The following is a 57671-nucleotide window of genomic DNA, read 5'->3' as shown; positions in this document are numbered from 1 at the left end:
TGGTATGCGCCACGGAAGGCAAACATAGTGTTGCGACCAGTAGTCTGTTTCGCGAGCTTGATAGCAGCTTCAACCGCATCAGCTCCAGACGGGCCACAAAATTGGATAACGCTGTTCTCACTTAACTCTTGAGGAAGAAAAGACTTAACGGATTGAATAAACGTCGTTTTTGCTGATGTTGCAATATCTAGCGTCTGATATGGCAGTCCTGAATCTAATTGCTCTTTCAGCGCTTGGTTTATTTCAGGATGGTTATACCCCAAAGCTAGAGTGCCTGCCCCCGCAAGGCAGTCTAGAAAGATCTGTCCACGCGTATCTTCAACCAAGCACCCAAAGGCTTGTTTAATTGCGATCGGCAAACGACGTGGATAAGAACGTACTTCAGATTCATGCTCAGCCTGATCAATCAATACTTGATCTGGCGTTAAGTCATACGTTCTCTCAACGATAGGAACCTGAGACGAAAAAATGTTTGCGATATTGCTATCGACTTCAAAGGCAGTGCTCATACTACATAATCCCTTGAATTATAATAATTCTGTATCCTGTATTAATAATCATTAGAATGAAATTACAGGAGGTGTGAATACCCCTCCGCATTTGTCAGTGCATAAATGACAAATACAGATCATCCGCCACGATACTCGCGACTTTATATGTAAAAGGGATTAATCAAGGTTCTGTAATGCACCCGTTTTGTAAAACAGGACATTTCGGCAGTATGAAGCTGATTAGTGTGTGTTTATTCAAAGGTTTCAATGTTGGGTTTCCCATTAATATGCCGCGTTTACAGCATTAGTATCCCGTCTATCGACAAAAGGCTTTGCCGATACCTACCCTACGCAGTGTCACAATCAGCTTGAATGGTCACTGCGCGTATCCCCCAGAGATCAAACGTTGTTAATTACGCTCCGAGATTGCGCGCGAATTTATCACAAAATAAAATCTTCTGGCAACGATTTTTCATATTAGTAACAGTGATGTAAATCACAACAAAACATACCCCATCGCAACTCGCATGTTCATATTCATGAGCTATGCTTTTCTGCTTCTCTCAAACAGCTGTTATTTAAACAAATATTCTTGAGATATCATCACCTCATCTAACAGAGGTTTAAGGTTGTGCAACTTAATCGTAAAACATTACTTTCTATATCCGGAACATTTAAAAAGATAGCATTCTCGTCACAGCTTAGCCTGGAGTAAGAGTAGTTATTCACCACAAGTGATGGTTTAAACATAGGCTAGTAGGAATAGCTAAGATGTTTTGCAATGGCAGAATGAACAATCACTTGAGTCAATGAGACAAAGGGTTCGTCACTTAACGAAGTCTGTGACAGAAAAGAAGTTTGAGATTTTCAAAAAATACGAAAAAGGCCTAACATTTTCATGTTAGGCCTTAAATCTGGAGCGACACACGAGGTTCGAACTCGTGACCTCAACCTTGGCAAGGTTGCGCTCTACCAACTGAGCTAGTGTCGCATTTAATATGAGATGGTGCCCCGGGCCGGACTTGAACCGGCACAACGCGAACGTCGAGGGATTTTAAATCCCTTGTGTCTACCAATTCCACCACCAGGGCACACAAATATTCTTTGTGATGCCTTTACAGAAAAGTAAAACACCATCTGATACCGCTAATGCCATATCAATAAAACTTGGAGCGACACACGAGGTTCGAACTCGTGACCTCAACCTTGGCAAGGTTGCGCTCTACCAACTGAGCTAGTGTCGCATTTTTTCTCGAAAGCCATTCGCTCTCAAAAGAATAATGGAGGCGCCTCCCGGAGTCGAACCGAGGTCCACGGATTTGCAATCCGCTGCATAGCCACTCTGCCAAGGCGCCTCATTTGTGAATAAAGCTAAGCTTTTTCACCACCCTTTTGAGCCGTGCTCTCTTGGGTACGGGATGCATTCTACGGATTCGAGCGATCGAGTCAACACTATTTTTATTTTTTTAAATCGTTTGACTAGAATTTGTGCGAAAGACGATGGATTGCTTAGTTTTAATACTAAAAATCGCTTAAATACACTTGTTTATCATAAAACTTTGGCTACGCCTTACACTGCTGGCCGTGCGTTGCGTGCATTGAAGTATTAATAATCAAAAGACTCGCCTCTCTAAGACTCTCCAAGGACAAAAACAAGACTTAGATCACAAATGGAACTCTATCGAAGCAAAAGCCCCAGATACAAATTGTAAGCATGGCCGTTAGCAAGCATTGAAAAGCGAGAGAAGCAAAAAATGCTGTAGATTGTCTTAGATACAAAAAAGCAGGCTATTAAGCCTGCTTTCTAACATCAGAATTTAATGGTGCTCTTCATTCAACAGATCGTCTTTCGCAGCAGCCAAATATTGAATCATTGACCAATATGTCAAGAAAGTTGCCACATACAAGGCCGCAAAGCCTAGCCAAACCATCCATTCATCGTAACGCCATATCAACACCCATAAGGCGAACATTTGCGAAACAGTTTTTACTTTGCCAACCCAAGATACCGCAACACTCGCTCGCTTACCGATTTCAGCCATCCATTCTCGCAATGCTGAGATAATGATTTCTCGCGCAATCATCGTTACCGCAGGAATGGTCACCCAAATTGAATGATAATGTTCCGTGATTAGAATCAATGCCGTTGCCACTAGCACTTTATCAGCGACAGGATCAATAAACGCGCCAAAACGAGAAGTTTGGCCAAGTTTACGGGCCAACATGCCGTCAAGCCAGTCAGTAAAACCCGCTACCCAAAACACCATTGCTGCTGCAAACGGTGCCCATGAATAAGGTAGATAAAAGACAACCACAAAAACAGGGATTAGGAACAGTCTAAGAAGAGACAGAATGTTCGGGATATTCAAACGCATTTTATTATTCTCTTACACATTGCGGCTTAATGTTGCGCGATTTTCCTTATTGTTTCAATGCTTGGAAAATAATTTCTGCTAAAGAGTGACTTATTCCCGGTACTTTGGCGATTTCTTCGACACTTGCACGTTTAAGTTCTTGTAACCCACCCATGTACTTGAGTAACGCCTGACGTCGTTTAGGGCCGATTCCCTCAATCCCTTCGAGTGCACTCGTACGTCTGGTTTTACCTCGCTTAGCACGGTGCCCCGCTATAGCATGGTTATGGCTTTCATCACGAATATGTTGGATAAGATGCAGCGCAGGAGCATCGCTTGGTAAATGAAACTCGTCCCCATCGACTGTAATCAGCGTTTCTAAACCTGGTTTGCGAGTAACGCCTTTTGCAATACCAATCATGATAGGACGCTTTGGCCAATCCCCCCAGTACTGCGAAATGATGTCATGCGCACGATTTAACTGACCTTTACCGCCATCGATAAAGATGATGTCGGGAATTTTCTCTACGTCCAATTGCTTCGAATAACGGCGCTCCAACGCTTGTCCCATTGCTGCGTAGTCATCACCACCGGTAATCCCAGTAATGTTGTAGCGACGATACTCTTGCTTAACGGGGCCTTCATTGTTGAACACCACACATGACGCAATCGTGCTTTCCCCCATCGTATGGGAGATATCAAAACATTCCATTCGAGCTATAGACTCCAAATTCAATGTTTCGCGAAGCGCATGAAAACGCTGATTAATCGTCATTTTGTGATTGATTTTGGTGGTAATCGCCGTTAGTGCATTCGTGTTCGAAAGCTTGAGATACCTTGCTCGAGAGCCAGTTGGCGACGTATGAAAATGAACCTTACGGCCTGCCACTTCACTTAACGCTTTCTGTATTGGCGCAATATCTTCTGCCAACTCTTGATTCAAAATAATACGAGAAGGAATTGTACGTGCTTCGTTATGGCTCAAATAGTATTGAGTCAGAAAACTATCGAACACTTCCTGCTGGCTTGTATTTTGTGGGATTTTCGGAAAATGGCTACGGCTACCAAGCACTTTGCCTTGGCGTATCATCAGGATATGGATACACGCGATACCATTCTCCTGAGCAAACCCGAGTACATCCATATCATCCATGCTGTCTTCTGAGACGTACTGCTGCTCTTGAACACGCCTAATCGCTTGGATTTGATCGCGAAATTTAGCGGCATCTTCAAAGCGCAATTGCTGACTGGCATCTTCCATTTTCTCAATCAACTGTTTGAGTACTTGCTGATCTTTGCCTTGCAAAAACATGCGCACAAAGCCAACCAACTCTGCATATTCTTCATCAGAAATGATGGTATTAACGCATGGTCCTGCACAACGACCAATTTGGTACATCAAACATGGGCGCGTTCGGTTGGAATAGACAGTGTCTTCACACTGGCGCACAGGAAATATCTTTTGCAGCAAATGCAATGTTTCTCTTACTGCACCAGAATCTGGGTAGGGGCCAAAATATTCACCTTTGCGCTTCTTGGCGCCACGGTGGATAGAAAGCCGTGGGTGCTTATGACCGCTAATAAAGATATAAGGGTAAGACTTATCATCTCGCAGCAACACATTGTATTTCGGTAAATACTGCTTGATGTAGTTATGCTCTAAGATCAGCGCTTCTGTCTCAGTATGAGTCACCGTGACGTCTATTTTGGCGATATTACTGACAAGCGCGCGAGTTTTCTCACTGTCTACTTTTTTTCGAAAGTAGCTTGAAAGGCGCTTTTTAAGGTCTTTGGCTTTACCTACGTAGATTACAACAGCTTCGGCGTTGTACATTCTGTAAACGCCGGGCTGATGAGTTACTGTCTTGAGAAAGGAAGCCGAATCGAAAGGAGGATTCACGCTAAAGGGTCTCGGTGTCCAGCATTCCGTGGCGAATCGCTAAGTGAGTTAACTCAACGTCACCATTAATGTCCAATTTACTAAAGAGTCGGTAGCGATAGCTGTTGACTGTCTTTGGACTTAAATTAAGTTGCTCAGAAATATCCGTTACCTTTTGGCCTTTGGTGATCATAAGCATGATCTGCAATTCACGTTCGGATAAGTCTTTAAAAGGGTTCTCAGAGGCTGGAGAAAATTGACTCAATGCCATCTGCTGCGCAATCTCTGGCGAGATGTAACGCTGCCCACTATTAACTACACGAATCGCATTCACCATTTCGTCAGGGCCAGCACCTTTGGTTAAATAACCAGACGCACCTGCCTGCATCACCTTGGTTGGAAACGGGTTTTCTGTATGAACGGTAAGTACGATGATTTTCACATCAGGATTCACGCGAAGAATTTTTTTAGTGGCTTCCAAGCCGCCAATTCCTGGCATGTTCATGTCCATTAAAACGACGTCAGCATGATTACTGCGACACCATTTTACTGCATCTTCACCGCTGTCAGCTTCTCCTGCTACGTTCATTCCACGGACGTCTTCAATAATACGTCGTATCCCTGTGCGAACCAGCTCGTGATCATCTACAAGGAAAACATTTATCAAACTTGTATCTCCACACTTTGTATTGGTTCTGCACCCACATAACCATTATTTGTTAAATGTGGATATCAGTATGACTGCCTATATACTAACGTAATCGACAAAAAATTGCTTTCTATGAATATGTGCTGAAACGCAAACTTTAGCAAGAACTTATTCATAAACCACTCTATTATTTTAGAGCGTGATGAGCAGAACCGAAATCTAAGAAAAGACAATTAACAACATTAAGTACAATAAATCAAGTAACTAGGTTTCATATTGCCCAGAGAAACACGCTATAACTTAAAATGACACTGTCCCTCTTGCACCAAAGACTAACTTGTAATCACTAATTCCAGCAAAAATTTGAGACGCTTTCTTTACTGGTTATTTTTACAGTTCTTAGTGTTAAACTAACGTTCTTCAAGTTTTCTAAGGTTTCTCACATTTGAATATTCAACAAGGCTTCCTGCTAACTCGACATGCACGAGACATCAAAGGTCAAACTCAAATCGAGCTGTGGCTTTCGACAGAAGCAGGCCCTACTCAGTTACTTATTAATGGTGAGAAGCCAGTATTTTTCATCGCTCAGAAACACTCAGAGCAAGCAAAGACACTCGCACGAGAAAAAAACATATTCGTCGACATCCGCCTTTTGGATCTCAAAACGTTTGAACATACGCCTCTTGCTGCCTGCTATACCAATGTAACCAGAGACACTCTCGCACTCAAAGACACATTCGCTCAAAAAGATATCACTACGTATGAAAGTGATATTCGCCTCGCCGATCGCTACCTAATGGAACGTTTTATCAAAGGCAGTATCGAGTTTACAGGCAATGTGACTCGCACCAATGGCTACCAACACGTCCAGAGCGCAAAATGCCGTGCGGGGCAATATGAGCCGAAGTTAAACGTTGTCTCGTTAGATCTAGAATGCTCTGAGAAAGGCATTCTTTACTCAATCGGATTAGACAGCGTCATGGATTCCCGCGTTATAATGATCGGAGAACCAGAACCTTCGGAGACACCGATACAATGGGTTAAGGATGAAAAAGCGCTTCTAGAAGCACTCATCGTTTGGTTTAAACAATTCGACCCCGATGTCATTGTCGGTTGGAACGTCATTGATTTTGACTTTCGTCTGCTACACAAACGAGCAGAATGGCACAACATGAAGCTAATGCTTGGTAGAGCAGACCAAGCCAGCTTTTTCAGAAGTTCATCTCAAAGCCAACAAGGGTTTATTTCCATTCCAGGGCGAGTTGTAATGGACGGTATCGATACGTTAAAAACGGCGACTTATCACTTTCGGTCTTGGTCATTAGAGTCTGTATCTCAAGAACTCTTAGGGGAAGGGAAAGAAATCCACAACGTTCATGACCGCATGGATGAGATCAATCGTATGTACCGCTCCGACAAACCATCGCTGGCTAAATATAATTTACAAGACTGCGTGTTAGTGAATAAGATTTTCAATCACACTCACCTGCTAGACTTTGCAATAGAGCGCTCTCGTCTCACTGGTGTCGAACTGGATCGTGTCGGCGGTTCGGTTGCAGCATTCACAAACCTATACATGCCTCAGATACACCGAGCAGGCTACGTTGCTCCGAACCTACACCCTGAAAATTGGATTGCCAGCCCCGGAGGTTACGTGATGGACTCCATCCCTAACCTATATGATTCTGTTTTAGTATTGGATTTTAAGAGTCTATATCCATCGATTATTCGCTCTTTCTTGATTGATCCTATGGGTTTAGTTGAGGGGTTATTGCTCGATATTGGAAAAGAAGAAAATCAGGCTGTACCTGGCTTTCGCGGTGGGCAGTTCCATCGTACGAAACACTTTTTACCAGAAATGATTGAAAAGCTTTGGGCAGCACGTGATGTTGCAAAGAAGAACAATGAAAAAGCTTTTTCTCAGGCAATCAAAATCATCATGAACTCCTTTTATGGCGTACTGGGCTCATCGGGATGTCGTTTCTTTGATACTCGGTTAGCTTCTAGTATTACCATGCGCGGACATGAAATCATGAAGCAAACTAAGGTGCTGATTGAGGAGCAAGGATATCAAGTGATTTACGGCGATACGGATTCCACATTCGTGTCGTTGAATCGACCATACAGTCAAGTAGAAGCTGACGCTGTTGGAAATCAATTAGTTGATTACATCAACTCTTGGTGGCAAAAACACCTGCGTTCTGAGTACAACCTAACATCTATGTTGGAAATCGAGTATGAAACCCATTATCGCAGATTCCTTATGCCAACGATTCGTGGCGCGGAAACTGGCTCGAAAAAGCGCTATGCGGGTTTAATCGGTGAAGGAGAGCAAGAACGGATTGTATTTAAAGGGTTAGAAAGTGCCCGTACTGACTGGACCTCGTTAGCACAGAAATTTCAAAATACACTCTATAGCATGATTTTCCATGGTGAAGATCCAAGCGACTATGTCCGAGAGATGGTTGAGAAAACTAACAACGGTGAATTTGATGAACAGTTGGTGTATCAAAAGCGACTGCGAAGAAAACTGCATGAGTATAAGAAGAACGTCCCGCCACAAGTGCGTGCAGCTCGTTTAGCCGATGAGATAAATGCCAAGCTTGGCCGCCCATTACAGTATCAAAACAAAGGGCGAATTGAATACATTATTACCGTGAACGGCCCTGAACCTTATGAGTACCTCAATAGCCCGATTGATTATCAACATTACATTGATAAACAACTCAAACCCGTTGCGGATGCGATTCTCCCTTTCATTGGGACGGACTTTGACAGGCTTTCAGCGCCACAAATGGGGTTGTTTTAGCCGATACGAAACTCTGTTTTCTGGTACTGTTTGACTAACCAATCACCAAACGCATCAATTAGCCCGATAACAGAACGCTTGGGAATACCCCGGCCAGAAAGTAAAATTTCTAGCCGCTCGATCTCAAGCTGCTTTTCAGGATGATAAGTTAAGAATACCTTGCCACATTGTATAGGGTCATCAAACCAACGTTTATCTCGATACATCACCAAAGAGTATGACGCTCTTAGTAACTTTTTTGCAATCACGCGCTGGGCGGCCACCTGCTCTTCTATCGTCTTCGCTTGTACGATTTTTTTGCGATACACCGTAATCCAATCTTCCACATCCATATTCCAGTGCTTAGCAATTTCCCAACTTGGGACGTAATCACCGAAGCAGTCTGCTAGATCATCACCATAAACACAGACACAGCAATGCTTAAGCATAAAGCCCCAAGTAAAAATACTATCTAAATTAGCCACTTCGCTCACTAAGGCTGTACGGACCGATACACCATTAACGTGAGGGTAACTCTGCTGCGCACGCCACTTAATTGTGTTGAGCAAAGTCGCGCGATTGTGCTCAAAGGATGATTGAGTAACGACAACCAAGTCTAAGTTCGACTTCCCAACGATCGCTGTTTTGCGAGCAACACTACCGTATACATAAACGCTGTGTAAGTTTTGCCCCAGTCCACCTTTGAGACAAGCGGTGACTTCCCTAATTAAAGGCGCAAACTCTGGTTGAAATGGTTGTTTAGGATCGATAACAGGCAGAGACATGACTTAAAACGTGTTCTCAGATGGTTCAAGAAGTTGGACTATATGTTCTCTTAGCCGACTCACTGAATCAAGTCCATTCAGGTGTTTAGTCATGGGAGTAACAACAAATTTCTGCAATGAATTTTAATGCTAGGCGGCTAACTTAGCGCTATAATCACCGAGTTTTGCTTAATAAGTATGAATAGGAATATACAATGCCAAAGGCAAGTGAAATCAAAAAAGGCTTCGCAATCGAGTCTAATGGTAAAACTCTTCTAGTTAAAGACATCGAAGTAACGACTCCTGGCGGTCGTGGCGGCGCTAAAATCTACAAAATGCGTTGTACAGATCTAAACACGGGCGCACGTGTAGATGAGCGTTACAAGTCTGATGACGTTGTTGAAACGGTAGAAATGAACAAACGTGCAGTTGTGTACTCATACGCTGACGGAGATGAGCACATCTTCATGGATAACGAAGACTACTCACAATACACATTCAAGCACAATGAAGTTGAAGACGACATGCTGTTCATCAACGAAGATACACAAGGTATCCACATTATCCTTGTTAACGGTGCTGCAGTGGGTATTGAACTACCATCTTCTGTTGAGCTAGTGATTGAAGAAACTGACCCTTCAATCAAAGGTGCTTCTGCATCTGCTCGTACTAAACCAGCACGCTTCGCTTCAGGTCTTGTCATCCAGGTTCCTGAGTACATTGCAACTGGTGACCGTGTTATCATTAACACAGCTGAACGTAAATACATGAGCCGAGCATAAGCATGTCTGATTTGATTTCTTACGACGACGTCATCGACGCAGCGTACGACATTTTCCTTGAGATGGCTCCAGATAACCTAGAGCCTGCTGACGTGATTCTGTTTACTGCGCAATTTGAAGATCGTGGTGCCGCAGAACTTGTTGAAACCGGTGATGACTGGGTTGAACATGTTGGCTTCGAGATCGACAAAGAAGTATATGCAGAGGTTCGTATCGGCCTAGTAAATGAGGAAAATGACGTTCTTGATGACGTATTTGCTCGTATGCTAATCAGCCGAGACCCTGAACATAAGTTCTGCCATATGCTTTGGAAACGCGATTAACGTTTCTTCATCATGAACAAAGATACCAGCCTAGTGCTGGTATTTTTTTATCTGCTGTTTTTGTTTAGCTGAGATATTTGTTTATCCAAAACACCCTGCTCTATATCGGCTTTAGATCCTTTTGTTATGTAACAGATAAGAAAAAGGCTTGCCGAATTGGCAAGCCTTTCTGATGTTTTGCTATCGATTAACGATGCTTGTTGCGTGCGCCTTGGTCACCAGCAGTCTTCTTCGGCTTACGACGAGAAGGGTTGTTGCTGCGACCTTTTGGTGTGTTAACACGCTCTTCATGGCGCTTAACTGCGCGACGAATTTTTTGGCTGCGTGCACGCTCACGTTTGCGTGACGTGTTGTCTTTGTTCAGATCAAGCATGGTTTCTTTCTCTGGACGAAGCTCTACAAGCTCACGCAAGTAGTTTACTTCTTTCAGGTCAAGCTCCATCCAACCGCCACGAGGCAGTTTCTTGTCTAAGAAGATGTCGCCGTAACGAACACGTTTCAGACGGCTAACGGTACACTCTTGCGATTCCCATAGTCGACGAACTTCGCGGTTACGACCTTCGTTGATAACAACGTAAAACGTGTGGTTCATGCCTTCACCACCCGCGTAAACAACATCTTCAAAGCGAGCTAAACCGTCTTCCAGTTCAACACCTTTTACTAGATTACGAACTTTCTGTTCAGTTACTTCACCGAACACACGTACTAGGTATTCACGTTCAACTTGGCGGCTTGGGTGCATTAAGCGGTTCGCCAGTTCACCATCCGTTGTGAAAAGTAGAAGACCAGAAGTGTTCGCATCCAGACGACCAACTGAAATCCAACGAGAGCCACGAATTTTTGGCAGACGATCAAAAACAGTACGACGACCTTCTGGATCGTGACGAGTACACAGTTCACCCTCAGGTTTGTAGTACGCAAGTACACGACAAATCACTTCTTCTTGAATCTTTGCAGAGACAATGTGACCATCGATACGAACTACGCTGCTCTCGTCTTCAAGTCTTTCACCAAGCTTAGCGACTACACCGTTCACGCTAACGCGACCAGATTTAATTAACGATTCAATCTCACGACGAGAACCGTGACCAGCACGTGCTAATACTTTTTGTAACTTTTCGCTCATTTATCTACCTATGTGTCGTCTTCACAGACGTCTAGACCAGGATTGGTCTGCATTTTGCTATTTACCCATTTCAGTGGGATTTTTCGGTCGGACATTATACGTAACTTTCTTAGTTAATGTAAGCTAAATCGGCGCCATTCTCCACACCAAAATTCACTTCAAAAATGACCGAAATATTTGTCCTATTCTGCAACTTTTTTACTACTTAATGCAGGCATTGCTCAACGAGAATCCCACTAATATCGGTCTTCCTGAACCACTTTAACCACGCGGTACCTGATAAAATTGTCAGGGTTACAACAATAACCACTTGGGGTGTGTTTACTGTTCGTATTGCTAGAAAGCAACGAAGAATAAGCCGCCCCTGTTTGCTGCTAAGTAATACCAATCACCGCAGACAATGAGCGCTCATAGCAAAGCAAGGTCGTGGGTAACAAGACAAAAATTGTCTTTAAGTCATTAGTTCACATCAAAAATAACACTAATGCTATCGTGTACTCTGACTCACTAGGTTCGCTCTGCACTCTCGGCGATTGGCATAAATCAGACAAAAAGGAATAGAACAATGTCTATGCTAAATCTCGACCTAAATTGGATTTTTGGGACATCTCAAGATGACGATATGACAGGCACAAAAGGCTCTGAAACAACCGATATCTTCTTCGGCTTCTGTGGTGATGATAAGTTTGTAGGATACGGAGGTAATGATATTGTCTTCGGTGGCTGGGGAGATGATACCTTGCTTGGTGGCCGAGGTAACGACTTTGTTTCTGGCGGCTTTGGAAACGATTTCCTATCCGGCGGATTAGGAAACGACAAACTCTTTGGTGGCTGCGGCGACGACACAATTTTTGATTATTCAGGCAACAACTACTTGAGTGGTGGCTGGGGTAACGACACGCTCGTTGTTGGTGATGGTGAATCGGTACTGAGCGGTGGCTGTGGAGACGACACCTTCGTGCTTACAAACCGCCTGGCTATTGGTGTACCTGATCAGCCAGTGTCTTCCAACGATATTGATGTTAAAGCCGACATTGTCGATTTTAATATTTTCCATGACAAACTTGTCTTTGATATGGGCCGAGACACTGATAACGATGGCATTCGAGATACGTTCTTGGATTCAGCGGATGATCTGACCTTATCTTACAATGAATGTGGCTGGGCAGTATTCTCAAGTGATGAATACAATGTTGAAGTGACACTAAACGGTGTGAGCTCTGCATACATCAACTATGCAGAACAAAATGGTATCGACATTTTCGATTTCGCTTAACCTCAATCAGTTAAGTTCAATGAGATATTCGATATGACAACTAAAATAGGAGGCGCGATGCCTCCTATTTTGTTTGACGGTGGTGTGCGTCTACTATTCGAATGGTGCAGGGTCACCTGATCCCAAACGAACTACAACAGGTTCACCTTCGCTAAAGTCAATTACAGTCGTAGGTTGTTCACCTAGGTAACCGCCATTAAGAATCACATCAACCGCATGTTCTAGTTTATCGCGAATATCCTCTGGATCAGATTCTGTTACGTCACTGCCAGGTAGAATCAACGACGTAGACATCATCGGCTCACCTAATGCTTCCAACAAGTCCAAGGCAATTTGATTGTCTGGAACACGGATACCGATGGTCTTACGTTTTGCATTCATCAAACGACGCGGCACTTCTTTTGTGCCTTTGAAGATGAAGGTGTAAGGACCTGGTGTGTTATTTTTCAGCAGTCGGAATGCAGAGTTATCCACTCGCGCATAGAGAGAAAGCTCCGACAAATCACGACACAGTAAAGTAAAGTTATGCTTATCATCCAGACGACGAATCTGACAGATTCGTTCCAGTGCCTGTTTGTTCTCCAACTGACAGCCAAGTGCGTACCCTGAATCAGTAGGGTAAACCACAACGCCGCCGTTACGAATGATTGCTACTGCTTGATTAATCAAGCGAGCCTGTGGGTTTTCTGGGTGAACGTAAAAAAACTGGCTCATTGTAATTCCTCATTATCGAGCCTCTCGGCTCTATATTTTTATGGGTTCTCGACTTCGTATTACTGAGTATTATTCAACGAAGGATCTATTCCCCAATCTTTCCAAACTGGTTCGACGCCAGCAGGCAACCATAGGTTCCTTCCTAGCTCCATCCACGGTGATGGGTAGTGAAAATCACTGCCTTGAGAGGCTAATAGTTTGTATTGTATAGCATAATCAGCCAAGTTGCGCCTTTCTTGTTGTGCTTGCTGTGGCTGTGCAACTTCCATCGCATCACCACCTGCTTCGACAAACGCTGCTAGAAGACGCTTAATCCACTTCGCTGTCAACTTATATCTGCCAGGATGCGCTAATACCGCCATTCCACCAGCCGCATGGATAGCATCAACCGCATCCTTCATCGAACACCAATTCGGTGGTACATAACCTGGGTTATTACGCGTTAGGTATTTTTTAAACACCATTTGCATGGTTTTTGCGTAACCATTATCTACCAACCATTTCGCGAAATGCGCTCTTGTCACTGGAGCATCACCGGCGATTTGCCTTACCTCTTCAAGCACACCTACTCGAGTTGCTTTTTGTAGTCGCTCTGCAATTAACTCAGATCGTGTTATGCGATGCTGCTTCTGCTGTTCTATGAGGGCAGATAATTGTTCATTTTCCGGATCAATATTCAGGCCGACAATATGAATGTCTTTGTTTTGCCAGACGGTCGATATCTCAATGCCATTGATGATTTTTATCGGCAAATTATTATCTTGAACGTATTGCTTAGCTAACGCCAAACCGTCAACCGTATCGTGATCAGTGATCGCCAAAACCTCGATATCAAAACTCAGCGCCCTTTCCACTAAATCTTTAGGTTCTAACCGACCGTCCGATGCAGTGGTGTGACTATGTAAATCAATTCTCATATTTTTATCGTTTTAATGCCGTTTTGGGGTTGACTTTTTACTCTCGCACTAGTTAACTAGTACATAAATACAAAGTACGTAATTTAAGGTTCACCATGTTACAAGAATTTAACCAAAACCAAAAAGCGAAAGTTGCGGTTTGTCTTAATAAGGCAAACTCATCAGATCTTGCTTGGTGGCGCACTTGGACTAGTTCTTGGTGGGCAAACGTATACTTCTAGTTTATAGAACCAAACGTTGTAAAGCCCGCTACTTAAGCGGGCTTTTTTGTTTTGTTGATCATTTCACATTCAACTGCCTAAACATTAATCGAATATAGCCAACTCTAGATTGGGAGAACGTTTGCTTTATGCGACTATGTACGGCAGGAAGATTTAAACAGCTACAAGGAGGTCTTGTGAACAAGGCCATTGAAATTAAGAAACTTGGACAGCTTGAAGTGCTAACGGCTTCCGTCCCTTATACTCAAGACCCGACTCGCTTGTTCCACACACTATGTGAGAACAAAACTGACAGCCTATTGCTGGAATCTGCTGAGATCGATTCAAAGCAAAATTTAAAATCCCTGCTGATCGTAGATTCAGCGGTTCGCATTGTTTGCTTCGGCCATACCGTTAGCATGCACGCCTTGACCAATAACGGTAAAAACCTACTGTCTCACCTAAACCAGAACATCCGTGGTGACGTTGAGAGCAAGTTCGATGGCGAAACGCTAACTTTGGAGTTTAACCAGCCATGCGACACGTTAGATGAAGACTCTCGCCTACGTGAAGCCTCTTCTTTCGATGCGCTGCGTTTGGTTCAGCATAGTTTTGATATTTCACAGCAAGACAAACACGCAATTTTCCTTGGTGGTCTGTTTGCCTACGACTTAGTCGCAAACTTTGAGCCGCTTGGTAATGCCGAAGCAACAAATCAGTGTCCAGATTACGTTTTCTACGTCGCGGAAACACTACTTGTTGTCGACCATCAAACGGAATCTTGCCAGCTTCAAGCGACGTTGTTTGTTGATGGTTCAGAGAAAACAGCGTTAGAGACTCGTATTGCAGAAATTAGCGCCCAGTGTGCAGCGCCAAAACTGTTGCCGAGTGCAGAGCAAATAACAGATGTAACGGTAGAACCTAGCGTGTCTGATGCAGACTTCTGCCAAACCGTTCGCGACTTAAAAGAGTTCGTAGTGAAAGGCGATGTATTCCAAGTTGTACCGTCTCGTAGATTCACTCTACCTTGTCCTTCTCCACTGGCGGCTTACAAAGAACTGAAACAAAGTAACCCAAGCCCTTACATGTTCTACATGCAAGATGAGCTGTTCACTCTGTTTGGCGCATCACCTGAAAGCGCGCTTAAGTATGAAACCGATACCAACCAAATTGAAATCTACCCAATTGCAGGCACACGTCGCCGCGGTAAGCGCCCGAATGGAGAGATCGATTTCGACCTAGATAGCCGCATCGAACTTGAACTACGCACCGACATGAAAGAAAACGCAGAACACATGATGTTGGTTGACTTGGCACGTAACGACGTCGCTCGTATTGCTCAAGCTGGCACTCGCCACGTAGCAGACCTTCTAAAAGTCGACCGTTACAGCCACGTGATGCACTTGGTATCACGCGTGGTTGGTCAACTGCGTGAAGACCTAGACGCACTGCACGCATACCAAGCTTGTATGAACATGGGCACGCTCACTGGTGCACCAAAGATTCGCGCAATGCAGTTGATTCGCGATGTGGAAGGCGCACGTCGCGGTAGCTACGGCGGTGCGGTTGGTTACCTAACTGGTGAAGGCACACTCGACACGTGTATCGTCATTCGCTCAGCTTACGTAGAAAACGGCATTGCTCAAGTTCAAGCTGGTGCAGGCGTGGTGTTCGACTCTGATCCGCAAGCGGAAGCAGACGAAACGCGCGGCAAAGCACAAGCGGTAATCTCTGCTATCCAAGCAGCGCATAAGTCACAATAAGGAATAGGGTTCAGAGATGGCTAATATCATTTTTATCGACAACTTTGACTCGTTCACCTACAACCTTGTGGATCAATTCCGCTCGCTAGGTCACTCAGTCAAGATTTACCGAAACAACATTCCAGCAGAAACCATTGAACAAGCGATAAACGAGCTTGAAAACCCGGTGGTTCTGCTATCGCCAGGTCCTGGCGCACCGTCAGAGGCAGGCTCAATGCCGGAGCTTATCCAACGCATGAAGGGCAAAGTGCCGATGATCGGCATTTGTCTTGGTCACCAAGCGATTGTTGAAGCATACGGCGGCACCGTTGCTGGCGCAGGCGAAATCATTCACGGTAAGGTCTCTATGATGGAGCACCAAAACCATGCGATTTACCAAAACCTACCATCACCACTTGCAATTGCACGTTACCACTCGCTGGTTGCGACCAAGGTTCCTGAGAGCCTAACCATCACAGCAGAAGTGGATGACTTGGTAATGTCTGTTGTACATGAAGAAGATAAAGTTTGCGGGTTCCAGTTCCACCCGGAATCTATTATGACGACCTACGGAGCGACACTGTTGGCCAATGCCATTGAATGGGCACTTGAAGAACAAACTTCAACGAACCCACTCACTGCTTAAAAAGCACTTGGCACATAAGAAATTTAGGAGAGGAAATATGGAAGCAATCATCAACCCTATTATTACCAAACTGTACGAGCAAGAATCGCTTACTCAGGAAGAAAGCCAACAGCTATTCGACATCATTATCCGTGGTGAACTAGATCCAATTTTGATGGCGTCAGCACTGACTGCACTAAAAATCAAAGGCGAAACACCAGATGAAATTGCAGGCGCGGCGAAAGCACTGCTGGCAAACGCAAACCCATTCCCTCGCCCAGATTACGATTTCGCAGATATCGTAGGTACTGGTGGCGACGGTCACAACACCATCAACATTTCAACCACTGCGGCGTTTGTTGCTGCAGCATGTGGGCTAAAAGTAGCGAAACACGGTAACCGCAGCGTTTCAAGCAAGTCTGGTTCGTCTGACCTTCTTGATTCATTTGGTATCAACCTAGCTATGAGCGCAGAAGATACGCGCAAAGCGGTAGACGATATTGGTGTTGCTTTCCTATTTGCACCTCAGTACCACGGTGGTGTGCGCCATGCGATGCCAGTGCGTCAAACCATGAAAACACGCACTATCTTTAACATTCTTGGCCCACTGATTAACCCTGCTCGTCCTAACATCGAATTGATGGGCGTTTACAGTGAAGAACTGGTTCGTCCTATCGCAGAAACCATGCTACAAATGGGTATGAAGCGCGCCGCTGTAGTACACGGCAGTGGTTTGGATGAAGTGGCGATTCACGGTGAAACAACCGTTGCGGAAATCAAAGACGGTAAGATCACAGAATACAAACTAACGCCTGCAGACTTCGGTCTAGAAGCGCACCCGCTAGAAGCGATCAAAGGTGGCGATCCTGAAGAAAACAAAGCGATCATTACCAATATTCTGACGGGTAAAGGTACAGACGCACAATTGGGCGCAGTGGCGGTGAACGTTGCCCTGCTAATGCGTCTATTCGGCCTCGAAGATTTAAAAGCCAACACGCAACAAGCGATTGAGGCAATGAATTCAGGCAAGGCGTACCAATTGGTACAACAACTTGCCGCACACGCTTAAGGAATTGAAGAAGATGACTGACTTCAACACTCAGCAAGCTGACAACCTGTCTGAACACGTTTCTAAGAAAGAAGCAGAAATGGCAGAAGTACTGGCGAAAATTGTCCGCGACAAATATCAGTGGGTCGCAGACCGTAAGGTGTCTCAACCGCTAAGCACATTTCAGTCTGATTTGCTGCCATCGGACCGCAGCTTCTACGATGCTCTGAGTGGCGAAAAGACGGCATTCATCACCGAATGTAAGAAGGCATCTCCTTCTAAAGGTTTGATTCGTGATCATTTCGACTTGGATTACATCGCATCGGTTTACAACAACCACGCAGATGCGATTTCAGTCCTAACAGACGAGAAGTACTTCCAAGGTAACTTTGACTTTCTTCCTCAAGTGCGCGGTCAAGTCAAACAACCGGTTCTGTGCAAAGACTTCATGGTAGATACCTACCAAGTTTACCTAGCACGTCATTACAGTGCTGATGCCGTGCTACTGATGCTTTCTGTCCTGAATGACGAAGAGTACAAAGCGCTAGAGGAAGCAGCACACAGCCTGAACATGGGTATCCTGACCGAAGTCAGCAACGAAGAAGAGCTTCATCGTGCCGTTAAGCTTGGCGCACGCGTTATCGGCATTAATAACCGTAACCTTCGCGACCTAAGTACTGATTTGAATCGTACTAAAGAACTGGCACCGACCATTCGTGAACTGGCTCCTAACGCAACAGTAATCTCAGAATCTGGCATTTATACACATCAACAAGTTCGTGAGTTAGCGGAATACGCAGACGGATTCTTGATTGGTAGTTCACTGATGGCGGAAGACAACCTTGAACTTGCAGTACGTAAAGTGACGTTAGGCGAAAACAAAGTGTGTGGCTTAACGCATCCAGATGACGCAGCAAAAGCGTATCAATCTGGCGCAGTATTTGGTGGCCTGATTTTTGTCGAGAAGTCGAAGCGTGCGGTTGACCTTGAAGGTGCTCGCTTAACCATGAGCGGTGCTCCACTGAATTACGTTGGCGTTTTCCAAAATCACGATATCGATTTTGTTGCTTCTGTCGTGACCTCTTTGGGTTTAAAAGCAGTGCAGCTGCACGGTCAAGAAGACCAAGCTTACGTAAACCAACTCAAAGCCGAACTGCCAGCAGCGGTAGAAATTTGGAAAGCTTACGGCGTGACTGATGCCAAGCCAGAACTACTTGCAGAAAACATTGATCGCCATTTATTAGATGCGCAAGTTGGCACTCAAACTGGCGGAACTGGTCAAGTGTTCGACTGGTCACTGATCGGCGACCCAAGTCAAATTATGCTAGCGGGCGGACTGTCGCCAGAAAATGCTCAACAAGCAGCGACACTAGGTTGCTTGGGATTAGATTTAAACTCTGGTGTAGAAAGCGCACCAGGCAAAAAAGATTCACAGAAGTTGCTCGCGGCCTTCACCGCCATTCGCAGCTACTAAAGCTGGATATCAGCTAAAAAATTTAAAGCTATTCGTAGCGAAAAATACGAGAAGGAATATAACGATGGCAAAACTGAATGCCTACTTTGGCGAATACGGCGGTCAGTACGTTCCGCAAATTCTAGTTCCAGCACTGGAGCAACTAGAGCAAGCGTTTATCGACGCGCAAGAAGATCCAGAATTCCGCAGTGAATTCATGACGCTTCTTCAAGAGTATGCGGGCCGTCCAACGGCTTTGACTCTAACTCGTAACCTAACCAAAGGTACGAAAACCAAACTGTACCTAAAACGTGAAGACCTACTTCACGGTGGTGCCCACAAGACTAACCAAGTGTTGGGTCAAGCGCTACTTGCGAAACGCATGGGCAAAAACGAAATCATCGCTGAAACTGGCGCAGGTCAACACGGTGTTGCAACCGCACTAGCATGTGCACTGCTTGGCCTTAAGTGTCGCGTGTACATGGGTGCAAAAGACGTTGAGCGTCAAAGCCCGAACGTATTCCGTATGAAGCTAATGGGCGCAGAAGTTATTCCTGTCCACTCGGGTTCAGCAACACTTAAAGACGCATGTAACGAAGCGCTGCGTGACTGGTCTGCAACTTATGAAGATGCACACTACCTATTAGGTACAGCGGCAGGTCCTCACCCATTCCCAACCATCGTGCGTGACTTCCAACGCATGATTGGTGAAGAAACGAAGAATCAGATTTTGGCACGTGAAGGTCGTCTTCCTGATGCGGTTATCGCATGTGTGGGCGGTGGTTCAAACGCTATCGGCATGTTTGCTGACTTCATCGAAGAAGAAAGCGTTCGCCTAATTGGTGTTGAGCCAGCAGGTAAAGGTATCGATACTGACCAGCACGGTGCACCACTTAAGCATGGTAAAACAGGCATCTTCTTCGGTATGAAAGCGCCATTGATGCAAGATCCAAACGGTCAAGTAGAAGAGTCTTACTCGGTATCTGCTGGCCTTGATTTCCCTTCAGTTGGCCCACAACACGCACACCTAAACGCAATTGGCCGTGCTGAATACGACAACGTGACAGACGATGAAGCGCTAGAAGCATTCCAAGAGATTGCACGCCATGAAGGCATCATCCCTGCTCTTGAATCTTCTCACGCACTGGCTCATGCACTGCGTATGGCTCGAGAGAACCCAGAGAAAGAACAATTATTAGTCGTTAACCTATCAGGTCGTGGTGACAAAGACATCTTCACCGTACACACCATCTTAGAAGAAAAAGGAGCAATCTAATGAGCCGTTATGAGAAGATGTTTACGCGCCTAAACGAAAAGAACCAAGGCGCATTTGTACCGTTCGTAACGGTTTGCGATCCAAACGCCGAGCAGTCTTACAAAATCATGGAAACACTGGTCGAGTCTGGTGCTGATGCCCTTGAACTCGGTATTCCATTTTCAGATCCTCTTGCGGATGGCCCGACTATCCAAGGTGCGAACATTCGTGCTCTAGATTCAGGCGCAACACCGGATATCTGCTTCGAACAAATTGGTAAGATCCGAGCTAAGTACCCAGAGCTACCTATTGGCCTTCTGATGTACGCGAACCTTGTTTACTCTCGTGGTATCGAGAACTTCTATGAGCGTTGTGCAAAAGCAGGCATCGATTCTGTTTTGATTGCAGATGTGCCAACTAATGAAAGTGCCGAATTTGTTGCTGCTGCAGAAAAGTTTGGTATTCACCCAATCTTCATCGCACCACCAACCGCAAGTGATGAAACACTGAAGCAAGTATCAGAGTTAGGTGGCGGCTACACTTACCTACTCTCTCGTGCAGGTGTTACTGGCGCAGAAACCAAAGCAAACATGCCTGTAGGTCATATGCTGGATAGACTGAACCAATTTGATGCACCACCAGCGCTACTTGGTTTTGGTATCTCTGAGCCAGCACAGGTGAAACGAGCACTAGAATCTGGCGCCGCTGGTGCAATTTCTGGTTCAGCCGTGGTAAAAATCATTGAAGCGAACGTTGAGCAGCCACAAATTATGCTCGACAAACTAGGTGAATTCGTTTCTGCAATGAAAGCTGCCACTCAAAAATAATTTCAGTTTGATATGACACAACAACGCCCGCTTAACATTATGTTTAGTGGGCGTTTTCTTACTATCGCGTTTATACCACGTCATTTTTTGTTCAACGCCCGCACTTTCCAAATCTATCTCAAGCAGAGCACTCAAAGAGTGTTAAGCTTGGGTAACTTAACTAACTCAATAAAGCAATGTGCAGTAAGGTTGCTACATGGAAGAAGTCAAAACACTGCTAGCCAAATGTCCTGTACTATCAGGGCTGCCAGATAAAGGGCTTAGTGAAGCAGCGCAAATGACTAAGGTTCGCTGCTTCGACGAAAAAGCACTGATTTGCAATAAAGGTGCGCTTCAATCTTCTCTTATGGTCATAGCTCAAGGTGCAGTGAGAGTGAACTCAATTAGTTCAAAAGGCAAAGAAGTCACACTGATGATTTTCGAAGCTGGTGGCTGGTTTGGAGACAATGTTTTTTCTCCCGGCATGCCTCGTATTTTTGGTGCGACCGCGCATTCGGACGTGACTGTAATGGAGCTTCCTGGAGATAAATTTCGCCAATTACTCGCCAAATACCCTCAAAGTTACCCCACTATACTCGACTTACTTAGCCGCCGCTTGTGGTCTGCTATTTCTGTTATCGAAGATGACGCGATTAGAGGAATTGAAGAACGAGTCGCCAAAAGGTTGCTGCTACTTGCTGAATACCAACTTAATCAAGCGATCGATACTCGACCATGCGTTGTCAGGGTAACAAGAGAACATATCGCTAACATGATGGGGCTAACTCGTCAGAGCGTACACAAGATACTAAAACGATTAGAAAGTATTGGGATGCTAGAGCTAAACTATGGCTCAGTAACCATTACCAATCCGAAACGCTTAGAAGAATACTTTAAAGAACTCGAGCAATAGATCCATTCAACAAACGCTAAGTATTGTCTAACGATAGCTAAAAACCTTATGCATCTAATTGGTCAAGAGCACAACACCATTTGCACTTAGGCAAGTGGCGCTGTGACACAAAAACCATTGAATTGACTAAGCTATATTCAATTCAGATTTCAACTCACGTTTCAAAATCTTTCCTGTCGCACTCATCGGGAGGTGTTCACGAATTTCGACATAACGAGGATATTTAAACGAGGCTAATTGCTCTTTACCCCACTTTTGTAATGAATCGGCGTCAATGTATTCTTTTGGTTTAAGTACAACGTAGGCTTTTATCTCTTCGCCATACTCTTCATTTAGAATCCCTATCACCGCGACCATTGAAACGGCAGGATGAGTCATGAAAACTTCTTCAATTTCTCTGGGATAAACATTAAATCCACCTCGAATGATCAGATCTTTCATTCTATCGACAATAAATAAATTACCTGAACTGTCAAAGCGGCCCACATCACCAGTATGGAACCAACCATTTTGTAGCGCAGATTCAGTAACTTCTGGGCGGTCAAGATATCCCTTCATAACATTATGACCACGCACAACAATCTCACCTTCTTCGCCTATCGGTAGTGCATTGCCTTCAATGTCGATAACTCTTACTTCGACGCCTTGAACCGGTTGACCTACCGAGCCTGGTATTCGCTCCTGATCTAAATGATTAAAACATGCAATAGGACTTGTCTCCGACAACCCGTATCCTTCTAAGATCGGCACATTAAATGTTTCTTCAAAGGTTCGAAAGATTTCGGTTGGTAATGGCGCACCACCGCTTACTGCAACACGCAATGACGAGGTATCAAATTGATGCTGCACATGAAGCAGACCGATGTACATCGTTGGCACACCAGCAAATATCGTCACCCTATGTTTTTCCACCAGCTCAAGAACATGTTTAGGCTCAAACCTAGGCACTAACACCAATGTTGCCCCGCCCAAAACACTAGCATTTAAGTGGACGGTTTGACCAAATGTATGAAATAAAGGCAAAGTTACTAAGTGAATATCATCGGCCTGGCTGCCCATAATGTTTTGTGCCACCAGAGCGTTCATTATGATGTTCTGCTGAGTCAGTTCAGCGCCTTTTGGTAAGCCTGTCGTCCCTGATGTATACAAAATCACACATGTATCATCCGCATTACGCGGTATATAATCCGGCAACGGTTGGACATCGGCTATAAACGCATTGAGAGTTATTACACCATTCCAATAGCTTTCATCTTGAGATTGAGTCAATACGACTATGCCTTCGCATGTATCGACTTGTTCAAAGGCTTTGACACCCTCTTTTGCCATTGGCAGTTCTTTCGTCCCTTCAAAGCAGAAATAAAACTTCGCTTTTGAATCTTCTAAGTGATACTTAATTTCTCGCGCTTTCAAAAGCACATTTAATGGGACTGCAACCGCGCCAGCTTTTTGTATTGCATAATAAACAAACGCGAAAAAAGGAATGTTTGGGCATGAAATCGCAACGCGGTCACCTGGCTTTACGCCTTTATTGATTAAAGACGCTGCGATCTTGCCGGCGATCGCATCAAACTGCGCATAATTTATCTTTTCAGTGCCACATATCAACGCCGTTTTATCTGGTTTACTCGCAGCATTTCTTTGTAACGCAGCAGCAAGATTCATCATAGTCTCTTCACCTCTTACTTGTCTTTCTCGTCTAATCAGCTCAGGAGCATTAACTAAGCAAGTTATCTCTAACACTGGATCGTCAGCATTTGAGTCTCACCAGTCATTACAATTTAACATTATGTTTACAACGCAATTAGAGCCAAGAATGTAAAGCAATTAACATTTCAGAAGGCAAATTAATAAAAGTGTGAGCTTGAAAGAGATGAATTGTTATAAATATCAACCCAAGTCACTAAAAACTCTGACTGCAATAGCAAATACAAAAGCGGTTAAAATTAACAAAAAGAAAACAAATAAAGAAAAATAAACTTGAACAATCCTAAGCGCAACCCTTATAAGAAAAATCAATAGCAAACGTTTGCTATTGAACAAAACTTTATCGTTCGTCAATAAAATATCGATTAATCCATCAATAATACCTTGCTGCATATTGCCAATTGTAAACGATAAGTGTAAAAAGCAAGGCGAGATAATTATCCGTAAATCCATTTATGGTTAGTGGGTAATTTTAGGATTTTACATTTTATTAGCACAGAGGTTATGGAAGTGTTAAAAGAAAAGAGTTTGCTAAACAACATTGGCGTACAAGTCGTAATCGCCATGATCGTGGGCACAGCCGTTGGTGCCATGATGGGTCATGATGCGACAGTGTTCGCTCCTTTAGGTGCTATCTTTATCAACTTAATCAAAATGTTGGTTATTCCTTTGGTCGCTGTAGCCTTGATTTCTGGCGCCGCTGGTCTTGGGAACAGCCAGTCAGCAGGTAAAGTTGGCATCGTCACTCTAGGTTATTTTGGTTTAACATCCGCCCTAGCCGTTGCGCTTGCACTATTTATGGGTGAAGTATTCCAACCAGGCATGGGTATCGACGTCTCTGGCGTTGAAGGCATGTTCTCAGCAGAATACGCTTCAAAAGGTGAACTACCTACTTTCTGGGCAACCATCACTGGTATGATCCCAACCAACGTTTTCCAATCACTAAATGAAGCAAACATCCTACAGATCCTCGTTTTCTGTATGTTCTTTGGTATTGCGATTTCTAAGCAAGCAAAAGAGCGTCGTGAACCAATCATCAATGGTGTTAACTGCATCGTTGACGCAATGGTTTGGATGATCAACAAAGTAATGATCATTGCACCTATCGGTGTATTTGGTCTGATGGCAGAAGCCGTCGGTACGTTCGGTTTTGGTGCACTAATGGTGGTGTTTAAACTGTTCGTTGTTTACGTTGCCGCCATCCTAATCTTCGGTTTCGTTGTTTACCCAGCAATGGTGCATGTTTTCACGAAGACATCTGCGAAGAAATTCCTGTCTTCAATGAAGAAACCGCAAGCAGTTGCGCTTTCAACAGCGTCTTCTATGGCAACACTGCCTGTTACAATGGACACCTGTGAAAAAGAGCTGGGCGTAAAAAATTCAACTGCATCATTTGTTCTGCCTCTAGGCGCAACGATCAACATGTCAGGTAATGCGATTTACTATGGCTTGGTTGCTATCTTCTTTGCTCAACTGTTCGATATCGATCTAGGCATGGGCGCTTACATTGCAATTATCGTAACGTCTACATTGGGTGCGGTTGGTCAAGCGGGTGTTCCTGGCCCTTCTTTCCTAGTGGTTGCCGTGCTTCTTGCCGCTGGCATTCCAATTGAAGGTCTACCGCTGCTATTCGCTCTTGACCGTATTTTCGATATGATTCGTACAGCACTGAACATCACAGGTGATGCTGCATGTGCAGTTATCGTTGATGCGCTAATTGAAGAAGAAACGGCAGAAGCTGAGCTAAAAAAGCAAGAAGCCTAACCCTTTCTTGAATAGACCAAAAACCGCTCATAATGAGCGGTTTTTTTGTCTTTTCTTGCATTACGTAACTATACAAATAGAAACCGATGGCATAAATTTTTCAAAATGATATAAACCATTACAAAATATAACAAAACGTTAGAGCTAGGTTATATCATGAGTCTTGAGCAATCTTTGGAATATCTCACCAAAATAAATTTGCCGATCGAATCAAAGCAGCAGGCCCTGGTTGACTCAGTTATTCTTACCCTGACGAAACAAAAACGAGATGCTCTTTTTCAACAGGTTGCTCTGTATCGAATAAAACTGCTTAAATCTCTCTTTCCTAAACACGCATCAAAAAGTCTTTCTGCACTATTTGAGTTAATGGATTATCGAGATTTAGTGCAACAGTATCCGACAGGTTTCTCCAAAGAGATTCGTTTACTTGAACAACTTGCCGCAGATTGTTACCCGCATTGGATGGTTTTCTGGTGTCAATGCGAGATCGAAGCAATCAAGCAAAAATATCCTTCAAACGAAGCGGCGATTCCTACTCCGCTTCCGTTTGACGACCACAGCTATACTAGCGTGTTAATTGAAGATATCGCAGATTGCGATCTTGAGGTAATGCTGCCAAATCATGCAGCGTTAATGCCGATTTCCGAAGCGATCACACTGAGTAATCTTGAGCTTTTCGTCCAAACTGAACAATGGTTTGAAATCTTGCCTCTTTTATCACTCTCGCAAAAAGGGCAGCACTTTGCCCTCTTGCTCAAATCGTCATCTTCACCAATCATGGTCTCCTCCGCTTTAGTGCAAAGCTGGCATCAACAAAATAACTGGCTCAGTTACTCACCACAGTTTAGTAACGAACAATGGCAGTTTTGCTTTCCTAATCATGGGTACAGTGTTCTCAATCAACTGGGTATTTTGGAGTGTCGTGCTCTAACTCATGAGCACACTCTTATTGAGTTTGATGCTCAGTTTCAATCTCGTGTAAAGAACAGTGAAGCGGTTTGCGAAGTACTGCGTCTTACGGTGGGAGGCAACATTCAACAAAAGCTGTATTTTTTGTATCTGGCGCAAAAAACTATGATGAGCGAGCTCTATAAAGCAGGCTATAAGCTCGGCTTTACCATTATTGAGCAAGTATTTATGTTAAATTTCTATCAATCTATTGATTTAAGTGCCTACTTTCACTCAGGATACCGCGACATTAACGGTGACGGTACCAAGACATACCGCGGTTTCTGGAATTTAGGTATGATGGTTGAAGCATTTCAAGACATACAATTTCGCGACTACAAACATTGCGTACGAACAAAAAGAATGGATAAAAAGGTGAATGAGCATGCTTGATGTTCATTTGCACGGTCTCTTTTACCCAAAAGCAATGGCATTGTACGCGACTGTACTAATAGTATTCGCTTGGCTACTGTATTACTGCTATCGCCTAAAACAGAAGAGTGAATCAATCTTAGGCTCGCATCACGCGCCTTACATCGCTTATTCCAGCTGTATCATTGTTTGGATAAGCAGCAACGCCTATTTCCATACCGATTTATTGCCAGAATTAGGCTCTGTTGGTGGCATTTTTATGGCTAAGTTAGCGAACTTAGCGTCTTTTTTCGCCTTTGCGTTTGCATTCTATTTTTCTTGCCAGTTAACCGCAGATGTTAAAAAAACAGCGGTCAAAGTCTGGCAAAAAGTCGTCTTTGTCGCACTAGCAACGTATTCACTGTACATCAACTTAGTGCCGAATCTTACTGTCGAAAATGTCACCATTAGTGGTCCAAGCCAGTTCGTCATTGAATTTGGCCCACATACCTCATATTTTTTCATTAGTTTGCTAGCTTTCGTGGTACTAACGCTGCTTAACTTGATTGCCATGCGCGCGAACAGCAGCAAGCTCACGCTAGCAAAAAGCAACTATATGATCGCTGGCATTTTGGTATTCATGTTATCTACTGCAGTGATACACCTTGGAATGACGTATTTCCTTGGCGACTTCTCCCTAACTTGGTTACCACCAGCACTTTCAATCAGCGAAATGTTGTTTGTCGGCTATGCCCTACTTACCTCTCGCTTCTACAGCGCTAAATATCTCACGTACTTAACGGTAAGCGCGCTCTTAGTCTGCGCAATTTTCGTTCTGCCGCTAGGGGCGATATTTATTCCTATCTCTGAAGATAACCAATGGCTTGTTGCGGTACCTTTATGCGCGCTTATCGGTATCACTTGGCACTTGCTTTTTAAGCGAGTCAGTCGTTTCGCTTCATATTTTATTTATGGGAAACGACACACTCCCGTTCAGCAAATCCTTGGGTTAGAGGAAGAGTTTAAACGCTCAATAGATGATGCTATGCGTCAGTTGGCATCGTTACTTAACATACCAAACAACAAGCTACAGCTAGTCACTAGCAATTACACAGAAACGTTTTACGAAGAGTACCTGCCGTCAAGCAAGTCAGTTCTCGTGCTTGATGAGTTGTCTGAAGAAATTGATTATGCCTCCTCTTCTAAAGGGTCTATGAGAAAGCTCTACGAGCGTATGCGCTCAAGCAATACTGCGCTCGTTATGCCTCTCTTCGGTCGTGGAAAATCTGTTACTCACTTGCTGATTTCTTCACATAAAATAGATAATAAGCTGTTTTCTAATGAAGAAATCTCAGCTCTGCAAACGTTATTAGTTCGCATCCAGAGCACCATTGAAGCCGATAGAAAGGTACGCCAAAGCCGTGCGCTGGCTAACTCCATTGCACATGAAATGCGTAACCCTCTCGCTCAAGTACAATTACAATTTGAAGCTTTAAAACAGCATATAGAGTCAAACGCCTCACTGGATACGCTAAAAAGAGAAATTGATAAAGGTGAAGCCGCTATACAACGCGGTCGACAACTTATCGATATTATTTTACGAGAAGTTAGCGACAGTTCACCAGAGCATGAGCCTTTAGCTCTCACTTCCATACATAAAGCCATCGAACAAGCAGTAAGCCGTTATGGTTTTGAAAACGATCAAATAATAGAGAGAATTAACCTGCCACAGGCACACGATTTTGTCGCGAAGTTAAATGAGACCCTGTTTAACTTTGTCATTTTCAATTTGATTCGTAACGCTATCTACTATTTTGATTCTTATCCCGACAGTCAAATTGAGATTCGTACCCAGACGGGGGCTTACGAAAACATTCTGATCTTCCGAGATAGTGGGCCAGGTATAGATAGCAGTATCTTACACAAGATATTTGATGACTTTTTCTCGTATCAAAAAAGCGGAGGCAGTGGCTTAGGTTTGGGCTATTGCCAACGTGTTATGCGCTCCTTCGGAGGACGAATAGAGTGCCAGTCTGAATTGAACGAGTTCACAGAATTCTACTTGTATTTCCCAGTCGTACCAAACGCACCAAAACCAGAGACATTAAGAGCACCGGACTTTGATAGCTGGAAAGCAACTGCATCACATTCTGAAAATCATTCAGCTCAACACGTACAAGTATGTAAAGATGCACCAACAGTGCTCATTGTTGATGACAAAGAGGTGCAACGCACCTTGGTACAGATGTATTTAAAAAGATTGGGAGTCAACAGCTTACAAGCAAATAATGGAGCCTCTGCGGTAGAACTATTCCACTCTCACAAGATTGATCTCGTTCTTATGGATGTCCAAATGCCGGTAATGAATGGATTTGACGCAAGCCAACGGATTAAGCAAATCACATCCTCCGTTCCAATCATTGCCTTATCTGGTGAGTCTGGAGCTAGAGAGTTGGAGCTAATTTCGAAACTCATGGATGACAGACTCGAAAAGCCCACCACGTTAAATGCACTTCAAGTCGTCATCCAAAGATGGCTACAGAACGAGAATTTTGCACCTTCCAACACTTTTTAATCTGCAAATATAGAATTGGCACTAGATGTGCATTATTGGAGTAAATCGAATTATCCAGAAGGTCAAGCAGGCTACAAAAGAGTAGCGTATGAGCTTGATAAGGAGATCGCCATGTTACTTCATCGACATACATACTACGGCCTGATTCATCATGGAATCAAAACACTGTTACTTGATCGCTTAGGCCACTATACAGAAGAAGAGTATCATCAATATCTGAGCCTGATGACTGGTAAATCCACTTGCTTCACGATGTCTCTCGAAGAGCTAGAAGCAACGGTCGATAACTTACTACGGGAAGGCTATTTAGAAGATGTAAAAACGCTTATTTCCCAATATCAACGTGTTGCTTAAGGTTTAAAACTCTCAACTTTATTGCCGCCTCATCGCGGCAATTTTTATTCCTTCCATATGCTGTTTCGACATGGAAGAAGCTTGCGGGCTGTACGATATACTAAGCGTTACTATTCTTACCTTAACTTCCTCAGTATTCACATCTTGTCAGATTCCGTTAGACTGTCTTCAATTCAACAATTAGGTAGATTTTGCCATCATGAAGCAGATCCTAGACTTTATACCACTCATCGTTTTCTTCGCTTTATACAAGCTGTACGACATCTACGTGGCGACAGGTGCACTGATCGTAGCAACAGCCATTCAGCTTGTCGTCACCTATGCGCTGTATAAGAAAGTCGAAAAGATGCAGCTAATAACATTTGTTATCGTCACTATCTTCGGCGGCATGACCCTTTTCTTCCACGACGACAATTTTATAAAGTGGAAAGTCACCATCATTTACGCGATTCTGGCGATTGGCTTAGCAGTGAGCCACGCATTGGGAAAATCAGCCATCAAAGGTATGCTAGGCAAGGAAATTACGTTACCTGACGCTGTTTGGGCAAAGATTAACTGGGCTTGGGTTGGCTTCTTCTCATTCTTCGCTGGCCTAAACATTTATATTGCTTACGAATTGCCGTTGGATGTTTGGGTTAACTTCAAAGTATTTGGAATGTTGATCGCGACATTTGCCTACATGATTGCGACTGGCTTTTACATTTATAAACACATGCCAAAAGAACAAAAAAATAACTCATCCGATGTGTCCACTGATGATTAAAAACTCAGTTTTGCTATAATCCGCGACTTCACAGCGACCTTAGGGTCGCTGTTTTGCTCCATGTATCAGTAAACCGCTCAAACAACGTACCGTTTTCAGACCATTCTTGCTGCTGTAAACCAACTTTCTCTGGTCCGGTATCTGCGGTTTTTTAAGGACCTTTGGTTCTAGGTATTTACTATGTTGGCGCTTAGTTTGAGCGCCTTTAAGATTTAGGATGTCACAATGAGTCAAGAAATTAGCTCTCCGAAAGGTCAAATGCTGCTTCGTACCCTTGCAATGCCTGCAGATACAAACGCCAATGGCGATATTTTTGGCGGTTGGATAATGTCTCAGCTCGACTTAGCGGGCGCGATTCTGGCAAAAGAGATCTCTTGTGGTCGCGTTGTCACCGTTTCGGTATCAAGCATTACGTTCAAAAAACCTGTTGGTGTGGGCGATGTCGTATGCTGCTACGGCGAATGCACTAAGATCGGCCGCACATCCATGAGTGTCGATTTGGAAGTATGGGTCAAACCCGTCAAAGCTCACGGTGTTGGCGAACGCTTCATGGTTTGTGATGCGACCTTCAACTACGTAGCCATTGACAGTGAAGGTAAACCACGTCCGGTTCAGAATTAGTCAACCTACAACGCTAACAGTTAGAAAGGATCTCACATTTTCTGTTGTTCACTTGTGAGAGACACAAAAAAGGCGTTAAATTAACACTTTACCCTACCAATTAAGGAACTATGCTATGTGGTATGTCATCTTTTCACAGGACGTTGAGAACTCGTTGGAAAAACGCATGAGCGTTCGCCCACAACACTTGGATCGCTTACAAAAGTTACAAGACGAAGGTCGCCTTCTTACAGCTGGTCCGATGCCTGCGATAGATTCTGACAATCCTGGTGAAGCTGGATTTACGGGCTCAACTGTCATCGCTGAATTCGCCTCGCTAGAGGATGCTAAAGCGTGGGCAGAAGCCGATCCTTACGTAGCGGCTGGTGTTTACGATAATGTAATCGTGAAACCGTTCAAAAAAGTGTTTTAATTTATGAAAAAATTACTGTGTCTTTTCTTGGTATTTGGTGCTCTGGCTGGCTGTTCATCAACCGATGATAATCAGCGGCAACTTGAGCTTATGGCATCAAACCGAGCAGGAGTCTTGTCAGCGGGCCTCCCTTTAGAGTACGGTCCACTGCAAATAATGCGTGTCTCATCCAACAAAAATGTTGTAGAGATGATGATGATTTATAACGATGGCGCACTCGGTGCAAAGCCGTTAAATCAAGTACTGAATACCAGTATCTATACCTATTGCAGCAACCCAGAAGTTCGCAAGCAAATTGATATGGGCTTGATGTATCGTATTAAGGTACGTAATTCTCGCGGTCAGTTGATGGCAGATGAGTTGGTTTCCGCACAGACTTGTACTCAGGTGAAGTAGCTACAGTAATTTTTGTTGCTTTCGGCATGAGACGATGATTCGCTATTATTGGATAATCTGAAAACGAAAGTTAACAGTTAAGAATAGAAAAACGGAGATCACAGTCTCCGTTTTTATTTGCTGCAACGATGTGTTACGCCAGCTCAGCACGGAGCTTCTTCGCCGCTGAAACCAGATTTGCCAATGCGGCTTCTGTCTCCTTCCAGTTTCGTGTTTTCAGCCCACAATCAGGATTTACCCACAAACGTTGAGCCGGAATTTTTTCTGCCGCTTTCTTGATTAAACCTTCAATCCATTCTTCCGTAGGAATGTTTGGTGAGTGAATGTCATAAACACCAGGGCCAATTTCGTTCGGGTAATTGAACTCTTCAAATGCTTTCAGCAGTTCCATATTTGAGCGAGATGTTTCAATGGTAATGACGTCCGCATCGAGTGCCGCAACCGAATCAATGATTTCATTGAACTCGCTGTAACACATATGAGTGTGAATCTGAGTTTCTGGTTTTGCACTTGCCGCAGAGACCTTAAAGGCATTTACGGCCCATTCTAAGTACGCTTTGTGATCGCGTTTTTTTAGTGGTAAACCTTCTCGAATGGCTGGCTCATCAATTTGAATGATATTGATGCCTGCATCTTGCAGGTCAGACACCTCATCACGCAGTGCCAAAGCAAGTTGCTGCGCAATTTCTTGACGTGTGATGTCTTCACGTGGGAACGTCCAACATAAAATCGTTACTGGTCCAGTCAACATGCCTTTCATCTGTTTGCGGGTTAGCGACTGGGCGTACGTCGACCATTCAACCGTGATCGGTTTTTCACGTTCAATGTCAGCAACTACAATGGCAGGTTTCACACAGCGAGAGCCATAACTCTGTACCCAACCAAATTTGGTCGTTTGAAAACCCGCCAAGTTCTCAGCGAAGTATTCCACCATGTCGTTACGCTCTGCTTCGCCGTGAACAAGCACATCTAGGTCGAGCGCCTCTTGACGTTTTACTGCGTCAGCAATATGTCCTTTAAGTGCTTGGATATATTCAGACTCAGATAATTGACCTGTACGATAAGCGCTGCGCTGCACCCGGATTTCACCCGTTTGAGGAAAAGAGCCGATTGTCGTTGTTGGCAACAAAGGCAAGCCCAATACTTCAGCTTGATGCGCAGCACGCTCTGCATAAGGTGCGCTGCGCTCGGCAAGTGACGCGGTAATGTTGTTTAAACGCGCTTGTACTTGAGGTTTATTCACATGTGTTGCTGTCTTGCGCGCTTTGATTGTCTGGCTATAGGTATCACAAGCGAGAATCGCATTTTGATCACCATCGAGCGCTCGGCCAAGCAAGGCGACTTCTGCCACTTTTTGTTTTGCAAAGGCAAACCAACTTTTTACTTCTTCGCTCAGTTCTGTTTCCAGTGCTAAATCAACAGGGCTATGTAGAAGAGAACATGAACTGGCAACCCAAAGTTTGTCGCCCAGTTTCTCTTTGACTGGCTGTAGACGCTCGAGTTGGGCACTTAAATCCGAACGCCACACGTTACGACCATTCACAACGCCAGCAGAAAGCACCCACCCCTCCGGTAACTTGGCAACCACATCGTCAAGCTGCTGAGGGACGGCAGATAAATCGATATGCAAACCATCCACCGGTAGCTCTACAATTTTGTCTAGCGTATCGCTTACGGAGTCAAAGTACGTCGTTAGCAGCACTTTTACATCGCTTCGAATCACTTGGTAGGCCAGCTTAAACGAATCAGCCCATTTGCTTTCTAGCTCCAGTGACAAAATTGGCTCATCAATCTGAACCCACTCAACACCTTGACTTGCTAGCTTTGCCAAAATAGCTTGGTAAGCAGTAAGTAAGCGTGGTAGCAGGGTTAAGCGGTCAAACCCTTCTTCGACCTCTTTGCCCAAGTAAAGGTAACTGACTGGGCCAAGCAAAACAGGCTTCACTTGGTGGCCAGCTTGAAGCACTTCGTTGACTTCTTCAAACAGTTGCGGCCAGCTCACTTCAAACGTATCGTCCTTGCTGAACTCAGGGACAATGTAATGGTAGTTTGTGTTGAACCATTTGGTCATATCCGATGCCGCAGCGCCCGCACAGCTGCAACCCGCCTGAGATTGACCGCGACCCACTTTGAACAACGTATCCAGGTTAGGGAAACCATCAGCGTGACGCTTTGGCACATGACCCAATAGCAACGTGGTCGTCAGTACATGATCGTACCAAGCGAAGTCGCCAGCGGTGGCAAAACTCAGACCAGCATCCGTTTGTGTTTGCCAGTTTTTGGCGCGTAGATCTGCCCCAACCTTTTTAAGCTCAGCTTGATCAATTTCTCCTCGCCAGTATTTCTCCTGAGCGAATTTTAATTCTCTTTTTTCACCAATGCGTGGATAACCTAGTATGTGAGTCGTTGTCGCCATGTCCCTATTCCTTTCTCAATTTTGTTCAATTTGTTTGGATCAGAGCATCTTTCGGTAAAGAATAAGATGTCTGGATGGCTAAACTATCGCTCTCATCTGATATTAGAACAACGTCCATTTATTCAACTTGTTTATTAAAAAAATTCATCATGAAGCGACATGATTCGCAAATAAAAACAACAAATAGACGTCTAGACGTTTACATATCCATTTTTTGTCGTTAAGTTATTTACACGATTGCTATTCTGTTCATAGCGAGCAACAAAGGATGAAAAGAATTCATGATAGAGCTAAAACATTTGCGGACACTCACTTCGCTTCGAGACACTGGCTCTCTAACGGCGACAGCGACCGCTTTGCATCTCACTCAGTCGGCACTGTCTCATCAGATCAAAGATTTGGAGGCGCGAATTGGAGGGCAACTGTTCCTGAGAAAGACTCGTCCGGTGAAGTTCACTTCAGAGGGAGAAATCCTATTGCGTCTTGCAGAAGATATCCTTCCGAAACTCGCAAGAGCAGAAAATGATTTAGCGAGCTTGAAAGAGGACGTCAATGGCCGATTACATATGGCCATTGAATGTCACTCTTGCTTCCAATGGCTAATGCCTGCACTTAGGGAGTACCAACTTGCTTGGCCTAGCGTAACATTGGACTTTTCCTCTGGTTTTGGCTTTGAACCACTCCCAGCTCTATTGGCAGGCGAACTCGATCTCGTTATTACTTCCGATATCCAACCTCGATCCGAAGTCCACTACGAGCCTCTATTCGACTTTGAAATGCGTTTAATTACCGCAACCAACCACCCATTGGCGGAAAAAGAAATTATTGAGCCGCAAGATCTCGCAGATCAAACCATGCTCTCTTATCCGGTTCAAAAACAAAGGCTAGACGTCGTAAAACACTTTCTTCAGCCAGCAGGAATAGAACCTGCGAAATGGAAGCAAGCCGACAACACTCTCATGTTAGTTCAGATGGTCTCTGCTGGATTAGGGGTGGCGGCACTACCCAATTGGGCGATTTCTGAATTTTCTCGCCAAGGTCTTATTACCAGTAAACCTTTCGGCCAAGGCTTATGGCGTCGCTTGTTTGCTGCAACGCGTCACTCAGAGAAAGAAAAGCGTTACTTACAAGCTTTTTTCGCAACCGCGAGGCTACAATGTAAAAGCCACCTTGACGGAATCAAGGTGGCTTAAAAGATTTGGGTTATGAAAGGCTTAGCGTTGATATGCTTTAAATTGGTTAGTCAATGGATCGTACTGATAACCGAGCATATCAAGCTTGCCGACTACAGACTCTACATCCATCTCATACACTGATACTAACTCGTCAAAACTGTCGCACTCTAAACGTAGCTTTTCGTTGACGATACCTAGCAAAATAGTGCTGTCCAGATTACCTACATTGCTTAAATCCATCGCGACTCTCCTCTTCGACAAGGTATATAAACAAGCGTAGTAGTAATCACGCGAATTTAAAGTGAGTGCGATCTAAAACGTGATCACCTTATACCCAAGCACCAAGAAAGCACTTGGATATAAGCTGTCTAGCTTTGTCTTTAGAATAGAGGTTAAGCCGCGAGAGAGAATAAACCTTGCAGGCTCGTCATCGACACGAGTGCTAGCAACAAGGCTACGCTCAGTTGCACCTTTTCTGGTTTCTTATGCGTAAAAATATGCCAACACCACACAATAATTGAAGAAATTAGCATAGCTAAAGACAGCAAGATCGGCTTTGTTGCAGCGTTCAGTGCAGCTTCATTTAACTGGTAAGAAGCAAACAACGTTGCGATGACTAATAGCATTCCAGACACAATGCCCGTAACTGGTAAAATGCGGTGAAATGCCTGTAATCTGCTGCGAGATATCGTAAGCAGCAATTGAGAAAATGACGCCCCAAGGAAAAATATCATTAGCGCCATCGCTATCGATGCTGGCCAGCTTGATTGCTCAAATACTTGAATACTCACATACGCAAAGGCCAAACCATTCGCTAAATGCATCGCCCATAGTGGCCCTTTTTCACGCGTTTTCTTGGTTTGAACCTGAGAATAGAAGTAGAAAATAGCAAACACGATCATAAATGCTTCAATGCGAAGTGACGCAACAGCGAGCCACAATACAGCTACTGCTGGCAACATTTTATGAAGACGTCCTCGCTGACCAGGACAAATATCGCCCTTTATTAGAAGCAAAGTCAGTAGCGCTTGTGCGCCAAATAGCATCGGAGGGAAAGTAACCAGCAATTGTTGAATCATGTTGAATGCACGCTCAAAAGTCATTTTGGGGGGCGATAATATCAAATCAACTATCGCCAAACCACCGAAAGTCGGCCCCAAAATGAGCTAAAACGGTAAGACAATTTTATTCACAGAGAAGCAAGATACTTCAACGCGTCTTCCTGCGTTAAAACTCCACGGTACTCTTCTTTGGTATTACACAGTACCCAAGGGAAACGAATCCCGGTTTTAACCAACTCTCGAATAACAGAGACAGGTAAATCCTCATCAACCAACACAAATTCGGTGCTCATTATCTGATTAACAGGACGTTTCCAAATTCGGCTTTCTCGTTCAGTTTCTCGCTCTGTGCCCATCGAGGGCGTTAGGTGTAAATTCACCGTCTCTTTCGTAATTAACCCAACACAACGATTTTCATTGAGAACAACTAAAGGCAAGCTTGGATTCAAATTCATGTACTCCACTGCCAAGGAGAGCGGTTCTCCAGGGTTCATAGACCTGACTTGTTCATGGCTCAAAGATTGCAACACATCACTTTGCTTAGACTCAATCGCGATGTCAGAGAACAGATGCTCATAACTGTCCGCTTTATCCATCAAATCGACAGGCACGGCAGCAGAAAATAGAAAGCCCTGCATGTAATCGACACCGATTTCTGCCAATACTTGAAGTTCTTGCTTAGATTCCACGCCTTCAGCAACCACTTTTACATTCATTTGCTGTGCAAGCTCGGTGACCATTTTCACAATGTTATAGCTGGTGCTCCCTTTATGAATGTTCTTGATGAATTTTCGGTCTATTTTCAGTAAATCAAACTGCCCTTTTTCTAGATAAGAAAAAGAAGAATACCCAGTACCGAAGTCATCAATCGCGATCTCAATGCCCTCTTTCCGCACTTCCTCTAGAGCTCGAGTATGCTCCTCATCTTGTTCAAAATACGCGGTTTCTGTTAGCTCGATAGTTACTCGCCTAGGGTCTACACCACTGGCTTTAATCAAATCATGCGACCGCTGAAGGATCTGAAGAGAATCCAATTTCGTATTGAGGGAGCGATTGATGGTCACGCCCACTTCCTCGCCATAAATTTCTTGTAAGCGCGGAAAGTGCTTCAACGCAGCTTGGCAGACCACATCATCAAGTGCCGCTATGAGTTCTAGATCTTCAATAATAGCGATCATCTTTTGCGTACAATACGCATCATTTTCATCATAGAAGCGTGCGAGAGCCTCGAACTTAACCACGCTTCCGGTTTGAACATCGATAATCGGTTGAAAGTAAACGTCCACTAGCCCACTCTCTATTTGTGCCTCCAAAAACGCCTCGAGATGTTGGCGCTTCACTAATTCAGAGTGAAGTTCACTGTCGTAAAAGTTGAAATAGCTGCCTTCACCGGAAATAGAGGACAACATCGCTTGCGCTGCATGTGCTAGCGCTTGTCTTGGTCGGTTCGTATCATAGCCAAGGATTGACACACCAGTTTGGCCTTTAACGATAGTGGCATGCATTTTTGTGCCCATTTCATTTCTAAGCTCATTAAAGAACCCTTTCATGGCAATTTGGATCAAACGAACCGGGCTCAACCATTGACAATGAGGGGTCTGCAAGCATACGACAAACACGTCCCGAGATAACTGCCCCGCAATACTGGTGTAGCGACTTCGCATAATAAAATCTGCAAAACCTAATTGCTGTTCAAGCAAGTATCTCTCCGAAAACTTGGGTCTTAGTGTCATAACAATGTTGAGTTCTTTATTTCTGCTTTCATTCGCTAAGGTAGCTAATTGGAGTTCAAATTCTTTCCTCGTCGGTAAAAAGGCAGCCCAATCATGCTGTTGTTCACAACGACTTTTCATCCACAACAACGAAGCAGAAATATCCGTAGAAAATCCGAGATAAAGAATTCGTCCAGAATGAAACGTAAGTCGGTAAATACAAAGATGATGAGCTTGGTTGCTACCGTTTGCTGTTTTGCTCAGCAAGTTACCACACCAACATCCTTCATCATTAATTTGCTGCCACAGCTGATCATAAAACGCTTGGCTATGGTGAGAGGTACTGAAAATATGAGTTTTAAGCCCAACCAGATCTCGGTTTTGATAGCCCATTTGTAACTCAAAGGCACGGTTACAACCTAAGATGCGCGTATCTTCATCGGCAACTAAAACGCCTACATTCGGCAAATCAAAAATCGTTTCGAGGATTGTCGCTAACTCCTCGCAACCAGTGATTGTTAATTGTGGAATGATAGTGCCTTGGATAATGCGCTTATTGAGCCTTTCAAAACTAATAGTCACGTGCACTAAGTTAACGTTTTTTAGCATCATGCAACAAGAAAACCGCCCCCGTCCGCCAAAGAGTTCCACTTCTAGAATTCGTTGTTTTAGCGTTTCTTGTTGCCCCATCAGCATATGATCAAACAAGTTATTTAGGCTGGTTACTGGCGTACTTATCCCAAATGCCTTTGCCATTCCTTGCTGATCACATTCGAACTCGCGAGTATCAATATCGTAAGACCACTCTATAACAGGAGTTAGACTGGAAGTCGTTTGCATTTTTGGATGCACTGTTGTCGTAGATTCACTCATACCCTAGCCCCTTTTTTTGTAATTAGCCCAAGGCTCAAAATTCACAGTCAATTCGCGACATTCCAGTTGGGACCTGCCGATCCTCTTTATAGATGGATTGTGTCAACGATAAGCCTATCGACTTAGAACTATTTCCAGAGCAGCTCAGCCTTTTGCATTTAATATGCACTAATTTGATTATAGGCTTTACCCCATATAAGCACACCATTGCTTATACTTTGTATTAAGATTGCGACATTTTTCATGAACCGATCTATAACCATGAGGCTTTCAAGGTGAAATTAGACAGAAAATCGCCGATAGAGCATTGATATTTTTACAAACCAAATAAAACTCGATGAACTAAGCTGGAATAGATGAGTTTGTTATAGATACCTGATAATCAAATCGCTATAATTCGCGCTCCCTGGAACAGAGAGCAAAATATGACCAATAACATCACTCCTATTCATGAGTACAAAAAATACTGGGCAGAGTGTTTTGGTACGGCACCTTTCTTGCCGACCAGTCGCAAAGAAATGGATGCCCTAGGATGGGATAGCTGTGACATTATCATTGTAACCGGTGACGCTTATGTGGATCACCCAAGCTTTGGTATGGCTATCATTGGCCGCCTGCTAGAAGCACAAGGTTTCCGTGTCGGTATCATTGCTCAACCAGAATGGCAAAATAAAGATGCGTTCATGCAACTTGGTAAGCCAAATCTGTTCTTCGGGATCACTGCGGGTAACATGGACTCCATGATCAACCGTTACACCGCGGATAAAAAACTTCGTCACGATGACGCGTACACACCGAATAACGAAGGTGGTAAACGCCCAGACCGCGCGACTTTGGTTTACTCTCAGCGTTGTCGTGAGGCTTACAAAGAAGTACCTATTGTTTTAGGTGGTATCGAAGCCAGCCTACGCCGTGTGGCACACTACGATTACTGGTCAGATAAAGTTCGTCGTTCAGTACTGTTTGATGCAAAAGCAGACATCCTACTTTTTGGTAACGCAGAACGCGCACTTGTCGAAGTAGCACATCGCATCGCAAACGGCGAAGACATCAGCACCATGACCAATATTCGTGGTACTGCTGTGAACTTGCCAGCGGCGCCAGAAGGCTACACGGTTATTGATTCTTCTCGCATTGAAAAACCTCGTAAAGAAGCGTTCGTACCAAAGAACCCATACGAAGTAGAAACTCAGTGTGAAACTAAAAAAGACGAGCCAGTTGCACAACCAATCACGATTCGCCCATCACGCCACGATGCTGCGACGACTGCGGTCCGTTTACCTTCGTTTGAAAAGCTAAGAAACGATCGCATTCTTTATGCACATGCAAGCCGTGTATTGCATTTAGAAACGAACCCGTACTCTGGTCGAGCGTTACTTCAAAGCCATGGTGATCGTGAACTTTGGGTAAACCAAGCTCCAATTCCATTGACGACCGAAGAGATGGACTTTGTGTTTGGCCTGCCTTACGCGCGTGTCCCTCACCCTATGTACGGCAAAGCAAAAATTCCTGCGTACGACATGATCAAGACGTCTGTAAACATCATGCGTGGTTGCTTTGGTGGCTGTTCTTTCTGTTCGATTACCGAGCATGAAGGTCGAATCATTCAAAACCGTTCGAAAGAGTCTATCATCAACGAGATTGAAGAAATTCGCGACAAAGTTCCAGGCTTTACCGGCACAATTTCCGATCTTGGTGGCCCGACTGCAAACATGTACCGCCTGGGCTGTAAAGATCCAAAAGCGGAAGCGAACTGTCGTCGTCCTTCTTGTGTATTCCCGGGCATCTGTAACAAGCTAAACACAGACCACAAACACACGATCGATTTATACCGCGAAGCGCGTAAAGTTGAAGGCGTGAAGAAAGTGATGGTTGCATCTGGCGTACGTTACGACCTTGCGATTGAATCACCAGAATACGTGAAAGAGCTCGTGACTCACCACGTAGGCGGTTACTTGAAGATTGCACCGGAACATACAGAGAAAGGTCCTCTTGATCTAATGATGAAGCCAGGCATGGGTACGTACGATCGCTTTAAAGAGATGTTCGAGAAATACAGTGCAGAAGCAGGCAAGAAGCAGTACTTAATCCCTTATTTTATCTCTGCGCACCCAGGCACAGAAGACGAAGACATGCTGAACCTTGCTCTGTGGCTGAAAAAGAACAACTTCGAATGTGACCAAGTACAAAACTTCTACCCTTCGCCAATGTGTAACGCAACGTCGATGTACTACTCAGAGACAAACCCTCTGAAACGCGTGAAGTACAAAAAACGTGAAGATGTACCTGTAGCAAAAGGTGAACGTCAACGTCGCCTACATAAAGCGCTGTTGCGTTATCACGATCCAGCAAACTGGCCAATGATCCGTGAAGCCCTAGTCAGTATGGGTAAAAAACATTTGATTGGTGACAAACAAGGCTGTCTCGTTCCTGCAGAAGACATTGAAGCACAAACACCTGCGCAACGTCGTAAATCTGGTCGTCACGGGGCAAACCGCTTTGCAACCAAACATACCAAAAACCAACCAGGCTTCGGTGGTCATTTGAACAAACGCTCTGAAGGCGGTTCAAAAGATGGTAAACCATCTGGCAACCGTAACGGTTCGGGTAAAGCTACAGGTGGTCAACACCCTGCAAGCAACGGCCAACGTCCTAGCGGCAACGGTGCAAACCGCCCGGCAGGTAGCAAGCCGCAAGGCCAAGGTCGCCCACAAGGACAAGGCAAACCAGCTGGTCAACGTAAACCAAAGCGTCGCTAATTATTTAGAGCTTAAATACTAGAAAGGGCTCCAGAGTTAACTCTGGAGCCCTTTTGTTTTGTCGGCTCATTGAGGCATCACTAATAACTCAAACTTTGATTCAATCAATACAAAAAATGGTAAACACCAACCAACTTATTGGAAAAACAAACAATTATTTGATTGAAGCAAAACCATAAAAACATAACTCATTGATTTTTAATTGCTTTATTTTGGTGCGATATTTGCGTAACAGAGTAAAACTCTTAAACATGGGCTAACGATGAATAATCCACTTCCTCCAAAAACTTCTATGTTCTGGTATGACAACAGCTATACCTATGAGGAGGCCGTTCAGGCATTTGAAAGCGATGGTACACTGAAATCGCTGAATATCGTTCCAACCACGGAATCCGATGATCTTGCTGGCTCCCCCCCAGAGCGCAGTATGTTTTGGGAGGGAGAAACAAAAAAAATCGATCCGCCACCGCCGTCTGAACCAGAGCCTCTCAATTTAAAAACTGAGAAAGAAGCAACGGAAGCATCACCTGCGCACTTTATCCCAGTCCGCTATGCCATCGATCAGCTAGAAACAGAAGAGACACAACCTTTTGGTTTGCCTGAAGAATGGAAAGGCCAAGGCCCAGCCAAACTCAATACCGTTGGTTACACCCTGCGTCAACTGCGCGACGGTTGGCTGTATGTCTATGATGCAATCAACAAAAGCTTAGACGAATACGAAATCAAAGGAACGCAATTCACGCTCTATAAGTTGGGAGAATCAGAAAGCCCAAAATCAGAGCAGCGTGGGACACCACAAGATGCAAAGCCCTTTCTTACTTACGTCAACGGAAGCGTACTATCGATTTGCTTCTCTGAGCACCGCTGGACATGGCACACGTTCATGCGCGTACTTAACAATCCGAGTAATCATATCGATCGCATGCAAACCATTGTTCTGTCCTCAAACGAGAACCAGCACAACATTGCATCAATAGATAAGTTAACCCAAGTCGCTGATATTGAATCTTCTGCCGTCGATGATGGTCGCTTTGCGGATTCTGGCATCACAACCAAAGCCGATGAATATGGTTCCATCTTTAAACCTGTCGCAGTCAAAAGCGATTTAACCTCTGCGATTCCAGAAGAAGAGTCAGGCTACTTCGTCGCGATAAAAGATTACGCCGCAGACATTCAAGATATGTCACTGCATTTTGTTGGTGCCGCAAGCCCTTACCGCCTTTTCACTGACCAGTTTTCAAACCAGTGGAACTTGATGCAGACCGCCATGCAGCTGTGCATGTTCGGGGCAAGCGACAATATAGACATGCCTACAGGAGTAAAGCGCAAAAACCAAGAGCTTGAATTCTATATGGACATGGCGGATTACTATGACAACTCAACAATGGTTGACATTACCAGTGAATCTCAAGCAGCTATCATCAAAGGAATGCCGTCTTCATTTTCCCAGCAAGCTATCGATGATTACCAAAAGTCCACTTCAGAAATAGCAGAGGCCATACAGAAAAAATATGGCATTTCAGCAAACCGATTTGGTAAATACGAACAATGGATAGCGACTGAACGCTGGCGTCAGCAGCTCAACTGGAAGCAAATGCTGAGCAAGATGAAAGAGCTGTCAGAACAAAAAGAAAACATGCTAACCCAAGTGGTTTCGGTCAAACGCGACTTTATCGCAGTAATGGAGTCCTTAACGCCGCATCATCTCGAAAGAACCTTCGACCTATACAGCGAAGACACGCAGTACAGCTTGTATCAACTGCACAAGCAAGCGGTTGAGTCATTTACTCTGGTGATACAAGAAGAAGACCGCCAATGGGCTGAAAGCCAATGGGAGAAACCAACCAGTTTACTTGCTCTCTATGCCTCTGGGTTTAGTCGTAGTTTATTTAAAGTGATGGAGAAGAATATTACAGAGGCGCTTGATGAACAGTCGATCGTCTCAGAAAACCCTGATCCTGATAATCAGTTGATGGACCAGATATCTGATACCGGCAACCGCGTGAATATGTACTCTAAGATCATGGACTTTGTTTCCAACCCAAACACTGCGGAAACAGCCTTTCTCAAAGATATCGCCAAAGGTTTCCAAGAGCTGGATATTATTTTTAAATCTGCAATAGGTGCGCTTGCAAAAGGCGTTGTAGAGTTTGGTGTTAGCATGACCTCACAAGTATCAATTTCGCTGATGCCTGTTTTCGCTAAACCTCTGAACCGTCATAGCTATTATTTATTTGCCGTTATTGCAGAACATATGGCACACAATATGCCTGTTACTGTAAATGAAAGCTACGCTCGCGATTTTAAAAAATGGAAAACACGCGTAAATGATTACCCAAGTGAGCTCAAGAAAAACGATGCGGTCATTGCTGACTTCCAGAAAAACAACCGCAAAGCCGACTCTAAATACACAACAGCTTTAAAAAATAAAAAGAGAATTAAGAAGGCACTCGCTGTAGCTACATTGGAGTACCCACAGTACATTGAGTTACCTGATGATCTACCTCAAAGAACCATCGAGCTTAGAACGCGGATCGCTATGAATAAGCTCAATGATTTGAATAAACTGTTCGAGAATGCCGGTGGTCTAGGCTTTATGGCATTAGTATTTAACTGCATCGCGCTTGGTGATGCCATGAGTAGTATCCAAGACACTGGGTTAATGTCCTCAGATGAATTTTTAGATATCCAGCAAAAGCTTTTATATACAGCCAACGCTTGGACGGGGATTCGCACGGGTAAATTATGGGATAGTGTGAAGGGTGATCCTCGGTTAAGGTCACATTCATATAAAGCATTAAAAGAGTTAGTAAATAATAATGCCCGTGGTTTTGATAACTTGATCCTTGATGACTTAAAGGTATTCAATAAATGGCTAGCTGTGACCGGAGTTATTGGAGCTCTTGCTTCGGGTATAGAGGCCTATCGTTCATGGAAGAACATAGACGGTTTACATGGGAGCGCAAGAGTTGTCGAATACTTCAACTTTGCATCTTTAGTTGGATTGACACTTGTAGGTGGGTTTCAAGCTATCGGTGGATTAACTGGGATTTGGTCTGCAAATATTCTGTTTGGAGGTCCGATCATGTTTGTCATTATGGGCCTTACTGCAGTTTACCTTCTTAGTAATCATATAATGAGTAAACTTAAACAAGATGATTATCAAAAGTGGTTAGATAAACTTCCTTGGGGCTATCACCCAGATAAAGCCCTGTGGAGTCAATCCTCAAGCTTGGTAGAGAGAGAAAAGCATAATTCCTCTTTAGTGCAAGAGGCTCTTTTTGAGTTAAAAACCATAATGGATAAACCTTTGATCTGCCAAATACCATTGATGCGTACCGTTCCGAATTCAACAACACAGTATCCGGCAGCAAAACAAGAATTGTTTGGTATTGAGCTACATATCCAAGTTCCCACCAATACAGCAAGAGATGGAATAAAACTTCGGACAAATACTTCTGTAACAGAGGGAGGACTGGGGTCGGGAGCTTGGCACACTGGAGTAGATCTAGAAACGTTGGATAGTTCAACAGATTCCTCAGATTCTCAAAGTGTCTATAAATTGACTTTACCAATGAAAGACTCGGCTAAATATTTAGCATTTGAGATAGAATACATTCTTGATGAGAAGAGCGAATTTAACCGTAAGTACTGGTTCCAAAATAATGCAAAACAGCGTGCAACTTATACAGCAATTTCAGACAATACCAAACAAGCAACGATCAGAAGTTCATTATCTTCGATTAATAGTGAACTTAGCTTACAGGAGTAACCTTTGGCTTATTTACCTTTCTATATTACCCCAGAAGAATTTTCAGCATACCAAGAAGAGCAGGAGCAAAAAATTCTTAACGGGATGAATCTGACAGTCTGGCATAAGCACGATATTGAAGAGCCTTTTCGATACTTATACCTATCAATTGCTATAGCTGCTGTCAGTCCATTATTTTTCCTTACCTATTTCCTACATGATAGTAGTGAAATGATCTTAACTTACATTTTATCGGGGCTGACGATAATCATGTCTGGTGTGTCTTATCTGACATTTGGTTTGGACAATCGGTATGATTACACCTTCTCCGATCGCGGGTTAGTCATAAAAAAACGACGTAATTTACCGAATTGGGTAAACTCCGCGGCTCAAGTCATGGGCTGGATTGGAGCAATAGTTTGTGTCGTGATGGTTGGAGTTGCTGGACCGATGGTTCTTGTCGGAGCCGGTGGCTTTATATTGGTTTCATTTGGTATGCTTAAACGTCAGCCTGATGAACCAACAGAAGTGAGGGTCGGAGAACGTGAAGACTGGCTCTTTGCTGATTACAATAAGAAAAGAAAAGTAATTAAGTTCTTTTTTAAGCATGACACATGCGAATATATTAATATAGAACATACTAAGATTTCACGCTTACACAACCGATTCCACTATTACGTATTTTTCAAAACCGTGTCTGACTTAGAGTCTATGGTCAATCAGCTAGCCACGGAATATAAGCTTGACTGTACAGAAGTCGCCGACCACAAAAAGCTATTTGAAGCTAAGCCAGAGGCTAGACTGTTTGGTACGCCAGTTTGTTATAAAGAATATCAAACCGATGAGGTATTTGATTTAAGGGCGTCAAATGCCCCGCTCCCAGAGCGAGAGTACCTATATAACGGCAAGTGGCAAACCGAGTCTGAAATCGAACAATCAAAATCTGAACTAACGGCAGCCAAGGTATAAACCTTGGCTTGTTTACCTTTTTACATCCCCCCATGAAAAGCTTTAGATTTACTCTGATGTACAAAAAGAAAAATTGGTTCAAATAACGAATTTTTAACTCGAGGATAGGATAGTAAGCCCGAACCTTTCTATCCTCAACTAAACACCCATTTTGCACTGAGTAAATAGTTACTCACCATGCCTACCAATATGCCTAAGATCAAAGCCAAATAGACCATCACTCCTTGCGTCCCTAACGAGAGCGTTACGCCTTTGAACACAATAAAGTTCGGCAAAGCACTGATACAGGCACTCGCCATAAATTTTTGCCATTGAGCGAAAGGGTTGGTTTTTTCTGCTTGAGAGAAAGTCAGCCAGCGATTGCCAAGCCAAGTCGTGGTTGCCGCAAACAAAAATGCTATCCCACGAGCCAGCATCAACTCCAGACCAAGCCAATGGAACAACACAGAAAAGATAATGGTGTCGACCATAAAGCCGACACCACCTACCAGAGCAAACCTTGTTAACGAAGCAAACCTTTCCAGCGAAGCAAATTTTGGTAATTTGCGCATTCCGTTATCCAACCACACAGGTGTAGAGTGAGCGTTTCGATTTTGCTGTGAACTCATTGGTACAACTCAACGCATTTTCATGAATCATGCTATCCACTTGCTGCGATTTACCAATCAGGTGGAATTTCTTCAGATTGTTTAAGTCATTCTTATCTTCAAGCTTTTTCGCCTGACCATGACTATAGAACTGACCTGAGAACGGGCGCTTACCAATGTAAAAGACCGGAGCGTTGTCATTAATTTGCGCGAAGATTATACGGTCGCTGCGGCTATCTGCTTTGCCCATATTCAAAACCAACATCGCAATCATAAGCAGGGCTGGCAACACCGCTGCCGTTCCGGTCAACCATTTGAAATCGTGTTTATCCACCAGCATTGCAATCAAAATACCCAACGCAGGCACACCCGGTAATACGTAAGCAGGCAGAATATTCCCAGCCATGGTGAACAAGATCATTGGAGAAATCAGCCAACACATCAGGAAGCTAAATAAACCTTGATGATCGGTTTCAATAGCTTTGAGTACCTTACGACGTTTCCACGCCAAGATAGGCAATACAATTGACCAAGGCGCAGCCGATTGCAGCCAGAATACCCAGATCATCCCACGTGGTTGATCATGAGCAGAGCCATACAGGTCCCCTTCCCAACCGCTGACAACAAAACGCTTAAAGTGCTCGCCAACAATGAAGTAATCAATAAATCCAGGCGTCGCCATTTCAGCCATGATGTACCAAGGTAGAGCAATCGCAAGCATGAGCGCCAACCCCAACACAATTGGAAAACGCTGCCACAAGGCTTTGAAGGCACCGAAGAAACCATGCTGAATCACAAGCCAAGGAAACACTGCGATGCCCATGATCACGATCGCCACCGGACCTTTTGCTAACAGCCCGCAAGCCAAGCCAAAGAAACCGAGATAACCCCACAATCGGCTGTGGTTGTCTTTGCCAAGCCAGCAGTAGTAAAAGCCGACCATCGCCATGGTCATTGCCAATGTCAGTGCCATGTCTGTCATCACTGCACCCGCCGCAATTGAAAAGATGCCACACGTCGCCAATACCAACGCTGCGATGACTGCATTAAAGCCAGCGCGATGCGCCATGGCTGCAACAAAAATAATAGTCGCGACACCCGCCAACCAATGAGGCGCGCGCACTGCGAATTCATTCAATCCAAACAACTCAATGCCGTAAGCACTCATCCACGTGAACAGGGGTGGCTTCCCCCAAAAAGGCACGCCGTAATCAAACTGTGGGGTAAGCCAATTGCCGGTTTCCACCATTAAGCGCGCCATTTCGCCGTAGCGGGCTTCTGTGGTGTCCATCAAAGGGTAAGCGGCAAGTGAAATAAGACGGAGTAAAAGAGCAAACGCCAACAACAACCACAAATGGGTTTTATTAATACTCATGATTACGCGGTTTCTCCCAGTTTAAACTTCATGGTTTGGATGGATTGATGTTTTGCAGGCTGCTCGTAAACAGACTGAACAAGATAAAGAGGACGTTGCTTGGTCTCGACAAAAATGCGGCCAATGTATTCACCCAAAAGGCCAATCGACAGCAGTTGCACACCGCCCAACGCAAGTTGGACGACCATCATGGATGGGTAGCCAGTGACAGGCTCACCAAACACAACGGTTTTCATCACAATGAATGCGCCATAGATAAAGGCACTGAACGCCACTAACGCACCGGCAAGTGTCGCTAAGCGCAAAGGACGAATGGAAAACGAGGTAATGCCGTCCATTGCAAGGCCAATCAGCTTGAGGTAGTTCCATTTGGTTTCACCACAGAAACGAGCGTCACGCTCAAACTGAACCGTCACTTGCTTGAAACCCGGCCAAGAAAAGATGCCTTTCATGTATCGGTTACGCTCTGGCAACGCATTGATGTGTTTAACCACTTTTGCGCTCAATAGACGGAAATCGCCCACGTTCTCCGGCACATCCAATTTCGCCATGCTATTAAGCACTTTGTAAAAGCAAGCGGCCGAGAAGCGTTTGAACCAGGTTTCACCGTGGCGTTCACTGCGCTGCATATTCACCACGTCATAACCTTCACGCCATTTTGATACCATTTGCGGGATCAACTCCGGTGGGTCTTGCAAGTCGGCATCAATCACAATCACCGCTTCACCTTGGCAGTGTTCCAGACCCGCACTCATGGCGGACTCTTTGCCAAAGTTACGGCTTAATGCAATACAACGAACGTCGCTAGAAGATTGAGAAAAGTTTTGCGCGATCATTAGGCTGTCATCTTTGCTGCCGTCGTCGACATAGACGATTTCGCAATGTTCTGGCATTTCATCCAAAACGGCGGCTAAACGACGATGAAATTCAGTCAAGACTTCTTGCTCGTTAAAGAATGGCACCACAACAGACAAAACTGTTTTAGGCTCAGTGTGTTGGCTCACCTTTGAAAAGGTTGCAGCGTGAATGTTGAAGGTTGACATGCTACTCTTCCACTAAATCCGATGAATGAATCCAGTCTACAAACATCAACGTGAAAGAGATGTTATTGACATCTTTTTCACGTCCTTAGTGAATAATGTTCGGTTAAGACGAAGTCTTATTTTCGAACACCTGCCCACTTGGAGAGAAATACATGAAACGCATACTTTTAGTCGAAGATAATCGAGAAATTGCAGGCATGCTGTTCGATTATTTTGAGTGTGCAGGTATGGAACTCGATTATGCAGACAACGGCGAACTCGGCCTGAAACTAGCGATGGAAAACACCTTCGACATCATCTTGCTCGATCTCATGCTGCCACGCATGGATGGCCTGACCATGTGTAATAAACTTCGCGACGCGGGCAACAACACACCGGTACTTATGCTGACGGCGCTCGATAGCCGTGACGATATGCTCAAAGGCTTCCAACACGGTGCGGATGACTATCTGACCAAACCTTTCGATCTGGATATTCTTGAAGCGCGCATGATGGCACTGATCCGCCGTTACCGTGGCACTGTCGCATCGAGCAAGTTGGAATACGGTGAAGTCTCTATCGACCAAAAAACGCGTAAAGCTTACCGCCAAGATAAACTGCTAGCGCTAAACCCAACCACTTACACCATTCTGGAAATGCTTGTGAAAAGCGCACCAGATGTGGTGACACGCGAAGAAATCGCCTTCCAACTTTGGCAAGAGAACGAGCCGAACAACGACGTTCTGCGCAGCCACATTTACCAACTTCGCAACCAACTTGATAAGCCATTTGAACAACATGTGCTTATCACCGTGCCGAAAGTTGGCTTCCGATTGGAGACTGGTGCATGATCAATCGCTTACTTGCTAGCACGCAAAGCACACAAAGTATGACAGGGCGACTCGCTCTGTTTTTCTCTTTTGTGTCGGTCGTGATTGGCATCTTCTGCTTTTTGTTGATTACCGGCTCCCTGCTTTGGTCTGAAGACCGCGTGGGCGAGCGTCGTATTATGGTCGACAAAAAAGAAGCGATTGAACATTTCCAGTCCCACCCAGAGCAAGGTAGTATTCAGCTTGACCTGCTCACCACCGCATACAACGACATCTCATTGGTTGCCGAGCGCTACCAAAAATACCTGATTGGTCAAAAGCACTTTCTTGATGAAGTAGAAGACGGTGAATACTCGCGCATGGTTTACATGAGCACTTACACCTACAAAGGCGTTGAACATCCCGTTATTCTGGTTTCCTTGATTGATGAAATCGAGATCACCTCAGAGGAATTCATTCTCGTCGTCGCTATGGTGCTGTCCATTGTCGCCGTGCTGGTGTTTCTGTTTGGTAGTCTGCTGCTGCGCTTATCACAGCGCTTAATTGAACCCGTCAATGCGCTTAAAACTCAACTCGATCACCACCAAGGCGATGCCACGCAGACCTTTAGTGTGCCTGAGGGCTCGGCCAAAGAGTTCCAAACCCTCGCGGATGAGTTGAATGAATATCGCCACAAAATCAACCAAGTCATCAAGCGCGAGCAAGCCTTTGCACGATACGCAAGCCATGAACTGCGTACACCGTTAACCGTGATGAAAGGCTCAAGTAGCTTACTGGCGAGAAGTGCGAACACAGATTTCCAGACCCGCCAAGTGAATCGAATTCAGGATGCAACGCAGCAAATGTCGACTATGGTGGATGCCCTACTCGGCTTAGTACGTTACGAGCGTAATGCAGATGATTCACCAGTGCGCAGCATCACCGAAGAAGAACTCAACCAAATCATCTTCCAAAGCCAAGCTCAGGCGGATGAGAAAGCACTCAACTTTAATGTACAGAACGACGGCAACCCAAGAACGCGTGCGACCAATGCCGTGTTGACCATAATTCTTGGTAACCTGATTCGCAACGGCATCGCCGCGACACCATCGGGATCAATTCATATCAGCATGGATGAAAACACCATCTCGGTGCGCGATGAAGGTGAAGGCTTTTCGACCATTCCGCACTCAGATGGGCACGGATTAGGTTTGATGATTGTGGATGATTTGTGCCAACGCTATGGCTGGCAATTTAAGATTGGTACACATCCAGAGGGTGGTTGTGAAGCAGTAATTAACCTCGCAACAGAACATCAGGAATAACCGAAATGGAAGTCCTGAAACCCAGACTTTTTATCTGGGTTTAATGGCGTTACACTACGCGCCCTTTATAAATGGCAAAGGTGACACGGTTTATTCCGTCAGCATCGACATGAAACTCTCAGAAAGTCCTATCACCCAACATAGCTTTAATGGGCGCAAATTTTTCCTTAAACGTGACGACATGCTCCACTCCCACTTTTCTGGGAACAAAGCACGTAAGTTTATGACGTTAATGGAAGAGCAAAATCCCGACATCACCACGTTAATAAGCTTTGGCTCCGCTCAATCTAATGCCATGTACTCGCTAGCGGCTCTCGCCCAGATTAAAGGTTGGGCATTTGAGTTTTATGTTCATCACATTCCATCTTGGCTAAAAAGCTCCCCCATCGGAAACTATCGCGGCGCTCTCGATTTAGGTATGAAAATCACCGCCATGCAAGACATCGGTAGCGAACTCCACCCTAGTGAATACATCCACCAGGTACGAAGAGTAGATGAGTCGACATTGCTTATTCCAGAGGGTGGACGTTCCCACCTCGCTGAAGCGGGCATCAAACAGTTAGCACGAGAAATTCTTGATTGGACGCGATTGAGAGGTAAAGAGCAGTTTACGGTCGCCCTGCCATCAGGCACTGGCACGACCGCTTTATATCTTCATAAACATTTAAGCCCACACGGCATAGAAGTGCTAACTTGCCCTTGCGTAGGCGATGCAGATTACTTAACTGAACAGTTCAACCAGCTCGGTGAAAACAGCCACCCAACCATTTTAACCGTGCGCAACAAACACCATTTTGGTCGCTTGTACGAAGAAGATTACATCACATGGAAAGCACTCTTTGAGCAAACCGACCTCGAATTTGACCTGTTATACGACCCGTATATGTGGCAATGCCTCACCCCTTGGTTGGAAGAGAACACAGATAAAACGGTGATTTATATTCACCAAGGCGGGTTACTTGGCAACGAGTCGATGTTGCCAAGATATCAACGAGAATTTGAATAGCGTGTTCAAATAAAGTTGTTGCTGATTACAGTGATTACAGTGATTCCACTATTTGATGAGCGCCAGAATTTCTTTGAATTCAGGTGCTCGGCAATCTTCGACCATTTCATACAAACACATTTCTAGCCCAGTGAGCACCACACCGTTAGCGGTTAACTTCGCAAGAGCGAGCGCCTTATTGGCAGCGGTTCGGGAAGATACACAATCCGTGACTAATTCAACGCGATAACCGGACTGGCGCAGAGAAACCGCGGTTTGATAGACGCAAATGTGGGATTCAATACCGCAAACCAACCAGGTATCAACTTTCGCGTTCTCCACCGCGACGTTAAACGTCGCCTCTTTGCAACCATCAAACGTGTACTTGGTAATAGGTAAATGCGTGCTTTCAAGCACTTCACGAATCGGCTCCGCGGTTGGGCCCAATTTTTCTGGATTCTGTTCTAGCCACAGAATAGGCAAATCTAGTGCTTTGGCGCCCTTTACCAGTTTCGTGATATTTTCAATCAGAGCGTCACTTTCATGCATTAATGTAGCGAGTTTGCCCTGAACATCCACCACAATCAGGCCCGTGTTTCCTTTCGATAACATTTCCATCTCCTATCTTGTGCGACCACAAACCATACTCAACAAGTTGAGCAATAGTTAATGTATCAGAATCCTTTCATGTTAGAGCACTAAAACCTAGAAAGATGACCTTCGCTCACACATTTGCTCTTAGTTAAGAGTGGTTTGAACTGACTATTTAAATTTCTCTCGAATTAGCTCAATCAAGGCTTTGACTTTATTGGGCAGAAATAAGGCCGAGGGATAAATCAGAGTAAGATGCTGCTTCGGATGCGCAAATTGAGGCAGCACCTCGACCAACAAACCGTCTCTCAGTGCAGGCTTGGAATGAATTTGAGGAATAAACGCGATGCCGTTTCCTGCTATCGCCATCGAGCGCAGCAAGTTGAGGTCGTCCGAGCGCAACGCCACATGCAGATCTGAATCGAGCAAATCGGCATTGTAACGATTAGTTAAAAGGCGATGCTGCTTAAGATCTTCCACCGTTTTTACTGGCGGATGCGATTCTAGATAGGCTTTTGACGCAACAAAGTGACTACGATAAGGCAAAAGACTGAACTGCACATAGCTGTCATCGGTGACTCTGACCACGCTCGGAAGAAGCTGTAAATCAAACGATTGACGCTTGAGATCGACACTCTCTTGATGGTTTTCAATCTCGACCGAAATCTCCGGATACCGCGTTGTGTACTCGGTGATGATCGCGTTAAACGCGGCAGAGCTCATCAATGCGGAAGGAATGGCTAAACGCACCTTGCCCGTCAGCTCTTGTTGATATTCGTGCATGGCATTTAAACCTTGCTGAATATGGTCAATAGGCTGCCCCACCAACTCAAACAAGCGTTTTCCATGCTCCGTCAACTCAATGCTGCGTGTTGTGCGGATCAAAAGCTGTACCCCGAGCGATTTCTCTAATTCTTGCAGGCGACGACTCACTTTTGAGCGTTGTAGTTGATTCGCCTCTGCCGCTGCACTTATACCGCGGTGAACCACCGTCTGAGTGAATAGGTAAATATCATCAAAACTAACGTTCATTGTCCTATTTTTAGGTCATTCATGTTCGTATTATCATTCTACTGAATTGTGGGTGACTTCTCTATAATCCGCTATCCAATATGTTTAACGGAACTTGTAATGACAGCTGAACAAAAATTCAAACACTGGATGCGAACTTTGATTGTCCTGTTCATCGTACTATTTTTGTACATTATCATTGCTGACCGCCACGCCCCCTTAACGACCGAAGGACGAGTACAAGGATACGTTGTCCAAGTCGCACCCGAGGTATCTGGTAAAGTGACCGACGTTCTCATCGAGAATAACCAGTCCGTTCAAAAAGGCGATGTGTTGTTTACGATTGATGATCGTAAATACAAGATAGCGCTTGAACAGGCGGAGCTGTCTCTGCAATCCGCTTATGAAAAAGAAGCAACACTGTATTCTCAACGCGAAGCCGCTCTTGCCAATATTGCCCGCGCACGAGCGACATTTGATAATGCACACCGCGAGTACAACCGCTTACTGACACTATCGAAGCAGAAAGTCATCTCTCAATCGACACTCGATAATGCCTTTGCCCAAAATCAGGTATCACGTGCAGCGCTTAAAGCGGAACGACAAAACTTAAAAGTCATTGAGGCGCAATTAGGCGATCAAAAAGGTCAAAGCACCGCCGTTCGAATTGCCAAAAATGGCATCGAAAAGGCGCAACTTGATTTGGCAAATACCGCGGTACTCGCTCCCAGTGATGGTGTCGTGACCAACCTGCAACTAGAAGTTGGCACGATGGCAAACACCAACATGCCATTGCTGACATTTGTACCAACAGGATCACTTTGGGTAGCCGCTGATTTTCGTGAAAAATCCGTCGCGAACGTAGACAAGACTTTCCACGCCTTGGTCACATTTGATGCCAACCCAGGTTCAGTGTACGACTTTGATTTAGCTAGCCGTGATTACGGTGTAGCAGCCGCACAACAAACGCCTAATGGCGCACTAACCAAAGTGGAAGTGAACAACCGCTGGGTACGTGATGCGCAGCGTACACGAGTGAACCTAACCAGCAGCGAAGAGTTACCACCAGCACTGTTTGTCGGCTCTCGCGCTACCATTGTTTTATACCCAGACAACAGCATTTTCTGGCAGTTGATGGCGCAAGCACAGATTCACCTCGCAAGCTGGTTCCACTTCATTTACTAGGCGGCGACAATGAAAACCTTACGAATTTGGTTCGGCTGCTCTTTAGGGCTCGCGCTAAGCATGATCTTCGGTTGGTCTTACGGATTTTTTGCCATCATGATGCCGCTGTTTATATTGGGCAGAATGGACAACTTTAATCTTTCGGCTTTATTGATCGTGTTTTTCTCTGCGGTGTGGACAACCATACAAGCCACATTTTTGCTGGAATACTTGCAGTTTCATCCAACATTAATGATCGTAGCCGTCGGAATCATGATGCTGTTCAAGTGCATTGCAATGATGAACCAGAAAACCTATTTGTTTGGTTACATGGGGCTGTTAGTGGGTTCAATTGTGTTGAATTTTGCCAGCTATAACTTCATGGATATTGAAGAGTTCAATGTCAACATGTGGGTGATGGCGTTCAGCAATATTTTTGTTTGCGCATTCGCGTATTGGTTGTTCCCTGAGCCAAAGTCCCCCACCGAGCACATTGAGATGTCGACCCCAGTGAAAAGCGATATTGACTACATCAGCCAAGTTGCCATGGGTTGGGTAGTGGCGATGGCGGCGTTTATCGTATTCCAAGTAGCGGACTTATATGACTCGTTATCCGCACAAGCTTCCATTTTGATCATCCTAACCCCAATGACTTTAGCGGGCTCGCTCGCCATGGCAAAAATTCGCATCATCGGCACCGCACTAGGCTGCATCGCAGGGATGGCTGTTCAGCTGATATTGGGCAGTTGGTATGGGCATGGGCTACTCTTTTGGCTCGCCTTTACCATTGCAATGGGGCCATCCTGCTTGTGGCTCACAAAGGGGCAAATTAAAGCGGCTATCGCGTTTTCTGCCATGTCTGCCCTATCGGTTCCGCTGACGACTTCATTGGTGCCAGAACAAAAAGACGCGTTCTTTTCGATCTTGTACCGTTTCAGCTCGATTTTCGTTGCGGTTCTGCTCACCGCGATGGTGATGTGGGTGGTGCATCACTGGATTCGTGTGATATTGCTAAAGCATCCTGAGATGAAGAACGTGGAGTTGAATTAAATCTGGCCGAGGCTGGAAACGGGAAATGTATGTCGCTCACTTTACTGTGAGCGGCATTTTTATTTAAAACGGTCACCCTGAACATTGAGGAACGAGCGTGGTTCAGGATCTACTCACCGAGTGCTGTAAAGTTCGAAGGTTATCGCCATTTTCCAGTGAGTTGTTAGTAGATTCCTAGTCTCGTCTAGACTCGCTGGAATGACCAAAATTTGAATACAAGCCAAATAGTTGGGTATGTGAGTAACGTATCTCTTAACATCCGTCATCCTGAACAGCGAGGGACGAGCGTGGTTCAGGATCTACTCACCGACTGCTTTGAAGTGCGAAAGTTATCGTCATTTCCTAGCGAGCAGTAACCCGATTCCTAGTCTCACTTAAACTCGCTGGAATGACCCAAAATTGAATACAAGCCAAATAATTGGGTATGTGAGTAACGTATCTTCCAACATCCGTCATCCTGAACAGCGAGGGACGAGCGTGATTCAGGAGCTACCCACCGAGTGCTTTGAGGTTCGTAGACTATCGCTATTTCCCAGCGAGTTGTTAGTAGATTCCTAGTCTCGTCTAGACTCGCTGGAATGACCAAAATTTGAATACAAGCCAAATAGTTGGGTATGTGAGTAACGTATCTCTTAACATCCGTCATCCTGAACAGCGAGGGACGAGCGTGGTTCAGGATCTACTCACCGACTGCTTTGAAGTGCGAAAGTTATCGTCATTTCCTAGCGAGCAGTAACCCGATTCCTAGTCTCACTTAAACTAGCTGGAATGACGTTATCTTGAAACTGCTCTAATAACTAGGGTTGTGGCGAGCAATATATCTTCCAACATCCGTCATCCTGAACAGCGAGGGACGAGGTGATTCAGGAGCTACCCACCGAGTGCTTTGAGGTTCGTAGACTATCGCTATTTCCCAGCGAGTTGTAATCAGATTCCTAGTCTCGTCTAGACTCGCTGGAATGACCCTCTCTTAGAGCAGATCCAATACCTAGGGTTGTGGCGAGCAATGTATCTTCCAACATCCGTCATCCTGAACAGCG

At 44.6% G+C, this 57671-nt stretch carries 47 protein-coding genes, 4 tRNA genes and 1 other annotated feature (1 of these 52 only partly in view); of the genes, 29 read left to right on the top strand and 22 right to left on the bottom strand.

Features of this window, described 5'->3' with window-relative positions; all coding sequences use genetic code 11:
* From R7E47_RS08015 to uvrY, 8 genes are all read right to left on the bottom strand, one after another.
* Positions 1 to 509, bottom strand: partial view of a pyridoxal phosphate-dependent class III aminotransferase gene (locus R7E47_RS08015; RefSeq protein WP_318084037.1) — the beginning only. Its footprint begins 2368 nt before the window's first position; only the first 509 of its 2877 coding nucleotides appear in the window; its start codon is at positions 507 to 509; its stop codon lies beyond the left edge, outside the window.
* An 897-nt stretch (positions 510 to 1406) separates the two neighbouring features.
* Positions 1407 to 1482, bottom strand: a tRNA-Gly gene (locus R7E47_RS08010).
* A gap of 13 nt (positions 1483 to 1495) precedes the next feature.
* Positions 1496 to 1582 (bottom strand) — tRNA-Leu (locus R7E47_RS08005).
* A gap of 77 nt (positions 1583 to 1659) precedes the next feature.
* Positions 1660 to 1735 (bottom strand) — tRNA-Gly (locus tag R7E47_RS08000).
* A 37-nt stretch (positions 1736 to 1772) separates the two neighbouring features.
* Positions 1773 to 1846 (bottom strand) — tRNA-Cys (locus R7E47_RS07995).
* 462 nt (positions 1847 to 2308) lie between these two features.
* Positions 2309 to 2866, bottom strand: coding sequence for a CDP-diacylglycerol--glycerol-3-phosphate 3-phosphatidyltransferase (pgsA, locus tag R7E47_RS07990; protein ID WP_005394805.1), 558 nt, complete (start codon positions 2864 to 2866; stop codon positions 2309 to 2311).
* A gap of 46 nt (positions 2867 to 2912) precedes the next feature.
* Complete coding sequence (gene uvrC, locus R7E47_RS07985; RefSeq protein WP_318084034.1) at positions 2913 to 4745, bottom strand: excinuclease ABC subunit UvrC; 1833 nt, start codon at positions 4743 to 4745, stop codon at positions 2913 to 2915.
* 1 nt (position 4746) lies between these two features.
* Positions 4747 to 5391, bottom strand: a complete 645-nt coding sequence (gene uvrY, locus R7E47_RS07980) for a UvrY/SirA/GacA family response regulator transcription factor (RefSeq protein WP_005386783.1) — start codon at positions 5389 to 5391, stop codon at positions 4747 to 4749.
* 427 nt (positions 5392 to 5818) lie between these two features.
* Here uvrY and R7E47_RS07975 point away from each other — a divergent pair, with 427 nt between their 5' ends.
* Positions 5819 to 8182: a DNA polymerase II gene (locus R7E47_RS07975; protein WP_318084033.1), complete on the top strand. Its 2364-nt coding sequence runs from the start codon at positions 5819 to 5821 to the stop codon at positions 8180 to 8182.
* On the opposite strand, the gene R7E47_RS07970 is transcribed toward R7E47_RS07975, so the two are convergent.
* Entirely contained in the window at positions 8179 to 8946 is a 768-nt protein-coding gene (locus R7E47_RS07970; RefSeq protein WP_017635724.1) for an elongation factor P, read from the bottom strand. The two genes, R7E47_RS07975 and R7E47_RS07970, sit on opposite strands and share 4 nt — an antisense overlap.
* Positions 8947 to 9140: 194 nt before the next feature.
* On the opposite strand from R7E47_RS07970, the gene yeiP reads away from it, so the two are divergent.
* Positions 9141 to 9707, top strand: a complete 567-nt coding sequence (gene yeiP / locus R7E47_RS07965) for an elongation factor P-like protein YeiP (RefSeq protein WP_005376801.1) — start codon at positions 9141 to 9143, stop codon at positions 9705 to 9707.
* Positions 9708 to 9709: 2 nt separating this feature from the next.
* Positions 9710 to 10030 carry an HI1450 family dsDNA-mimic protein gene (locus tag R7E47_RS07960; protein ID WP_005376800.1) on the top strand — a complete coding sequence of 107 codons (321 nt, stop codon included), beginning with the start codon at positions 9710 to 9712 and terminating at the stop codon, positions 10028 to 10030.
* A gap of 187 nt (positions 10031 to 10217) precedes the next feature.
* On the opposite strand, the gene rluB is transcribed toward R7E47_RS07960, so the two are convergent.
* Positions 10218 to 11156, bottom strand: a complete 939-nt coding sequence (rluB, locus tag R7E47_RS07955; RefSeq protein WP_005376798.1) for a 23S rRNA pseudouridine(2605) synthase RluB — start codon at positions 11154 to 11156, stop codon at positions 10218 to 10220.
* Positions 11157 to 11721: 565 nt separating this feature from the next.
* On the opposite strand from rluB, the gene R7E47_RS07950 reads away from it, so the two are divergent.
* Positions 11722 to 12432, top strand: coding sequence for a calcium-binding protein (locus R7E47_RS07950; RefSeq protein WP_005376796.1), 711 nt, complete (start codon positions 11722 to 11724; stop codon positions 12430 to 12432).
* Between the two features lie 93 nt (positions 12433 to 12525).
* Here the strand turns inward: R7E47_RS07950 and R7E47_RS07945 are convergent, their stop codons facing one another.
* Both R7E47_RS07945 and rnm read right to left on the bottom strand, forming a co-directional pair.
* Positions 12526 to 13146, bottom strand: coding sequence for an L-threonylcarbamoyladenylate synthase (locus R7E47_RS07945; protein WP_005376791.1), 621 nt, complete (start codon positions 13144 to 13146; stop codon positions 12526 to 12528).
* Positions 13147 to 13205: 59 nt separating this feature from the next.
* A complete protein-coding gene (gene rnm / locus R7E47_RS07940; RefSeq protein WP_005386777.1) occupies positions 13206 to 14063 on the bottom strand; it encodes an RNase RNM in 858 nt (285 codons plus the stop codon).
* A 95-nt stretch (positions 14064 to 14158) separates the two neighbouring features.
* On the opposite strand from rnm, the gene R7E47_RS07935 reads away from it, so the two are divergent.
* The 8 genes from R7E47_RS07935 (at position 14159) to R7E47_RS07900 (ending at position 22105) form a co-directional block, all read left to right on the top strand.
* The gene (locus R7E47_RS07935; protein ID WP_005376787.1) at positions 14159 to 14284 is read left to right on the top strand and encodes a trp operon leader peptide; all 126 of its coding nucleotides are present in this window, start codon (positions 14159 to 14161) and stop codon (positions 14282 to 14284) included.
* Positions 14231 to 14334 (top strand) — a sequence feature (Trp leader region). Its footprint overlaps the gene before it by 54 nt.
* A gap of 126 nt (positions 14335 to 14460) precedes the next feature.
* Complete coding sequence (locus R7E47_RS07930; RefSeq protein ID WP_025767265.1) at positions 14461 to 16026, top strand: anthranilate synthase component 1; 1566 nt, start codon at positions 14461 to 14463, stop codon at positions 16024 to 16026.
* Positions 16027 to 16042: 16 nt separating this feature from the next.
* Positions 16043 to 16651: an aminodeoxychorismate/anthranilate synthase component II gene (locus R7E47_RS07925; protein ID WP_226083571.1), complete on the top strand. Its 609-nt coding sequence runs from the start codon at positions 16043 to 16045 to the stop codon at positions 16649 to 16651.
* A 37-nt stretch (positions 16652 to 16688) separates the two neighbouring features.
* Positions 16689 to 17699, top strand: a complete 1011-nt coding sequence (gene trpD / locus R7E47_RS07920) for an anthranilate phosphoribosyltransferase (RefSeq protein ID WP_226083572.1) — start codon at positions 16689 to 16691, stop codon at positions 17697 to 17699.
* Positions 17700 to 17712: 13 nt separating this feature from the next.
* Positions 17713 to 19152: a bifunctional indole-3-glycerol-phosphate synthase TrpC/phosphoribosylanthranilate isomerase TrpF gene (gene trpCF / locus R7E47_RS07915; protein WP_318084031.1), complete on the top strand. Its 1440-nt coding sequence runs from the start codon at positions 17713 to 17715 to the stop codon at positions 19150 to 19152.
* Between the two features lie 64 nt (positions 19153 to 19216).
* Positions 19217 to 20407 (top strand): tryptophan synthase subunit beta, encoded by a 1191-nt coding sequence (trpB, locus tag R7E47_RS07910; protein ID WP_151514973.1) that lies wholly within the window; start codon positions 19217 to 19219, stop codon positions 20405 to 20407.
* Positions 20407 to 21213, top strand: a complete 807-nt coding sequence (gene trpA, locus R7E47_RS07905; protein WP_318084029.1) for a tryptophan synthase subunit alpha — start codon at positions 20407 to 20409, stop codon at positions 21211 to 21213. The genes trpB and trpA overlap by 1 nt, the downstream gene beginning before the upstream one ends.
* Positions 21214 to 21409: 196 nt before the next feature.
* Positions 21410 to 22105, top strand: a complete 696-nt coding sequence (locus tag R7E47_RS07900) for a Crp/Fnr family transcriptional regulator (RefSeq protein ID WP_005376777.1) — start codon at positions 21410 to 21412, stop codon at positions 22103 to 22105.
* Positions 22106 to 22231: 126 nt separating this feature from the next.
* On the opposite strand, the gene R7E47_RS07895 is transcribed toward R7E47_RS07900, so the two are convergent.
* Complete coding sequence (locus tag R7E47_RS07895) at positions 22232 to 23773, bottom strand: long-chain fatty acid--CoA ligase (protein ID WP_318084027.1); 1542 nt, start codon at positions 23771 to 23773, stop codon at positions 22232 to 22234.
* Between the two features lie 543 nt (positions 23774 to 24316).
* On the opposite strand from R7E47_RS07895, the gene R7E47_RS07890 reads away from it, so the two are divergent.
* The 8 genes from R7E47_RS07890 to R7E47_RS07855 all read left to right on the top strand — a co-directional run bounded on the left by R7E47_RS07890 (position 24317) and on the right by R7E47_RS07855 (position 31996).
* Positions 24317 to 25576: a dicarboxylate/amino acid:cation symporter gene (locus R7E47_RS07890; RefSeq protein ID WP_213891790.1), complete on the top strand. Its 1260-nt coding sequence runs from the start codon at positions 24317 to 24319 to the stop codon at positions 25574 to 25576.
* 156 nt (positions 25577 to 25732) lie between these two features.
* Entirely contained in the window at positions 25733 to 26917 is a 1185-nt protein-coding gene (locus R7E47_RS07885) for an acyl-homoserine-lactone synthase (RefSeq protein ID WP_318084025.1), read from the top strand.
* Positions 26910 to 29450 (top strand): hybrid sensor histidine kinase/response regulator, encoded by a 2541-nt coding sequence (locus R7E47_RS07880; protein WP_318084023.1) that lies wholly within the window; start codon positions 26910 to 26912, stop codon positions 29448 to 29450. The genes R7E47_RS07885 and R7E47_RS07880 overlap by 8 nt, the downstream gene beginning before the upstream one ends.
* Positions 29451 to 29561: 111 nt before the next feature.
* The gene (locus R7E47_RS07875) at positions 29562 to 29804 is read left to right on the top strand and encodes a hypothetical protein (RefSeq protein ID WP_005376770.1); all 243 of its coding nucleotides are present in this window, start codon (positions 29562 to 29564) and stop codon (positions 29802 to 29804) included.
* 199 nt (positions 29805 to 30003) lie between these two features.
* Entirely contained in the window at positions 30004 to 30567 is a 564-nt protein-coding gene (locus R7E47_RS07870) for a septation protein A (RefSeq protein WP_005376769.1), read from the top strand.
* 225 nt (positions 30568 to 30792) lie between these two features.
* Positions 30793 to 31188, top strand: a complete 396-nt coding sequence (yciA, locus tag R7E47_RS07865) for an acyl-CoA thioester hydrolase YciA (protein ID WP_005376768.1) — start codon at positions 30793 to 30795, stop codon at positions 31186 to 31188.
* Positions 31189 to 31303: 115 nt separating this feature from the next.
* Positions 31304 to 31600: a YciI family protein gene (locus R7E47_RS07860; RefSeq protein ID WP_005376766.1), complete on the top strand. Its 297-nt coding sequence runs from the start codon at positions 31304 to 31306 to the stop codon at positions 31598 to 31600.
* A gap of 3 nt (positions 31601 to 31603) precedes the next feature.
* Positions 31604 to 31996 carry a GspS/AspS pilotin family protein gene (locus R7E47_RS07855; RefSeq protein ID WP_005386726.1) on the top strand — a complete coding sequence of 131 codons (393 nt, stop codon included), beginning with the start codon at positions 31604 to 31606 and terminating at the stop codon, positions 31994 to 31996.
* A 133-nt stretch (positions 31997 to 32129) separates the two neighbouring features.
* On the opposite strand, the gene metE is transcribed toward R7E47_RS07855, so the two are convergent.
* Entirely contained in the window at positions 32130 to 34412 is a 2283-nt protein-coding gene (gene metE, locus R7E47_RS07850) for a 5-methyltetrahydropteroyltriglutamate--homocysteine S-methyltransferase (RefSeq protein WP_318084021.1), read from the bottom strand.
* Between the two features lie 281 nt (positions 34413 to 34693).
* Between metE and metR the strand changes: the two genes are divergently transcribed.
* Entirely contained in the window at positions 34694 to 35605 is a 912-nt protein-coding gene (gene metR, locus R7E47_RS07845; protein ID WP_005386724.1) for an HTH-type transcriptional regulator MetR, read from the top strand.
* Between the two features lie 21 nt (positions 35606 to 35626).
* Here the strand turns inward: metR and R7E47_RS07840 are convergent, their stop codons facing one another.
* The 3 genes from R7E47_RS07840 to R7E47_RS07830 all read right to left on the bottom strand — a co-directional run bounded on the left by R7E47_RS07840 (position 35627) and on the right by R7E47_RS07830 (position 39233).
* A complete protein-coding gene (locus R7E47_RS07840) occupies positions 35627 to 35827 on the bottom strand; it encodes a DUF4250 domain-containing protein (RefSeq protein ID WP_005376762.1) in 201 nt (66 codons plus the stop codon).
* 152 nt (positions 35828 to 35979) lie between these two features.
* A complete protein-coding gene (locus R7E47_RS07835; RefSeq protein ID WP_165935360.1) occupies positions 35980 to 36690 on the bottom strand; it encodes a hypothetical protein in 711 nt (236 codons plus the stop codon).
* Positions 36691 to 36776: 86 nt separating this feature from the next.
* On the bottom strand, positions 36777 to 39233 hold the full coding sequence (locus tag R7E47_RS07830; RefSeq protein WP_318084019.1) for an EAL domain-containing protein: 2457 nt from the start codon (positions 39231 to 39233) through the stop codon (positions 36777 to 36779).
* 425 nt (positions 39234 to 39658) lie between these two features.
* Between R7E47_RS07830 and R7E47_RS07825 the strand changes: the two genes are divergently transcribed.
* From R7E47_RS07825 to R7E47_RS07815, 3 genes are all read left to right on the top strand, one after another.
* Positions 39659 to 41992 (top strand): YgiQ family radical SAM protein, encoded by a 2334-nt coding sequence (locus R7E47_RS07825; protein WP_169628527.1) that lies wholly within the window; start codon positions 39659 to 39661, stop codon positions 41990 to 41992.
* Between the two features lie 262 nt (positions 41993 to 42254).
* Positions 42255 to 45764: a T6SS effector BTH_I2691 family protein gene (locus tag R7E47_RS07820; protein WP_318084016.1), complete on the top strand. Its 3510-nt coding sequence runs from the start codon at positions 42255 to 42257 to the stop codon at positions 45762 to 45764.
* A gap of 3 nt (positions 45765 to 45767) precedes the next feature.
* Entirely contained in the window at positions 45768 to 46712 is a 945-nt protein-coding gene (locus R7E47_RS07815; protein ID WP_005376756.1) for a hypothetical protein, read from the top strand.
* Positions 46713 to 46846: 134 nt separating this feature from the next.
* Here the strand turns inward: R7E47_RS07815 and R7E47_RS07810 are convergent, their stop codons facing one another.
* Genes R7E47_RS07810 through R7E47_RS07800 form a run of 3 tightly spaced genes read right to left on the bottom strand, consistent with a single transcriptional unit; the run spans position 46847 to position 49717 of the window.
* On the bottom strand, positions 46847 to 47263 hold the full coding sequence (locus R7E47_RS07810; RefSeq protein ID WP_005376755.1) for a GtrA family protein: 417 nt from the start codon (positions 47261 to 47263) through the stop codon (positions 46847 to 46849).
* A 4-nt stretch (positions 47264 to 47267) separates the two neighbouring features.
* Entirely contained in the window at positions 47268 to 48674 is a 1407-nt protein-coding gene (locus tag R7E47_RS07805; RefSeq protein ID WP_318084015.1) for a glycosyltransferase family 39 protein, read from the bottom strand.
* 2 nt (positions 48675 to 48676) lie between these two features.
* The gene (locus R7E47_RS07800; protein ID WP_017820495.1) at positions 48677 to 49717 is read right to left on the bottom strand and encodes a glycosyltransferase family 2 protein; all 1041 of its coding nucleotides are present in this window, start codon (positions 49715 to 49717) and stop codon (positions 48677 to 48679) included.
* 152 nt (positions 49718 to 49869) lie between these two features.
* Here R7E47_RS07800 and R7E47_RS07795 point away from each other — a divergent pair, with 152 nt between their 5' ends.
* The 3 genes from R7E47_RS07795 (at position 49870) to R7E47_RS07785 (ending at position 52836) form a co-directional block, all read left to right on the top strand.
* Positions 49870 to 50547, top strand: coding sequence for a response regulator transcription factor (locus R7E47_RS07795; protein ID WP_213971349.1), 678 nt, complete (start codon positions 49870 to 49872; stop codon positions 50545 to 50547).
* Positions 50544 to 51830 carry a sensor histidine kinase gene (locus tag R7E47_RS07790; protein ID WP_213971350.1) on the top strand — a complete coding sequence of 429 codons (1287 nt, stop codon included), beginning with the start codon at positions 50544 to 50546 and terminating at the stop codon, positions 51828 to 51830. Before R7E47_RS07795 ends, R7E47_RS07790 begins: the two co-directional genes overlap by 4 nt.
* A gap of 109 nt (positions 51831 to 51939) precedes the next feature.
* Complete coding sequence (locus R7E47_RS07785) at positions 51940 to 52836, top strand: 1-aminocyclopropane-1-carboxylate deaminase/D-cysteine desulfhydrase (RefSeq protein WP_031810409.1); 897 nt, start codon at positions 51940 to 51942, stop codon at positions 52834 to 52836.
* 48 nt (positions 52837 to 52884) lie between these two features.
* On the opposite strand, the gene R7E47_RS07780 is transcribed toward R7E47_RS07785, so the two are convergent.
* On the bottom strand, positions 52885 to 53427 hold the full coding sequence (locus R7E47_RS07780; RefSeq protein ID WP_054574773.1) for a hydrolase: 543 nt from the start codon (positions 53425 to 53427) through the stop codon (positions 52885 to 52887).
* Between the two features lie 150 nt (positions 53428 to 53577).
* Complete coding sequence (locus R7E47_RS07775; RefSeq protein ID WP_262635072.1) at positions 53578 to 54438, bottom strand: LysR family transcriptional regulator; 861 nt, start codon at positions 54436 to 54438, stop codon at positions 53578 to 53580.
* 99 nt (positions 54439 to 54537) lie between these two features.
* Here R7E47_RS07775 and R7E47_RS07770 point away from each other — a divergent pair, with 99 nt between their 5' ends.
* On the top strand, positions 54538 to 55602 hold the full coding sequence (locus R7E47_RS07770; RefSeq protein WP_262635073.1) for an HlyD family secretion protein: 1065 nt from the start codon (positions 54538 to 54540) through the stop codon (positions 55600 to 55602).
* Between the two features lie 9 nt (positions 55603 to 55611).
* A complete protein-coding gene (locus R7E47_RS07765) occupies positions 55612 to 56631 on the top strand; it encodes a DUF2955 domain-containing protein (RefSeq protein ID WP_213971353.1) in 1020 nt (339 codons plus the stop codon).
* Positions 56632 to 57671 lie beyond the last annotated feature (1040 nt).

This window comes from Vibrio sp. Vb1026 (genome assembly GCF_033338745.1).
Lineage (GTDB): Bacteria > Pseudomonadota > Gammaproteobacteria > Enterobacterales > Vibrionaceae > Vibrio > Vibrio alginolyticus.
This window is presented reverse-complemented; position numbering and strand designations above follow the sequence as displayed.

Bases quoted from the DNA above. Each gene is read 5' to 3' on its own strand.
- R7E47_RS07950 (WP_005376796.1), top strand. From the start codon at position 11,722: ATGTCTATGCTAAATCTCGACCTAAATTGGATTTTTGGGACATCTCAA.
- trpB (WP_151514973.1), top strand. From the start codon at position 19,217: ATGGCAAAACTGAATGCCTACTTTGGCGAATACGGCGGTCAGTACGTT.
- rluB (WP_005376798.1), bottom strand. From the start codon at position 11,156: ATGAGCGAAAAGTTACAAAAAGTATTAGCACGTGCTGGTCACGGTTCT.
- trpD (WP_226083572.1), top strand. From the start codon at position 16,689: ATGGAAGCAATCATCAACCCTATTATTACCAAACTGTACGAGCAAGAA.
- rnm (WP_005386777.1), bottom strand. From the start codon at position 14,063: ATGAGAATTGATTTACATAGTCACACCACTGCATCGGACGGTCGGTTA.
- trpA (WP_318084029.1), top strand. From the start codon at position 20,407: ATGAGCCGTTATGAGAAGATGTTTACGCGCCTAAACGAAAAGAACCAA.
- R7E47_RS07925 (WP_226083571.1), top strand. From the start codon at position 16,043: ATGGCTAATATCATTTTTATCGACAACTTTGACTCGTTCACCTACAAC.
- yciA (WP_005376768.1), top strand. From the start codon at position 30,793: ATGAGTCAAGAAATTAGCTCTCCGAAAGGTCAAATGCTGCTTCGTACC.
- R7E47_RS07765 (WP_213971353.1), top strand. From the start codon at position 55,612: ATGAAAACCTTACGAATTTGGTTCGGCTGCTCTTTAGGGCTCGCGCTA.
- R7E47_RS07825 (WP_169628527.1), top strand. From the start codon at position 39,659: ATGACCAATAACATCACTCCTATTCATGAGTACAAAAAATACTGGGCA.
- metE (WP_318084021.1), bottom strand. From the start codon at position 34,412: ATGGCGACAACGACTCACATACTAGGTTATCCACGCATTGGTGAAAAA.
- R7E47_RS07770 (WP_262635073.1), top strand. From the start codon at position 54,538: ATGACAGCTGAACAAAAATTCAAACACTGGATGCGAACTTTGATTGTC.
- R7E47_RS07870 (WP_005376769.1), top strand. From the start codon at position 30,004: ATGAAGCAGATCCTAGACTTTATACCACTCATCGTTTTCTTCGCTTTA.
- R7E47_RS07960 (WP_005376800.1), top strand. From the start codon at position 9,710: ATGTCTGATTTGATTTCTTACGACGACGTCATCGACGCAGCGTACGAC.
- R7E47_RS07895 (WP_318084027.1), bottom strand. From the start codon at position 23,773: ATGATGAATCTTGCTGCTGCGTTACAAAGAAATGCTGCGAGTAAACCA.
- R7E47_RS07890 (WP_213891790.1), top strand. From the start codon at position 24,317: ATGGAAGTGTTAAAAGAAAAGAGTTTGCTAAACAACATTGGCGTACAA.
- R7E47_RS07780 (WP_054574773.1), bottom strand. From the start codon at position 53,427: ATGTTATCGAAAGGAAACACGGGCCTGATTGTGGTGGATGTTCAGGGC.
- R7E47_RS07840 (WP_005376762.1), bottom strand. From the start codon at position 35,827: ATGGATTTAAGCAATGTAGGTAATCTGGACAGCACTATTTTGCTAGGT.
- R7E47_RS07795 (WP_213971349.1), top strand. From the start codon at position 49,870: ATGAAACGCATACTTTTAGTCGAAGATAATCGAGAAATTGCAGGCATG.
- R7E47_RS07810 (WP_005376755.1), bottom strand. From the start codon at position 47,263: ATGCGCAAATTACCAAAATTTGCTTCGCTGGAAAGGTTTGCTTCGTTA.
- R7E47_RS07785 (WP_031810409.1), top strand. From the start codon at position 51,940: ATGAAACTCTCAGAAAGTCCTATCACCCAACATAGCTTTAATGGGCGC.
- R7E47_RS07935 (WP_005376787.1), top strand. From the start codon at position 14,159: ATGTTACAAGAATTTAACCAAAACCAAAAAGCGAAAGTTGCGGTTTGT.
- R7E47_RS07970 (WP_017635724.1), bottom strand. From the start codon at position 8,946: ATGTCTCTGCCTGTTATCGATCCTAAACAACCATTTCAACCAGAGTTT.
- R7E47_RS07830 (WP_318084019.1), bottom strand. From the start codon at position 39,233: ATGAGTGAATCTACGACAACAGTGCATCCAAAAATGCAAACGACTTCC.
- trpCF (WP_318084031.1), top strand. From the start codon at position 17,713: ATGACTGACTTCAACACTCAGCAAGCTGACAACCTGTCTGAACACGTT.
- metR (WP_005386724.1), top strand. From the start codon at position 34,694: ATGATAGAGCTAAAACATTTGCGGACACTCACTTCGCTTCGAGACACT.
- R7E47_RS07860 (WP_005376766.1), top strand. From the start codon at position 31,304: ATGTGGTATGTCATCTTTTCACAGGACGTTGAGAACTCGTTGGAAAAA.
- R7E47_RS07880 (WP_318084023.1), top strand. From the start codon at position 26,910: ATGCTTGATGTTCATTTGCACGGTCTCTTTTACCCAAAAGCAATGGCA.
- R7E47_RS07805 (WP_318084015.1), bottom strand. From the start codon at position 48,674: ATGAGTATTAATAAAACCCATTTGTGGTTGTTGTTGGCGTTTGCTCTT.
- R7E47_RS07790 (WP_213971350.1), top strand. From the start codon at position 50,544: ATGATCAATCGCTTACTTGCTAGCACGCAAAGCACACAAAGTATGACA.
- R7E47_RS07945 (WP_005376791.1), bottom strand. From the start codon at position 13,146: ATGAGCCAGTTTTTTTACGTTCACCCAGAAAACCCACAGGCTCGCTTG.
- pgsA (WP_005394805.1), bottom strand. From the start codon at position 2,866: ATGCGTTTGAATATCCCGAACATTCTGTCTCTTCTTAGACTGTTCCTA.
- R7E47_RS07800 (WP_017820495.1), bottom strand. From the start codon at position 49,717: ATGTCAACCTTCAACATTCACGCTGCAACCTTTTCAAAGGTGAGCCAA.
- R7E47_RS07835 (WP_165935360.1), bottom strand. From the start codon at position 36,690: ATGACTTTTGAGCGTGCATTCAACATGATTCAACAATTGCTGGTTACT.
- R7E47_RS07820 (WP_318084016.1), top strand. From the start codon at position 42,255: ATGAATAATCCACTTCCTCCAAAAACTTCTATGTTCTGGTATGACAAC.
- R7E47_RS07855 (WP_005386726.1), top strand. From the start codon at position 31,604: ATGAAAAAATTACTGTGTCTTTTCTTGGTATTTGGTGCTCTGGCTGGC.
- R7E47_RS07885 (WP_318084025.1), top strand. From the start codon at position 25,733: ATGAGTCTTGAGCAATCTTTGGAATATCTCACCAAAATAAATTTGCCG.
- R7E47_RS07900 (WP_005376777.1), top strand. From the start codon at position 21,410: ATGGAAGAAGTCAAAACACTGCTAGCCAAATGTCCTGTACTATCAGGG.
- yeiP (WP_005376801.1), top strand. From the start codon at position 9,141: ATGCCAAAGGCAAGTGAAATCAAAAAAGGCTTCGCAATCGAGTCTAAT.
- R7E47_RS07775 (WP_262635072.1), bottom strand. From the start codon at position 54,438: ATGAACGTTAGTTTTGATGATATTTACCTATTCACTCAGACGGTGGTT.
- R7E47_RS07875 (WP_005376770.1), top strand. From the start codon at position 29,562: ATGTTACTTCATCGACATACATACTACGGCCTGATTCATCATGGAATC.